The organism is Sphingobacterium yanglingense (assembly GCF_004363245.1).
GTDB classification, from domain to species: Bacteria; Bacteroidota; Bacteroidia; order Sphingobacteriales; family Sphingobacteriaceae; genus Sphingobacterium; species Sphingobacterium yanglingense.
Genome location: NZ_SNYV01000004.1, coordinates 57,672 through 111,843, shown reverse-complemented (window position 1 = coordinate 111,843; position 54,172 = coordinate 57,672). Strand labels below are relative to the sequence as shown.

Genomic DNA, 54,172 nt, shown 5'->3' with positions numbered 1-54,172 from the left:
GATACAGGGCATAAAGAATGCCGCAAAACCACCCAAAAGACCAGCGATAAAGATACCCCACATCGACTTATCATCTGCAGCGGCACCATCTGTAGCTACAGTTGCTGTAGCATCTACCGTCGCAGTACTGTCAACCTGTGCACTACCAGTATCCTGTCCATCAGAGAATACGATATCGTCAGGGACTTCAGCTCCTTGGGTGCTGTCGGTGACGCTACCATCTGTAAATGTAAGACCAGAGACGTCAGATAGACTATCCGCCTGTTGGCCGATAGCTACACCTGAGAACATCAGTAACAGGATTGAAAAAACATACAAAAATGCTTTCATAATTTTAGTTTAAAGAGATTAGTTTTTGTTAAACCAATTTAAGTGAGGTCCGCCAGGATCCTAAAATCCCGGCTTACCACACAAACACAAACAACACCTAAATAAATTTAGGCTGAAACAAGTCTTTATAGTACGCTTGATCCGAACAATGATTTTTCCAAGCGCGCTATAGGCTGGAAGCCTGTGAAATCTAAATCTGTAGAGATATATCCTTCTTTCACCGGCTGCTCTTTAACAAGATCCGTACTTAAATATTTTTTATTATCGTCACATAGAAGCGTTACGACAACAGCTTCATCGCCCAACTCTTCCTTCAATTTAATAGCTCCAATCACGTTTGCACCAGAAGAGATACCTACAGCCAAACCTAACTGTCCTGCCAATTTCTGAGCCATGATAATAGAATCACCATCTGACGCACAAACAACAGAATCCAACTCTTCCAACTTAACGATTGCAGGAATGAACTCATCAGAGATACCTTGAATACGGTGTGCTCCTACTTTGTAACCTGTAGTAAGCGTAGGACTTTCCTGAGGCTCTAACGGGTGAATACGAACTGCAGGGTTATAATTTCTCAATTGTTTACCTACGCCCATTACCGTACCACCAGTACCTACACCAGCAACAAATGCATCCGCAATAAGACCTTTACTAGCTAATTGCAATGCAATTTCCTTACCTGTAGTAAGTTCATGTGCTTCGGCATTATATTCATTTTCAAATTGTCTTGGCAAGAACACGCCCCCTTGTGCAGCAAGCTCTTCACTAAGGCGGATACTTCCTAAGAAACCACCTTCTTCTTTACTAATCAATTGAATTTCGGCACCCATACTTTTAATAATATCGATACGCTCTTTACTCAACCAATTTGGCATAATGATTTTCACTTCATGTCCCAACGCTTTACCGATAGCCGAGAATGCAATACCTGTGTTTCCACTAGTCGCTTCGACAATCATATCTTCAGGTTTGATCTGACAATTAGAATATGCCTTATAAAGAATGTACAATGCCATACGGTCTTTGATACTGCCTGTAAGATTGTAGTTTTCACATTTTACATAAATCTTTCCTGGTTTACCTTTGTACACGTACTGCAATTCTAGCATAGGTGTATTTCCAACCAAACACCACAAATGCTGAAAGCGACTATCCAACTCTGGAGATAAACATTTGCTAAAAGTAGTTTCCTCTATCATTATTTATTTAATAAATTATATTTTTAGAAATTTTTCGAATATAATATGGTCTTCATACTAAACTGCACAAAATTCTAACAAAACAAAATAATATTCAACACAACGATAATAATTCAATAATTTTTATCGAACCACCAAACAAAACCAATAAAAAATACAGATTAAAATAGTAATTTAGCAGCGTCACCAAAAAAAATACGTTATGGAACTGGATCAAACAGACAGGAAGCTATTAAAACTATTACAAGAGGATGCAACTCTTAGTAACAAAGAGCTCTCATTAAAACTGCACAAATCCATAGCCGCGGTCCACGAACGCGTCAAAAAGCTCAAAGCCGCAGGCTATATTCGTAAAACAGTAGCGATCCTGGATCGTCATAAGATCGGAATTGGATTAATCTCTTTCTCTCAAGTATTCCTCAAAGCACACACCTACGAGGTTCTCAATGAATTTGAACGGGAGGTTGCCAAGTTTCCGGAAGTCATGGAATGCTATCAAATGGCCGGGTCTTATGACTTCATGCTTCGCATAGCTACAAAAGACATGGATGCCTACCATTTATTCTTAAGACATAAACTGGCCGTTCTCCCCCATGTCAGTACGGTTCAAACTTATTTTGTACTATCAGAAACAAAAAGCGAAACAGCATACTCTTTTTAGATGAACGCAAAGGATAGTTCAAATGAAGACGGACAGCAGTATTAAGATATACCACAATACAAGCTGCAGCAAGAGTTGTGCTGCATTGGAACTTCTCTTAAAAAATGGAGAAACTCCTGAGGTAATCCACTACCTCAAAGATACCCCAGATAGAGGAGAACTCAGTTTAATATTAAACTTGCTCCAGTTGAGACCACTAGATCTCATCCGGACAAAAGAACCATTATTTCAAGAAAAATTCGCCCATCTCACCTTATCGGATGAGGAATGGCTTGATATTCTATTGAAACACCCTATTCTGATAGAACGTCCAATAATCATCGTGGGCGACAAAGCGGTAATCGGCCGCCCTATAGAACGGATTTTTGATATTATCGAGCGACGCGACTAGAAAAACAAAGAGGGAGCTCCCAAGAGCTCCCCCAAACTAGAACAGTATAAATCAATAAACCTTAGTTTTTCTTGAATTCTTTCAAACTTCCATCTGCATTGAAGTAACCGGAGTACTGTCCACGTGTCCCCTGCACCCCCGTCATCCACTGCCCTTTTTGGAGCATCACATTTAAATTGTAGTAAATATGGCCGTCGATTTTAGCCCCTTCTACCTCTTTAGACTGCTCTTCTAATTGTTTATAAATATCAGCAACAGTCTCAAACTTAAGTGTACTTAGTGGAAACACATTCGCCGACATATCACCATCACCTGAAATCTGGACAGCCTGAGGCTCTTGCCATTTTCCTCCCTGAAATAAATAATCGTCGATATTTTCTGGCTTATCTGGATCCTGAAGTGCTAATTGCACACGGCCATCCTCATAGAAGTGAATATTCTGGAACACCTTAACATCTTTACCTTTAAATTTAGGCATATCTTTCAATGCCGCTTCTGCTTTTTTCAAAGCATCGCGATTTGTAAGGAAATTCCCTTCTTGCTCGGCATCACCTTTGTCTGATTCCGCCCCATTTTTTCCAGCTTCTTCTGTCGTTTGGGTATTATTCTCTGCTTTCTTGTTACCCTCACCACAAGCTGCAAAAAGCATAGTAGAGAGAACTGCGATTGTCAATAGTTGTTTTTTCATCTTCTATATTTTTAGTTTTAAACTTTTTGTTAATTACATCGTTGAATTACAAAAGCAAAACTAAGGAGACAAGGCTAGGAAAAGAATCCCCGAAACCAGTGGTTTTACTCCCCCCCCTTTTTTAACGGAAGAGTCGCTCATATTTATCGATCAACCTACCTTCAGCCAGGGCTTCCATGAACATCAGAAAACTATCTGCAACCCACTCTACCTCTTCGTATTCAGGCTCTCCCCCAAAATAAATCTTCCCCCAGTTATTTTCCCCGACTCCAATAGAAAAATGACTATACCCGCCTTCGACAGACAGTATGATAGGGATGTGCCTGTCCCAAAAATCACTAACCAAACCCTGAGCAGTTGCATCGCCCTCAAGAGCTTCCATAGACTCGCGTTCAAATTCATCCCATCTAAACTCTTCCACCTCGTCCTCATTAAAATCCGTTATACTATTAAACCAAGTCGTATCTGCCTTATTAGCGAGTAACGAAAAGGAGTTCAAAAAATCAATATACTCAATAGGCAACTTTGGGTATCGACTTAAAAACTGCTCCGACAAACCAACTGTCGGCCCACTTTTTGCAATATAATTTGGGAAAAGATGCAAATAACCTTGTATCATAAAAGTGAAAATTGAAGAAGTGAAAAACATCTTAAGCAACGAAAAAAAAACGACAAAAATGATATACATGCATTAGATTTTTCTAATGTTGGGCATATTTTAACAAATAAAAAGCAATTTCGTAACCGAAAACAGCAGACACATCGCTATGAATATACTTTTGGTTGAAGATGAAATTCGGGTTGCCGAATTTATAAAAAAGGGACTACATGAAGCTGGCCACCAAGTACAGGTGGCTTATGATGGGGCCACTGGTTTAAAACTAGCCTTAGAACAAGAGTTTGACTTACTGATTCTGGATGGTATACTTCCCCACTTGAACGGTACCGAAATCTGTAAACATGTACGCAGGCTCAAAACAGATGTCCCCATCTTGATGCTAACCGCTCTCAGCACGATCCAAGACAAGATCGAAGGATTCAATTGCGGTGCAGATGATTACCTGACCAAACCCTTTCATTTTGACGAGCTGTTGGTTCGGATCAAAGCGCTATCCCGTCGTACCACATACCACAACAATAGCATAGAATACCATGCCGAAGATCTAAAAATGGATTGTTTTTCCAAAACTGTACAACGCAATGGACAAGCGATCACATTAACGGTTAAAGAATACGCTCTCCTAGAATATCTTTTGGTCAACAAAAACCGTGTCATGTCGCGAGCACAGATTGCCGAAGCTGTTTGGGGCATTGGTTTCAATCGAGGAACCAACCTTATTGATGTCTATGTAAACTATCTACGAGCTAAAGTCGACAAGGGCTTTAATCCTCCTTTAATCCACACAGTCGTAGGCATGGGCTATATTCTTAAAGATAAAGCATGAAGACAAAAACCCGATTGATTTTCCAATTCAGCCTACTTTTCGCTTCACTTCTTCTTGCTGTAATGGGAATCCTATATTTCCTGGTATCCAAGGAAATAGACCGCAGCTTTCACAAGAGACTGGAAGACAGAGCTTATATTGTAGGACACAACTACTTGGCCAGGGATAACTTTTCAAAAGAAGAGTACCAAGAGGTTCTTCATAAATTCCCCAGAACACTCCCCACAGAACAAATTCGAATTTACGACACCAACTACAACTCTATGTTCATAGAGGAAAAAGGTATAAGCTGGGACAAAGCAACAATAGATCGTATCATCGCCCAAAAAACGGTATTTTTTAAACGTGACGACGTTCCGTCGATCGGTATATTATACAAAGATAATTCAGGTGATTTTGTTATCATTGCTTCGGCGCAAAACATCTACGGCGAGCAGTCACTTCAGGAATTACGCTATGCCATGATCATCAGCTTTGTGCTAGCAATAGTCTTGACAGTCTTGTTGGGACGTGTATTTGCAAATTGGATACTTTCGGCCATACGGGACGTCATCGTACACATGAAGCGAATAGAGGCCAACAATCTACACGAACGCCTTCCGCTGCGCGGAATACGGAATGACGAAATCGAACAGCTTAAAGAAACCATAAACCAAGTTTTTTCGAGACTCCAACAAGCTTTTGAAATGCAGCAATCATTTGTGTCCAACGCTTCGCACGAACTAAAGACCCCCATAGCGGTACTTCTGGGTAATGCAGAAATAACACTACGTCAAGAACGTAGCACCGAAGAATACAAAGAGGCATTAACCCACATTGTGAAGGACTGCCAAAAGATGGACAACCTCATCCATAATCTACTTTCTCTCGCACAGGTAGATTATCAGATGGCAAACATAAAGCAATTTGCATTTGAAGATTTCCTTTGGGACATGATGGATGATCTCTTACAACGGAACCCAGCTATTAAAGTAGCTATACATCTCCAAGTAGAGAAAAACCTAGATGCCATTCAACTCCATGGCAACCCCAAACTTTTAGAAATAGCGATTACCAATCTCATCCATAATGCGGCCAAATTCTCCGACTTTCAGGAGATATCCATCGCTATCCACGTCAAGAACAACAATCTATTCATAACCATAGACGATAAAGGAATAGGTATTAGTGAAGAAGATTTGTCCAAGATATTAACACCTTTCTATCGTGGCAAAAATGCGATAGGACATCTTGGCTCTGGCTTGGGCCTCTCGCTATCTCAAAAAATAATCCACCTACATAAGGGGACATTATCGATCACTTCGCAAATTGCCCAGGGCACGAGTATGGTCATCAAACTTCCTTACACAGAAAAGGAGATTAAAAAATTCTAATGCCAAACTAATGCCTCTTTAATAACTCTTAAATAACCTTCTAATACGGCAAACATACCTTTGAGTCAATTCGGAAATGGAATCCGAAGAGACTCAAAAGTTAACGTTTTCATGAATTTTAGAAGTTTATTGACCATCTCCCTTCTTTTTCTTTCGGGAATACCGCTAAGAACCATAGGGCAAGAAAAAAACATCACAGTAACTGTGAAAGATGAAAAGACGAATGAACTGATCCGCGGGGCCACGCTCACTGATGCTACACATTCGCAATCCTACATCTCCGATCAATCAGGCCGAATCTACCTACCCGCCAGCTCCTCGATGTCGCGGATAGTGGTCAGCATGCTGGGATACCAAACAGAACAGCTTGTCCTTAAAGAGGGAAAATCGGAGTGGACAATCTCACTGCTATCTCAAGAAAACGATCTATCCGAAGTCGTGGTCACGGGATATACCAAACAATCCCGGGCACATACCACTGGTGCGGTAAGCTCTTTACCTGCGGAAGGTATAGCGCGCATGCCCGTTGCTTCCTTTGATCAGTCCTTACAGGGGCAGATACCAGGACTTTATGTCGCCTCTCCATCTGGACAACCAGGCGCACCTGGACGCATCACACTACGTGGCATAGGATCAATACAGGACGAAAATTCAGCTCCTCTCTATATCTTGGATGGTGTCCCTATCTCGGCAGGTTCATTCTCCACCTTGAATCCCCAGAGTTTTGAGAACATTACAGTACTCAAAGATGCTGCCTCTACCGCACAGTACGGATCCCGGGGCGCCAATGGTGTCATCGTCATCACCTCCAAAAAAGGCAACTCTTGGGAAAATGGCACTCCACGCATTTCCTACACAGGACAGTTTGGCTATGCATCGGTTAATAACAGCAAGTGGGATATGATGAATACGAAGGAACGACTTTTATTCGAAGAGCGCTTACAGGATCCCAATTTCCCAGGCTGGGCTCATTCTAGAAATAACCCCAACAAACTAGTAAACGGGGCACTGATGCCAAAAACTGAAAAAGACTTTCTAGAGGGCGATGAGATACTGGCAAACCTACGGGGTATAGATAATGACTGGAGAAAACTATTACTACGCAATGGCACGACAAATGCGCACGATGTCAGTTATTCACTCGGAAAGGAGAATACACAGATCTTTTCCTCGCTTTCTTACTTTAATCAACAAGGGGTACTATACAACTCTGGATTAGAACGAATCAACCTAACCAACAATATCGCCCATCAGTCTGGCCGACTATCATTGGCCCTGAACGTCAATCTAGCTACGACCAATAGTAAGATCAGCGAATCTGACTTTGATGTCAGCGAAACCAATCCCGTAGCGTCACTTTACTTCGCACTGCCTTATGAGAATCCATACGACAAAGACGGCAACTTAACCCCCGGACCTAACCGCTTTGGAACAAATGCGCTATCGATGTACCAAGATGTAGACCGCCGCGAACGTCAATACAAGAGTGTGGTAACCGGTAATTTCGCCTACACACTAACCGAACATTTAAAGCTAACGAGTACTTCTGGAGTAGATTTTCAACAAATTAATGGTAAACATATCATTAAACCGGACACTTATTTTGGCTCACTCGTCGAACAGGGAGGACAGGGATCATACACGTCCAATACAAATAATTATTTTAGTATAGTAAGTAACATCGGGTTCAATTATTCACGCCGCTGGGACAATCATTTTATAGAAGCTATAGGTCTGGGAGAAATCAACAAACAAAAAATCAGCAGTCAAGGCTTCACAGGCTATGGTCTTGTACCCGGACTATCCCAGACTCCTGGTGGTATCACCCCGGGAACTGCAGAGAACAACCTGATACCGCAGCTATCCGGTGGTATATCTGAGAATGCACTGGTCTCGCAAATCGGATTACTGCGCTATTCTAACGGCAATCGCTTTACCGTAACCGGAAGCTTACGTCGCGACGGTTCATCCCGCGTACCTGAATCCAATCGCTACAAATATTTTTACGCAGGAGGTGCCAGCTGGAACCTAGGGGAAGAAGAGTTTGTAAAAGCACTGCCCATCATCAGCATGTGGCGTCTGCGGGCAAGTTATGGTCTGACGGGGAATGCTTCTGGTTTTGCCAGTGACTTTGGATACCGCAGACTGTATGCCGTGTCACACTATGCTGGCCAAAATGCCTTTGTTCCTGTATCGGCCGGAAACCCAAACTACAACTGGGAGATGAATCGCGTCACAGATATAGGCACAGAAATCGGCTTTCTAAATAATCGAATTACAGCAGAGGTTGACTTCTACAACCGTGTAACCAGCAATCTATTTGTCGACCGCACACTTTCTATGACATCCGGCTTCGAATCTGTCCCCGATAATATGGGGAAAATCCGTAACCGAGGTATAGAGTTCGGTCTATCTGGAGATCTTATCCGCAAAGACGACTTTTTCATCCGCCTTGGCATCAATGGCTCTTACAACCGAAACCGCATTTTAAGCCTGGGAGACGAAGATGAGATCGTGACTGAAGACTATTCCATCCATCGTGTGGGGCAACCGTTAGGACACTTCTATATGGTAAGATGGGCTGGTGTAGACCCACAAACCGGAGCCCCTCAATACCTTGATGCGGACGGCGAAATCACTTCTACTTTTGACCCAGATAATGCTGTATTGGTAAAAGGTTCATTCGACCCACCCCTAAAAGGAGGATTCACAGCGCGAGTAGGATACAAAGGCTTACAGGTAAGCGCCCTATTCACCTATATAAAAGGCATGTACCGACTTAACACAGGTGAGCTATACCGCACCTCAGCGGACGCCAACTATAGAATCTACAACCAATCCCGTGATATGCTGGATTTTTGGCAACAACCGGGAGATCAATCCGGCAACCCATCTCCACAATACGAGCGTTTTATGACGGACCGCGAATTACAGAGTGCCGACTATATCAAGCTCCGCAACCTACAGATCAACTACAGTATACCAATGAGCAATAAGTTATCGAAATACTGCCGTGAAATCAGCGTATTCGGTCAAGGACAGAATCTGTGGACCTGGACAAAGTGGAAAGGACAGGATCCCGAAGACGACAACAACTGGTATCAATATGAATATCCACTACCCCGTACGTACACTTTAGGCTTACACGTCAAATTTTAAACAGCAATGAATTTATCTAAAATACTAGGTTTTGTAACCCCTATACTTATTTTGTTTGCCAGTAGCTCCTGCAACAAAATACTCGACATGCATCCGCAGGACAAATTGCAGGATGAAGAAATCTACAGCTCTGTAAGAAACTATGAACAGGGCGTACTGGGAGTATATGCCGAATTACAAACGGAATATAATATTCTAATCGGCAGTATATTCGCCGATGAGGCCAGACTCGCCAGTGATAATATGGGCGTCAATGGTTATGCGAACAATCTACACCGATGGAACTATGCATCGGACGATGACATTCTTTTAATGGCCTGGAAAAACGCCTATGCCAGCATCTATAAGATCAACCTTCTACTGAGCAACAGCGAACGGGTCGTTAGGTCCGGCACTGCTGAGGAAGAAAAATTAAACAATCTCGTAGCCGAGCTAAAGGCACTGCGTAGCTTTATTCACTTTGGACTGCACCAGATCTATGGAGACTTTAATAAGAACACGGGAAACTACACGGTTCCTTATGTTACGACAGTAGATATACATCAAAAGCCACCTAAGCTTCCGACGACTGAATTCTACGCACAGGCAGAAAAGGACATAATTGAAGCGCTCGCCTCTGGAACCGGTCAATCTGATATAGGGCGTTTTTCAGATGATGCTATACACGCCTATGCCTCCCGCTTCTATCTCTATCAAAAAAAATACAAGGAAGCCATCATACACGCGTCGCCTTTAGTTACAAAATACAAATTAGCAGAAGGAGAGCATTACACTGCGCTTTGGCAGGACGTTCGAAACACAGAAGTCATACTGGCCTTCAGAAGAAATAATAATAATGAAATCCGTCCCAATACATTATGGCGCAATTATGGCTCGGGCAAAACACTCTTCTACCCTTCTTATAAGATATTAAATCACCTTGAGCAGGAAAAAGGTGAACGCTATGCATTATTCGAAGATATCGAAGAGGAAGCACCTATAGGCAAATACCCCGGTAACACCTATGCTGATAACCTCAATGACGTCAAAGCATTCCGGATCTCTGAGCTGTACCTTATACTGGCCGAAGCCTACCTTTTTGAAAACAGGGTGGCGGAATCTAGTGAGATGCTTGCTGCACTACGACGAGCACGTGGCATTGACAGGACTGCAACAGCAGTGCGTATCGACGATATCTTAGTAGAGCGCTTTACGGAACTCTGCTTTGAAGGGCATCGCTATTTTGATTTAAAAAGACTGGAAAGAACCTTAGATCGCGATACAGAGGACCTAGCTTTGACGACAGATAGAAAACAACTCTTGCCTACAGATCCGAACTATAAGCTTCCCATCCCTTTCAAAGAGACACAAATCAATCCTGACCTTAAGTGGTAGGATGAAGACCTAGTTCATCATTTCCCTATATATATGTAAAGGTACCGCCATCATCTCCGATGTGTGGTACCTATTTTCTATTATCTTCCACAGCCTACCGAATAGGGCTATTAAACAGCGCTCCTGTCTTAAATTTGGAACAAATGAGATACCCCACTACAACTCCTATTATCGAAGCCAGGATATCTATATAGTCAAAGACATTATTTTTAAACACACTTCCCTGAACCAGCTCATATCCAACAAGACCAATTGCTCCAAATAGAGCATGTACTTTTAAGGATACTTTCTGATATTGAATATAATAAAAGAAGACAATAATAAGTCCTGCAAAAAAATTGGGAGAAGAATCAGCAATTCCAAAATCATTAATCTGATTGGAGTAAATATATTGCCTGTAAATAGATTTAAACAGGATAGCTATGATAGCGAGCAGAACCATTACTACCCATAAATATTTTGTATCGGAAAAAGGTCTAAATTTCATTTGTAAATGAGTTACTTATTCTATAACAAAAATAGAAAAAGCCTTAACAAAAGTTAGTATTATTTACACTGTCAGCACGATAGAATTGGTTCAACACTCTGATTCTCATCCTGACACCCCCTTAAACGAAAAAAGCCCTAACTTTCGTTAGAGCTTCTTTCTGTCGGGGTGGCAGGATTCGAACCTACGACCTCCACATCCCAAATGTGGCGCGATACCGGGCTACGCTACACCCCGAAAAGGTATCACCTTTAAAGTGATGCAAAGATACATCGTTTTATGATCAAAGCAAGCACTTTTTTACTAAACCACACTAACAACCTGATTTAATGTGAGATATTTTTAAAACAACTATCTACAGAATCCTAGCAGTAAGATATATTATAAAATTATCAACACACCTATACAATTATAGTTCTTTTTTTCATACCTTTGCACTCGCTTCGGGAATCGGAGTTAAATATTTTTATAAAAAAACTTTTTTAATCGAAATAAAAGCTGTAATATTGCATTCCGATTTTTACAGGATATAAATCGTTTATAATTACTCAAAATCATGGATTTAGTAAAATTTGTAGAAGAACAAGCGGTAGTAAAGAATGAGATTCCCGCTTTCAAAGCAGGAGACACCATCAGTGTACACTATAAAATTCGCGAAGGAAACAAAGAGCGTGTTCAGGTATACCAAGGTGCAGTTATTCAATTAAACAGCGAAGGTGCTAACGCTACTTTTACCGTTCGTAAAATCTCTAACGGTATTGGTGTAGAACGTATTTTCCCTGTAAACTCGCCTAACATTGACAAAATTGAAATAAACAGCTACGGTAAAGTACGTCGTGCTAAGTTATTCTACTTACGCGGACTTACAGGTAAAGCTGCTCGTATCAGATCTAAACGTATCAAATAGTTTAGACGAACGAAGATACCAAAGAAGAAATCAAAAGGGTGTAGACAGCAATGTTACACCCTTTTTTCGTACGCTGTGATTTCCTCAAGCAAAACCCCTCTCTCAAAATAAAAAAAATAATTTTCGACTTCCAAAAGAGCATAATTATGTATATTCATGCAGATTATTGATTATGCTAAAACCTTTTTATATCATTATTTTCCTTTTTACGACAGGAAGTTTTCACGCACATGCGCAACAGAACCTTTCCCAGGCACTACGCATGCAATCCTTACCCAAAACATACCCGGTACTTAAGACAGAAGAAGCAATAGTAATTGATGGCTTAAACAATGAAACCGCGTGGGCCCGTGCCCCTTGGTCAGACAAATTTGTAGATATTGAAGGCGACTTTAAACCTACTCCACGTTTTGAAACGAAAGTCAAAATGCTATGGGACGAAAACTATCTATATCTATACGCCCGTCTGGACGAACCGCACATCTGGGGAACCTTAACACAACACGATGCTATCATATATCATGACAACGATTTTGAGGTTTTCCTAAAACCCTCCGAACATCAGTCATTATACTACGAAATCGAAGTCAACGCCCTAAACACCATAATGGATCTTATGATGGCCAAAGCTTATAGAATCGGAGGCGAAGCTATCATGCATTGGGATGTTAAGAATTTAAAATCAGCCGTACACATAGAGGGTACATTAAACAACCCTAATGATATCGACAGTTATTGGAGTGTAGAGATGGCTATTCCATTCACATCGCTGGGAACATTTGGAAGATCCCCTACTCCTCGGGTAAATAGCTTTTGGCAAATCAACTTTTCACGTGTGCAATGGCAGCATATTATTGAGAATGGAGAATACAAACGAAAAAAGGAAAACGGAAAGCTAGTAGCGGAAGACAATTGGGTCTGGTCACCTATCGGAATCATCAACATGCATTACCCTGAGCGGTGGGGATATATCCAATTTGTGGAACACATCGACAAAGACAGCTACCCTAAATCTCAAACGATCGAACAAGCAGCCTGGAATATCTTCTATCTTCAACAATTGCACTTTGCTGGCAATAACAGAAAGTATAGCCCTAGACTAGAAACACTACCAGGATTTGAAAAAATCCTAAAACCTCAAGTATCTGGAATCAAACACAGGATAACAATAAACAAAGACAAAACATTCTATAAATCTGAATTATTAGACCCCGCCAATCACATCAAAGTCACCATAGACAATTTTGGCAATTATACGATATCTTATGAACAGTAGAAGAAACTTCATTAAAGCTGCCAGTCTAGGTTTAGCTGCATTACAGCTCAGCCCAAACGTCTTACAGGCACAGCAAGACCACAACACACCTTTATTATTTGATTTTTGGTTATGGGCCCGCCCCAACGAATCAGAATCCGAAGCGACATTAAAAAAAAGGTACCAAAGCTATAAAGATGCCGGAGTGCGAGGAATATTTTTTGAGAATTACAGTGTCAAACATTTTCAATTAGCAAAACAATATGGTCTTGAGACACATCGATGGATGTGGACCATGAACCGTGGAGAAAAGGAGCTTTTAGAAAAGCATCCCGAATACTACGCTGTCAGCAGGTCGGGAAAATCCTGCGCGACTAATCCCCCTTATGTAAATTATTACCGTTTTCTTTGCCCATCTCATCCTGATGTACCGAAATACCTCGAAGAAAAGGCCAGAGAACAACTTGAGAAAGAAGATGTAGATGGCTTACATCTTGACTATATCCGTTATCCAGACGTAACGCTTCCTGTTAACCTCTGGCAAAACTACAATCTAGATCAGTCAACAGAATTAGCTGACTATGATTTTTGTTACAGTCAATTCAGTAAAGATGCTTTTTTCAAGGAAACAGGCATAAATATAGACAAGGTTGATCGCCCCGACCAAAGCCCATCTTGGCGCTCATTCCGATACGGTCAAATCAACAAAATAGTGAATAGAATCTGTGAGGCAGCCAAAGACTACCAGAAACCTGTTACCGCTGCCGTATTCCCGACACCGGATCTCGCCCGCCGTATTGTCCGTCAGGACTGGACAAACTGGAACCTCTCCGGAGTATTTCCAATGATCTATCACGGGTTTTACAAAGAACCCATACATTGGATCGGCACTGCTGTTGCTGAAGGTGTACAGGGTTTACACGGCAAATTCCCATTATATGCCGGACTATACCTGCCTGATTTTAAAAATCTAAATGAGCTAAAAGAGGCGATATCACTTGCTAAAACAAATGGAGCCGCAGGTGTCTCTCTTTTTGGGGAGACTGAATTCGACCAACAGACCATCGCTTTGTTACAATCGATACGTTAGATCACACCTCTATTTCTATGCGTCGGCTTAAGGTCGACGCATGGCTACTTTGACACGTATTCATCAACAAATAAATTTCAACATTATTTTTTTAATCGCAGCAATCCCGAAAAATATAGTATCTTTGTACCCCGTACATAAGGCAGATATTTGGATACAAAATCCAATCATCTTTAGTAGAAAATTCCATTAATTGCTATGACTAAATACATCTTTGTTACGGGCGGCGTAACCTCGTCGTTAGGGAAAGGTATTATTGCAGCTTCCCTTGCTAAACTTTTACAGGCACGTGGCTTTAAAGTTACTATTCAAAAGTTTGACCCCTACATCAACATCGATCCAGGCACACTCAACCCCTACGAACATGGCGAATGCTATGTCACAGAGGATGGTGCAGAGACAGACTTGGACCTAGGTCATTATGAGCGCTTTTTAAATGTGCCTACTTCTCAGGCCAACAATGTGACGACTGGTCGTATCTACAAACATGTCATTGAAAAAGAAAGAGAAGGAGCTTACCTTGGCAAGACCGTTCAGGTAATACCACATATTACAGATGAGATAAAACGTCGTATGCAGCTTTTGGGAGAAGGCGGCGAATACGACATCATTATTACCGAGCTTGGTGGAACTGTAGGAGACATCGAATCCCTTCCTTTTATCGAAGCTGTACGTCAGCTACGCTGGGAATTAGGAAATAATGATTCACTGGTTATCCATTTGACGCTGGTTCCTTACCTTGCTGCTGCAGGCGAACTAAAAACAAAACCGACACAACATTCAGTCAAGACCTTATTGGAATATGGGGTACAACCTGATATTTTAGTATGTCGCACAGAGCATAAACTGACTCAAGAGATCCGTAAAAAGCTCGCTTTATTCTGTAATGTAAACATCAATGCAGTAGTGGAATCTATCGATGCGCCTACTATTTATGATGTGCCATTGTTAATGTTAAAAGAGCAGTTGGACAAAACAGTTTTAACAAAACTCAAGCTTTCAACTAAAAACGAACCTAATTTAGACAATTGGAAAACCTTCTTAGGTCGTCTTAAAAACCCTACGACAGAAGTCAACATCGGTTTAGTTGGAAAATATGTAGAGCTGCCAGATGCCTACAAGTCGATTGTAGAAGGTTTCATCCACGCTGGATCAGCCAATGAAACCAAAGTAAAGGTTAGTTTCATCGCTGCAGAAAGTATTTCTCCAGAAAATGTCGCGGACAAACTAAAAGGTCTGGATGGGGTGCTTGTTGCGCCTGGTTTTGGTGAACGTGGTCTAGAAGGCAAGTTGAATACCATTAAATATGTCCGTGAGAACAAAATTCCTTTCTTCGGTATATGTCTAGGTATGCAATGTGCTGTTATTGAATTCGGACGAAATGTACTGGGCTTGAAAGGCGCAAACAGTTTTGAGATGGATGAGAATACCCCTCACCCTGTTATCAACCTGATGGAAGAACAGAAAAACATCACGAATATGGGCGGTACAATGCGTCTTGGTGCTTATGATTGTGATATTAAAAAAGGAACAAAGGCCTTTGCTATTTACGGAAAGACAAAAATTTCAGAACGTCACCGCCACCGCTACGAATTCAACAATGCTTATCTGAAAGATTACGAAAAAGCTGGAATGATTGCTTCTGGATTCAATCCTGAGACTGGTCTAGTAGAGATTGTGGAGTTAAAAGACCACCCATTCTTCGTAGCTGGACAGTTTCATCCAGAATTAAAGTCAACTGTTGCAAATCCTCACCCACTTTTTGTTAGCTTTGTAGCCGCTTCTTTAGCCAATAAAAAAGGAGGAACTAAATAAACCTCTTTATTCTATTGATAAATAGTGGACGTAAATAATAAAATGGAATAAATTATAATAGATGGATAGAAATAACATTATAGGGCTAGTATTGATTTTTGCAATTTTTGCAGGTTCTTTTTATTTTTTAAAACCTACTGAGCAAGAATTAAAAGAAGAGCAACAACGCCGGGATAATAAAGAGAATACCCAGAGTGGACAAATGCTAAGCGACTCATTAGCTTCTTCTAAAAAAGACGAAGTTCTTGATTCGGCTGCATTGAGCAAGCCTTTTGGTACTGCCAAAATCGGACAAGAGCAATTAATCACTTTAGAAAACGAACAGCTTATTATTCAACTGTCTTCTAAAGGTGGTAAAGTAAAATCCGTACAACTCAAAGGTGAAAAGAATTTTGACGGAGCTCCTCTTTACTTGTTAGAAGGAGATAATAACAATTTCGGTTTTATCTTTAATGCAGGGGGTCAGAATATCAATACCAATGATTTACACTTTGTAGTTAATGCATCATCACCTAACAGTGCTTCGTTTCGTTTGAAATATACAGACGATCAGTACCTAGAGTATAACTATGCATTAGAAAAAGGGTACAATTTAGCATTAAACGTCAATGCAGTTGGAATCCAGAACTTAATTGATGTAAAGCAAAAAACAATCGTATTAGATTGGGAAGCTAATCTTCTTCGAAAAGAACAGAACATAAAATCTGAACGTGAAAAATCTTCTATATTCTATAAAGATACAGAAGGCACAATAGACCACTTATCAGAAACAAGTGATGCAGAAGAAAAAATTGAGAAAACAAAAGTTGAATGGATTGCTTTCAAACAACACTTCTTCTCTTCAATCTTGTCGTCTAAACAAGCTTTTGAGAACACTGATCTCAAAGTAACGTTCTCAAACAACGAGAATGTCGTTAAAAACTACAAGACTACAGCAGAACTAGCTTTTAACACACAAGCCAACAATCATTTTGAATTTAGCTTCTTCTTTGGTCCAAACCAATACAAGACGTTAAAAGCAGAAGGTAATAACTACGAAAAGATCATCAATATGGGCTGGGGCCCTATGGGCTGGATCAACAGATTCATCACTGTTCCATTGTTTGACTTTTTAGATGGTTACCATATGAGCTATGGTATCGTTATTCTGATATTGACGCTATTGTTAAAAGGAGCGATGTTCCCATTAACCCGCAAGTCATACCTTTCTATGGCTAAGATGCGTGTACTAAAACCACAATTAGATCAGATTAAAGAGAAAGTCGGAGAAGATAACCCTATGCTATTGCAACAAGAGCAGATGAAGCTCTACAAGCAAGCCGGAGTTAATCCATTAGGAGGCTGTCTACCGATGTTGTTGCAAATGCCATTCACACTTGCCTTCTTCTTTTTCTTTCCTAACTTGTTTGAATTAAGAGGCCAAAGCTTCCTATGGATGAAAGACTTATCTACATACGATACATTCATCACGTTTAGCCCGATCTTTGGTATCAACCACATATCACTAATGTGTGTGTTGATGACTGCAGTTACATTATTGACCACTTGGTATAACAACGCGACTTCGGGAGCGACTTCAGGAATGGGTAACCAAATGAAGTATATTGGTTATATCATGCCTTTGTTATTCTTCTTCATGTTGAACAGTTTCCCTTCTGGATTAAATTATTACTATTTCCTAGGGGCCTTATTCACATTCTTAACACAGTTCTTAATTCGTTCATCAATTGATGATGAAAAGATACTCGCTAAGCTTGAGGAGAATCAAAAAAATCCAAAGGCGGCCAAAAAGTCGTCATTCCAGGCAAAAATGGAAGAGATGATGAGACAGCAACAAGCTGCTCAGCACAACAAGAAAAAATAACATAAAAAAGAGAGGCATCTAAATTAGATGCCTCTCTTTTTATATAGTAAACTTTAAGCCTATTTTTCTGGCTTTTTAAATCCATCTTTCTCTGCACGCTTGCCCATCTCTGCTACTCTTTTTTCTGTATCCGGATGTGAAGAGAATAACTTCTGCGTAAAGCTCTCCTTGCCTCCGCCAGACAACTCTACCAAACGCTCAAAAGCCATTGCCATATACCATGGATTCACATTATTAGCTTTCAAAAACTGATACCCATATTCATCAGCCATACTCTCTTGTTTACGGGAAAAACTCATATTGGCTACTTGCTCTCCCACTTCACCCAACTGCGAGTCAGAAAGCGCTCCTGCAGCACCACCTTGAGAAGATACACCATCTTTCAATGCTGAAGTTAACAATGCCGTACGAAATGCATCTTTTGAATCCTGATTTTTAACATGGCCGATTTCATGTCCAATAACCCCCAATACCTCATTGTCCGTCATCGCTTCCATCAATCCAGCACATACACGTACGCTACCGTCTGCACAGGCAAAAGCATTCACGTCACGAACGAGATAAACCTTAAAGTTCAGTTGTTGCCCATCGTAATTACTCAATCCTGAAGTCAATTTGACTAAGCGTTGAGCCAGCTCATGATCCGCTGGTGCCACTGGATTGTTTTCATCCATCCAGTTGATATATTCTTTTGTATAAGCTATTACATCATCATTTGATAGCGTTGCTGCTTTTACGGCTTTTGCTGCAGAACCAATCGATTTGGTGTTAATTTTAATCTGTGCCTGTGCACCGTAAGCCCCCAATCCCATAAGTGCTACGGTCAACAATGTTTTAGTTACTTTCATATAAAATTTCGAATTTAACATTCCCGTTACAATAAACATACCAAAGGAATAGAACAGTCGAAAAAGTTTGGTACAACGCTTCAATACCAATTATTACACAAAAGCACTATGTCCCGTAATGCTGCGCCCAACAATCAGTGAATTAATCTCTTTAGTACCTTCGTAAGAATAAATAGCCTCCGCATCAGCTAAAAAACGGGCGACATTATATTCCAATAAAATACCGTTACCTCCCATCACCTCACGTGCACGGGACACGATATCACGTGTACGGAGTGTACAGAAGACCTTTGCCAACGAAGCATGCTCATCTTTGAGTTTACCTTCATCCTGTAGCTCCGACAGGCGGAATACTAAAGTCTGCATCGCAGTCAGATTAGACAACATTTCCACAAGATGATTCTGAATCAATTGAAAGGCTGCAATAGGTTTGCCGAATTGCTCTCGCTCCAACGTATAAGCCAGTGCATTCTCATAGGCTCCGCGTGCACAGCCCACCGCCATCCAGGCCACTCCAGCACGGGTCATCTGTAGCACCTTCGCTGTATCTTTGAAAGACTGTGCATAAGGCAACCTGTCAGATTCCGGCACCAAACAGTTAGTCATTGTAATCAGACCATTCTGAACAATCCGCAGCGCCATCTTCCCTTTAATCTTTTCAACCGAAAATTCTGGATTCTCTTTCCTCACAATAAAACCCTTGACCTGATTATCGTCCACATCTCTCGCCCAGATAATTGTTATATCTGAGAAAGTCGAGTTCCCGATCCATTTTTTCTGACCATTCAGCACCCAGCCTTCATCTGTACGCTTGCATGTTGTAGTCAGCCCACCAGCGGTAGCCGATCCCACTTCAGGCTCCGTCAGTCCAAATGCCCCAATTATTTTTAATTGCTGCATCTTCGGCAACCACTCTTCTTTCTGTATATCCGAACCACACATATATATGGAACCCATTGCCAATCCACTCTGCACACCTAGAAAAGTCGCTATGGAAGGATCTATACGACCAAATTCACTGGCAATGATTCCATCCATCAACGAGGTCCCTCCAGCACAGCCATAACCTTTATAGACATAACCACACACGTTCAATTCGGCCAACTTGGGAATAATTTCAAAGGGGAAGTCATCATGCAACCAATAATTATTTACGATAGGCTTTACTTCCGCCTCTAAAAATGTCCGTACCCGAAGCTGTAATGCCCGATCTTCTACCGAAAGCTTTTCTTCTACCGCATAGAAATCAGCATTGATGGGTGGAGGATCTTTCTTTTTTTTATTCCCAGTCAACATTTTCATTGCCATTTGCAGTTGTTTTTCATCCATCTTAGAAACAGCCTGCATGACTTCAGCAAGGTCCACTTTTTTCGAAATCTTATCAATCTGCTCAAAATCAACCGATTTCACTAGCTTTATTATGCTCTTAATCTTTCCTAACATATGCGTTCTTTATAGTCTAACAACATTTTTAGCTTAAAATAGTTTTTTATTGTTGCATTTCAACAAAACAATACTATATTTGCATCCGAAATAAAAATCTATTTTATTTAACAGCTGTAAATCAGAATGTTAATATATATAAATAAAAATTTTTATTTCTTGGGTTACCTTTTCAGGTTACCGGTATTAAAGAGTATAAAACAACATTTGTTTCAATTAAATAGAAAATTAAAAGATGAAAAATTTATTCGCATTCGGATTTTTAGCATTAGCTTTAACAGTAGCATCATGTGGTAACAACACTTCAAAAACTGAAGAAACTGCTGATTCTTTAAAAGGAATCGTTGATTCAACAGCTGGTGCTCTTACTGACTCAATCAACAAAGTTGCTGATTCAGCAAACAAAACTATCGATTCAACTGCACAAGTTATCGATTCTACTAAAAACGCTCAGTAATCCGAAAAAGAGTTAAAATACTCCTACAAAAGCCCGTGTTCTTAATGACACGGGCTTTTTTATTATCCTTTAATTGCTAAAAAAGTAACTGTTTTTTGTACTTTTGCAGTACCTAAGATGGGCATGGTGATTACTTGTTTGACTTTAGAAATAGAAGAACAGCCCAGCTTATTTACTTTTGACTTATTAATTCCACAGAAAATGACATTATCAGCGTTAACGGCTGTTACTCCTATCGACGGACGATACCACAATGCCACTCAAGAATTATCCCCTTATTTTTCGGAGTTCTCTTTAATCAAACACCGTGTTTTGGTAGAAGTGGAGTACTTCATTGCTTTGGCACAATCCGGAATTCCACAATTAGCACATTTTGATGGCTCTTTAAATGAAAAACTACGTAAGATATACGAAGAGTTCACCCTTGAGGATGCCCAATGGATTAAAGATACGGAGAAAGTGACCAACCATGATGTTAAAGCTGTAGAGTACTTTCTAAAAAATGAATTCGAGAAACTAGGGTTACACGATTCTTTAGAATTTATACATTTTGGATTGACATCACAGGATATTAATAATACGGCTATCCCATACGCTTGGAAAGAAGCATTAAATCAAGTCTACCTTCCCGGCATACAATCCGTAATCAACGAACTTAAAAAACTATCTGAAGAATGGAGCGATGTTGCTATGCTAGCACGTACACATGGCCAGCCTGCTTCCCCTACCCGACTGGGCAAAGAGATTAAAGTTTTTGTAGAACGTCTGGAAAAACAAGTTAATCTACTCCAAAGTGTACCTCACTCGGCAAAATTCGGTGGTGCAACAGGCAACTTTAACGCACATTTTGTTGCCTACCCCACTCACGATTGGGTTGCTTTTGGAAATGCATTTGTCAATGAGCAACTAGGACTAGACCGCTCACAGACTACCACGCAGATCGAACACTACGACAATTTTGCAGCAAGTTGTGATGCTTTAAAACGAATAAACAATATTCTTATTGATCTGTGCAGAGATATATGGACGTATATCTCGATGGACTATTTCAAACAGAAGATCACAGCAGGCCAAATCGGTTCTTCTGCTATGCCGCACAAAGTGAACCCTATTGATTTTGAAAATGCAGAGGGCAATCTAGGACTTGCAAATGCACTATTCGAGCACCTATCTGCCAAATTGCCGATATCTAGGTTGCAACGTGACCTTACAGATTCTACTGTATTGCGGAATATAGGCGTACCTCTAGCTCATACCATGATTGCGATCAAATCTTCGCTAAGGGGCATAGGCAAATTAATACTCAACGAATCCGCTCTTGAGAAAGATCTAGCGAACAATTGGGCTGTTGTTGCCGAAGCGATACAAACGATTTTACGTCGTGAAGGATACCCTAAGCCTTACGAGGCATTAAAGGACTTGACCCGTACAAATACACAGGTGACACAGGAAACTATTGCCGCATTTGTTGATGGTCTCAATGTATCTGATATAGTTAAAGAAGAGATAAAAAATATCAGTCCATCGAATTATACAGGGGTTTCGCTATAAATCTATCCTATGCTCCTCTCTTGAACCGTAAGGTTTTACGAAACAATGACGTGGATCATATACATATAGATTATCTTTGGATGACATAAGATAAAGGGATAATGGTGACTTCTTGATCACTTTTATAACTTTCATAACTTTAAAACAAGAAAATGGCAACAATAAACGTATATACAGAAAGCACACCGAATCCAGCGACGATGAAGTTCTTGGTCAACAAGCTACTTATCAATGGTAGTGTGGACTATCCGGATAGAGAAAGAGCACAAGAATCTCCTTTCGCAAAAGAACTATTCAAATTTAACTTCGTAACAGGCGTATTCTTTGCGAGTAATTTTGTTACCGTGACAAAATCGGAGGATGCAGAGTGGAATGATATTGAAGCAATACTGAAAGACTTCGTAAAAGGTGCAGTAGAGTCTGAGCTGAAGGTACAGGAAGTGGTGAGCGACGAAGATGTTTCTTTTGAAGGAACAGAGACAGAGATAAAAATCCAACAGGTTCTTCACGACTATGTTCGCCCTGCGGTAGAGCAAGACGGTGGTGCTATAGCCTATAAATCTTTTCAGGAAGGTATCGTTACAGTAGAGCTGAGAGGTTCATGCAGTGGATGTCCTTCTTCTACTATCACGCTTAAAGCGGGTATTGAAGGACTTTTAAAACGTATGGTCCCTGAAGTGGAAGAGGTCGTTGCCGAAGCAATGTAAGCAAACAACGAATTCCTATAGCAGAAAGAGCGCTCCATGAATTGACATGGAGCGCTCTTTTTATATCGCCTCCAAAAGCCAACAGTTTTTTTTCTTCTTGAAAATGAGTATTTTTAAGAAAAAGTGTAGAACAACCTCCTATTATGAAAAGTGCAATTTTATTTTTGTTAACGACGCTTCTATTTATCCGCTGTACCAGCAATACAGAAGTAGATCTCATTGTACACAATGCGAGAGTATACAGCGTAGACTCTTCTTTCAGCATGCATGAAGCATTTGCTGTAAAGAATGGTATTTTCATTGACATCGGTAGCTCAAAAGACATTTTGAAACGCTATAAGGCCAAAGAAACTATCGACGCCCATCAATCCCCTGTTTACCCTGGTTTCTACGATGCCCATGCCCACTATTTTGAGTTGGCTAACCTATTTCAGGAGGTCGACCTCAACGGCACAAAATCCATAGAAGAACTCATTGACAGGTTACAGCAGTATAAACACAAAAATCCAGATAAAAAATGGATTATAGGTGGTGGCTGGGACCAAAATCTCTGGCCGGGCAAGGCTTTTCCAACAAAAGATAGTTTAGATAAATACTTTCCAGACATCCCTATTTATCTCTCTCGTATTGATTACCATGCGGCTTTGGTCAACTCTGCGGCCTTACGGATAGCACATCTGGATACGGTGCTTGATGTCCAGGGCGGAGTTATCTCCAAAGATGCTCATGGTAAGCCTGATGGCTTACTCATAGACAATGCGATGCCCTTAGTCAGTAAATACCTTCCCAAGCACGACGAACAGAGTACACTCCGTTTCCTGCAACAAGCACAGGACTCACTTGTAGCCGTAGGTTTGACCAGCATCGTTGATGCTGGCCTTAATGACGAAGAACTTGACTACCTTAAGACATTTTATGCCAAGGGGCAACTCAAAATCAGGGATTATGCGATGATCCTTGCTGACCCTTCACAAATAGACCGATATATCAAAGAAGACATCTTCGAAAGTGATCGGTTGAACATAAGATCGATCAAACTATTAGCAGACGGTGCACTTGGATCTCGGGGAGCCTGTCTTTTAGAACACTACCATGATGCGCCCACCAAAGGCTTTTTATTGCATACCGAAGAGCAGTTTGACCAAACCATCAAAAAACTGGCCGACAGCAAGTTTCAAGTGAATACCCATGCGATAGGTGATTCGGCAAATCGCTTGATACTCGACGTATACGGCAAATATCTTACGGACAATAAAGCAAGAAGATGGCGTATTGAACATGCACAAATAATCGCTCCAAACGACTTTGCTAAATTCAACAAGTTTCATATCATTCCTTCGATACAGCCCACACACGCGACATCTGATATGTACTGGGCTCCACAAAGACTAGGCGACGAAAGAATCAAAGGAGCTTACGCCTATAAAGATTTATTAAAACAATATGGCAAAGTAGCGATAGGATCTGATTTCCCCATTGAACATTTCAACCCTTTATATGGTTTCCATGCAGCCATTGCCCGGGTTGATAATTCAGGATATCCGGCAGGAGGTTTTCAAATGGAGAATGCCCTTAGCCGAGAAGAAGCCTTAAGAGGAATGACCATATGGGCCGCTTTTTCTTGCTTTGAGGAAAAGAAAAGAGGTTCGATTGAAAAAGGTAAAGATGCCGACTTTGTGCTATTGGAAAAGGATATCATGGAGATTCCAGTAGAAGATATCCGTAAAGTAAAAACACTACGGACAGTGATTGGAGGCGAGACTGTATTTCATCGGGCTGCCCGCTAAACTTTCAGCGACACGATATGACATAAAAAAAGGATAACTCTAATCTAGTTATCCCTTTTTTATATAATGATTGCTATTACTGCATATCGAACAAATGTTTCTCTGCGTGATAGGAAGAACGAACCAATGGTCCAGACTCTACATATTTAAAGCCCATTTTCAGACCAATTTCTTTGTATTTATCGAATTGAGCTGGAGTAATCCAATCAACGACCGGATGGTGCGCTTTTGTTGGCTGTAAATACTGTCCTAACGTCAAGATATGCACTCCCACATTATACAGGTCTTGCATTGCCTCTATCACATCTTCTTCCGTTTCTCCCAGTCCTAACATAATGCCAGACTTTGTGCGTAATCCTGCTTCCGAAATACGGCGCAAACACTCCAAAGAACGGTCATACTTTGCCTGTATACGTACTTCTCTGGTCAAACGACGAACGGTTTCTAAATTGTGGGATACCACTTCTGGACGCACTGCAATGACACGGTCCAAATTGTCCCATTGTCCTTTGAAATCGGGCAATAAGGTCTCTAATGTCGTTTCTGGACTTTCTCTACGTATTGCTTCAATGGTCTCTGCCCAGATAATAGAACCACCATCTTTCAGATCATCCCGGTCTACCGAAGTAATCACGCAGTGTTTTACCCCCATCAGTTTAACAGAGGTAGCAACACGATTCGGCTCATCCACATCCACCGGAAGAGGTCTTCCTGTAGCTACCGCGCAAAACGAACAAGAGCGTGTACAGATATTACCTAGAATCATAAAGGTAGCTGTACCTGCCCCCCAACACTCGCCCATATTCGGACAATTCCCACTTTCACAAATCGTATGAAGCTTATGCTCATCCACTAAGCTACGCACATGCCTATATTCTTTCCCTACGGGAAGCTTTACACGTAACCAATCTGGTTTACGCTGCGTCTGATTCACGGGTATAACAGGTAATTCTATCATAGCACAAAGATAAATATTATTCGTTGAATCTAACAGACAAGATTTGTTAGTCTTGTATCATATTCGGGAACAGATCCGCATCACGCTTAAAACTCAAACCCTACCCCAAAAGAAACGATACGACTTTTTTCCTTATATTCTTTTTGAGTAATATTAAACTGAAATTCCTCTTGTCTTTTGTTCAACCGTGCTAACCCTATGTTATATCCTGCACGAATAAACAACCCGCTATTAAATTTATAGCCCAATAGAGAACTGATTCCATAGTCAAACCGATTCATTGAAGCATGATCTCCCGAATAGACAATGTCCGATTCAAAAACTCCTGAAGGGAACGAAACATCTCCATTCGCGGCATCAATACCCTCCCATTTCTTCTTTTCCCTTCCACTTAATTGCAAGCCTACAAAAGGTCCAACTCCAATCAGAAAATTCCCTGTCTCAGGAACAGATATAGAATATGTTACATGAACTGGAAGTTCTAAATAATTTATACGACGTTCTACCGAGCCGACTTTTGCAAAATCGTTTTTAACGCCTATGTGTTGAAAATTCAACCCAGACCTGATAGACAAGGTCGAACTCAATGCAACATCTGCATAGACTCCGACAAAAGCACCTGCTCCAAGTTTAGATGTAGGATTATTATCAGGAACCGCTAATCTTGATAGGTTACCCCCGATAACAACACCGTAGCGCATCTGAGAAAACGCTGAATTGGTCACAGAACAAAGAAAAACAAAAATTAAAATCTTATAGTTCATTAGGTTATTAAGTCAGTAAGCAACGAAGATAAATATTATTCGTTGAATCTAACAGACAAGATTTGTTATTCTTGTATCATATTCGTTTTAAATAAAAAACCCCTTGGATAAAACTCCAAGGGGCATATTTTGCTTACTTTAAGTGTACTGATTAAATCTCGAAACCAATACCTACTGAGAATACATTGTTTTTAACTTTCAAACCGCTGACATTTGACATGTTGCCCAGTCCTAAACCATAACCTCCGTTAATCAACAGACCGTTAGCCATTTTATAGCCCAACTGAAAATTAGCACCATAGTCAACCACTTTCATCTTATCTGCGTCCGAGCCAAACTTAATATCAGTTTTCACATCCCCTGCTTTATTTTTTCCAGACACATTAAAACCGACATACGGTCCCGCTCCAATAAAAACAGAGCCAGATGCCCCAGTAGGGATATAATACACCGCATTAACCGGAATTTCAATTGACATCAAATTAGTTGTAGTCGTTGTATTCAACACTTCAACTTTACCACCTTTACCTTGTAAAGACACCCCTGGTTGGATAGTAAAATTAGAAGCCGCAGGAATGTTTGCATACCCCGAAAGATAGAAATTAGTAGATGTACTAGTGCTATAACTTGAATTTCCACCTGAATAATTCAATTTAGGAAAGTTAACACCCGCCTTTACTCCATAACCAATCTGAGCCTGTGCTCCTACTGCTGTTAATAATGCAACACCTAATGTTAGTAAAACTTTTTTCATAATGTTTATTTTTAATACTCTTTTTTAATACACGGAATTGAACAGACAATCCTATCAATTACTATCTATTCAAATTTGATACCAAACTCAAATGTGATAGCCCTGAATATAAACCTAATCCAGATAACAATGCTTTAAGACCAGCTTAAAGGCCCTATTCCATATAAAAAGTAAACATCTTTCTACAAAGAAAAATTAAGACTATCAATTTATACCCCAATTTCACTGTAAGGGAAATATCGTCATATCTGCATTTCGATTTAAACCTACGCCCTAAATTCATTTTGTGAAATTAATTTTGCTTTTTCAATTTTTAAGTTTACTTTTGCATGCCCGGTGAGGGTAAAGGGTCGGATGGCCGAGTGGCTAGGCTGAGGTCTGCAAAACCTCCTACAGCGGTTCGAATCCGCTTCCGACCTCGTTTTCTAACGTACAAAAAAATATTATATTAAAATGGGAGTTACACGTTTAAAAAGAAAAGATAGAAGAAACAAAACAACTTCACGTATGGAAGTTCAGTTTCTAAGCTTGGGAACTAACGTTGAACTAGGTTCACGTTCAAAAATGCCTAAGCATAGCCAAATCGTTAAAAACGACGAGATTTTGAATCAATTAGCTGCTGAAGCTAAATAAGCTCGATCTTATCATATAAAAAAAGGGATTTGTTAAAACAAATCCTTTTTTTTATGCCCAATGCCCCAAAACACAATAAGAAAAGGCCCACAGCTAACTGCGGGCCTTTTCTTATACTATTTCTTGTGACTATGAATTGATAGCCGCTACTCCTGGCAACTCTTTTCCTTCCATATACTCCAACAACGCTCCTCCACCGGTACTTACATAGCTTACATGCTCAGTCATACCAAACTTGGCTACAGCAGCTGCAGAATCCCCTCCACCGATTAATGAAAAGGCTCCTCGCTCTGTCGCTGCTACAATCGCATCGGCTACAGCTTTTGTTCCCGTAGCAAAAGTATCAAACTCGAACACGCCCATAGGTCCATTCCATAACAAGGTATTGGACGCAGATATCACTTCAGCAAAATGACGTGATGATTCACTTCCGATATCCAACCCTTGCAAATCCGCTGGAATCTGATCATTAGGACCATCGTAAGTCGTTGCATCATTCGAGAATGCATCAGCAATCTGTGCGTCAGTAGGCAATACTAAATTCACCCCTTTCTCCTCTGCTTTTTTCACCAGTTCGTTCGCAAGATCCAATTTATCCATCTCCACTAATGACTTACCAATCTCGCCACCTCGAGCTTTAACAAAGGTATAGGCCATTCCGCCTCCGATAATAAGATTATCCACTTTATCCAATAAAGACTCGATCAACTGTATCTTATCGGAAACTTTCGCTCCCCCCATAATGGCCGTAAATGGTCTGTTAGGATGATTAAGTACTTTCTCCGCATTATTAAGCTCACCGGCCATCAAATACCCAAAATATTTGGCTATTGGAAAAAACTGCGCCACGATCGCCGTAGATGCGTGAGCACGATGTGCTGTACCAAAAGCATCATTAACATATACATCGCCCAATTTCGAGAGTTTCTCCGCAAAAGCGACATCTCCCTTTTCTTCCTCTTTATAAAAACGAAGGTTTTCCAACAACAGGACTTCTCCAGCCTTCAAATTAGCCGATTTATCGTACGCTTCCGCGCCGATACAATCGTTCGCAAACTGAACTTCTACCCCTAATACCTTTGAAAGGTGTGAAACGATATGCTTTAACGAATACTTATCTGTTGGTCCTTCTTTAGGTCTCCCCAAGTGAGACATCAATACAACAGATCCACCATCGGCTAAGATTTTCTTTATTGTAGGTGCAGCTCCTTGAATTCTGTTATCATCCGTAATATTAAAATCAGCATCAAGAGGGACATTAAAATCGACCCGGATTAAGGCCTTTTTACCAGAAAAATTTAAATCGTCAATTGTTTTCATACACTGTATCTAAAAGTATTTAAGTTGATTTGAGGCGTAAACTTATATAAATTGCTTTGCATTCACGCAATGCCGTAAAAAAAAATCTAATATATCTCAATTTGATAAGGCAATCTTGCTTGTATTCCCGTATGTTTTAGAACTTTGGTCACGTCTAGCAAATATTTCTGATAATCGCCAAGTTCTTCGCCAAACAACCACATTTTAACCTTGTCTTTGGAAGAAGAAAGTATACTTGTAAAAGGATCCTCTTTCTCTGGAAGTTCTACAATCTGATAGTCTTTCAATGAAGCCTTTGCTGCTGCGGCACTGATTGCACGCTGCAGATTGCCTATTCCATCCACCAAGCCCAATTCAAGTGCTTGCTTTCCTGTCCACACACGGCCCTGACCGATACTATCCACTTCCTCAACTTTCATTTTCCGTCCATTAGCCACACGCTCCATAAAAGTAGCATAGGTTCTATTCACCTCCATCTGTATGATAGACCGTTCTTCCTCCGTAAGTGGTTTATCCGGATTACCCATCAGGCTTGAAAATTTACCGGTATTTACCTCATCAATATGTATTCCCAACTTATTATTCAGCAATCCCTTAAAATTAGGTATAAGTCCAAAGACACCAATAGAGCCCGTCAACGTACTTGACTCCGCAAATATGGAATCTGCTGCTGCCGCAATATAGTACCCTCCAGATGCCGCATAATCACCCATAGACACGACGATTGGCTTTTCTTTCTTGATAAGTTCGACTTCTCTCCAAATAACATCCGAAGCCAGAGCCGAACCTCCACCTGAATTTACCCGTAGCACAATCGCCTTAATATCTTTATCTCTACGCAATTTGCGAAGTTGTCTAGAGATCTTATCTCCCCCGATCTGACCTACGGTCCCTTCGCCATCCACGATATCCCCATAGGCATATAGCACTGCTACCTTATCTCCCGAGGCAGAAGCAGAGCTGCCTGCATAATTCAAAATAGAAACGGAAGAGATATCCTTATCTTCTGCCACATCCAGACGTTTCTTTAACACCGAAAGAAGTTCATCTTTATATAACTTACCATCAATAAATTTATAACGTAAAGCATCATCTGCATTACGGACAAGGTATTCGTTCGCAATATGCTTTAGTGAGTCGACAGGCTGCTTTCTAGCCTCAGCAATATCCGATAAAAACGACTCATAGATACTTCCTAGATAAGAAGTCACCTGCTCCCTATTCGCCGGACTCATTTCATTGAGTATAAAAGGTTCAACCGCCGATTTATAGGTTCCGACTTTTATCACCTGCATTTCGACACCAAGCTTATCCATAGCCTCTTTCATAAAAACAACAGAAGAGCTTAATCCTCTAAAATCCAGAGAACCTTGTGGATTCAGATAGACACTATCTGCGACAGTGGACAAATAATAAGCTTTCTGTGAATAACCTTCACTATAAGCAACGATAAACTTCTTTGACTCTTTAAAATCCACTAATGCATCCCGTATCGCTTTCAAACTAGCAAAGCCCATCCCTACCGATGAAGGATTTAGATATATCCCTTTTATATTATCATCCGTTTTAGCCGCCTTTATACGTGCTAGGATATCATTCAGCCCAATAGACTTCTCTACATTATAAAGAGGCAGATTCAAATCACCCAACGGATTGCTTTCTGTCTTTTCAACTATTTTATAATCAAGAGACAGGTAGAGCACGGATTTGGCCGGAGCCACTACCGTAGTAGGTTGCGATGACTGTTGCACCAAGACGCCAATGAATACTAAGAAAATAAAAAACAGGATAATACTGGTAATAAGTATCCCTGTTATCGTGGCTAGCACTTGTTTGATAAAGTTCATATGTAAACTATTTGTTTTTTACAGACTAAATTTAATGTATTTAATTGATTTTGTCGAATTTAAAGGTTCAATATTGTATTTTTGAATAGAATGAATCAAATCTACATCCTACTAGGAGCCAATCTAGGCAATCCGACCTCACAGATCGCTCAAGCCTCTACCCTCTTGCAAGACCGTATAGGCCCAATTGTGAAATCATCAGCTCTTTATGTTTCCGAGGGATGGGGAGTCACAGATCAGCCTTTATTTTACAACCAGGCACTGATAATCCAAACAGACCTAGACAAACAGACCTGTCTGAGCGTATGTCAGGAAATAGAAACTGAGCTGGGACGGACACGCCTCGTCAAGTGGGGAGCTAGACTTATAGACATTGATATTATCTACTTTAATAACGAGGTTTACGAGTCTGAGGATTTGGTAATCCCCCACCCCCTGATGCAATTTAGAAACTTTGTACTAGTCCCCTTCTGTGAAATTGCAGAAGACTATGTCCACCCTTTATTACGACAAACTAACCGACAGCTCCTCTCCAAAAGTGAAGATGAACTTGTTGTCAAGAAATATACTTAATCCCTATTTATATGGCCTATAAAATCATTAATCCAGAATCTATCAATAAATCCATGATGGGGAATCCAAAAATGGTAAAACAGTTCATTGAAATGTATATCGAACAGAGCCCTCTTGATTTTCAGGCATTAATCCTCAGCGTATTAAACGACGATAAAAATGCTATCCGAGACAGCGCTCATCATATCAAACCTACGATGGAGTACATCGGTGCCAGCAAACTTAGAAGCGCCTTTCAAGAGCTGGAAAATATGGGGCGGGATGGAATGGGAGTAGAGGCTATCCGTATCAGGTTTGAGGAAATCAGATCCGACTTTGACTTAATGATTGCAGAGCTCAAGTCATTTACCCTGGAGAACGAAAAGCAGATAAAAGACTAAGGGGTGAAAATCATCGCAGATTCCCACCCCTTAACCGTTAATTTATAGTTCTTTTTAACTAAGATCAAATTTATATCCGACTCCTTTGACAGTAGCCACATAATTATCTCCGATTTTCTCCCGCAATTTTCGAATATGCACATCGATAGTTCTATTGGTGACCACTACAGAATCTTCCCAAATAGCCTTTAGTATCTGCTCGCGTGTATATACTTTATTAGGCTTAGATGCCAACAGGTATAACAGTTCAAACTCTTTTTTGGCCAATACAATCTTCTCCTCTTCGCGATACACCAAAAAAGCATCCCGATCGATTACCAGATCCGCTATCTCCAATTTATCTATTGGCTCATCAATAGATTCAGTAGAATTTCTCCGTAAAATCGCATTGATTCTAGACATTAATGCGCGAGGCTTGATGGGCTTAGCGATATAGTCATCGGCACCGACATGAAAGCCTGCTATCTCAGAATACTCTTCACTTCTAGCAGTTAAAAAAACCATGAAGGTATGTTTAAACTCAGGCAGCGAGCGCATAATTCGACAAGCCTCTATTCCATCCATCACAGGCATCATAACATCTAGAATAATCAAGTCAGGACTAACTTCCTTCGCTTTATCTATTGCTAATTTTCCATTTGACGCCGTATAGACTTGATAGCCTTCTTTGTTCAGATTGTAGGAAATGAGATCTAAGATATCTTGCTCATCATCTACCACAAGTATTTTTTGCTTGGCACTCATATTAGTTTTTTTGCTAAAGTATGTACTTTATGGTAAGATAAAGTTAATCGAATGTTATGAAATTGTTAACTATTAAAAATAACTTAATAAATTAATAAACTAGCTCTAATTTGAAGGCAACGTCTTCTGCAAGAAGGCCTCCAAATCCGTACCTCTCAGATTTTTAGCTACAATAAGGCCCGATGGATCTAATACCACAGAAGCTGGAATAGCCTTGATGCGATAGTTTAACACCAAATCTGAGCTCCATGCCTTAAGGTCTGAGATATTGGTCCAAGTCAATTTATCCTCCTCTACTGCACGCATCCATGAACCTGGATTATTATCTAGAGAAACACCCAGTACTGTAAAATTTTTATCCTTATACTGATTGTATAGACGCACGATATTAGGATTTTCCTTTCGACAAGGTACGCACCAAGAAGCCCAAAAGTCAACAAGAACGTATTTACCCTTAAAGTCCGAAAGCTTTACCGTCTTATTATCCGGTGTATAGGCAATGATTTCGGGCGCAGGCTGACCTATGGCCAGTTTGCGCAATTTGGCAATCTCTTCTTTAAATTGAGTGATGGTACGGTTATCCGAGAACAAGTCTCCCAGACCATCCGCGTAAGCTATCAGCTCATTTTCGGCAACATCCGGATCCAAAATACTCATGGCATAAAATCCAGCCAGGTTATTCTGATTTGCCTTTGCAAAGGCCACAGCCTGTGTCGTAAAAGAAACCATCTCCCTTCTATATTGTGCCATATAATCCGCGCGCAGGCTTTCTATTTCTGGTTCGGATTTACCTGCCATACGCTTCACAAAATCTCCCTGCAACGAGTCTTCCAGAAATTCCTTCCGTTGTTTTACAGGAGCGAAATCTCTTAACAATGCTGATAAAGCAGATCCTTCCACCTTATACTCTTCGGGCTTATCTTGGAGGTTCGAGCTAAATTCAAGCTTTTCACCTGGAGAGACAATAACAGGATAACGGTTTTTGCCCACTTCTATCGTTAGAAGCCGAGGCTGAGTCGCTTCACGCTCGAACTTAAACTTATTCTGATCACTTAAAAAGACAGAATCAAGCTTCCGATCACCTTCATAGAACGCCACAACCTTAACATTACCGGGATTTAGAATCTCACCTGCGATTCCAATCGTATCCTTATTGGAACAGCTCCATAGTCCCAGTCCAAAAATTGAAAACAGAAAAACGTGAAACTTGTTCATATGCTGATATAAATAATACTACGTTAAAAAATTCTTTGATCGTGCGATAGCCTTCTCCAAACCGCTTGCATCTTTACCTCCTGCAGTCGCAAAGAATGGCTGTCCACCTCCACCACCTTGAATATCTTTAGCAAGGTCGCGCACTATATTTCCGGCATTAAGGCCACGTTCTTTAACCAACTCTTCGGAGACAACAACCGTTAAACTAGGTTTGCCTTCTATATTTGCTCCTAAGACCAAAAATAGATTATTCATCGCTCCCTTCAAGGCATAAGCAAGTGTCTTTACCGCATCGGCACTAGGTAGATCGACCACAGTGGACAAGAAGTTAACCCCATTCACGACCTCCATTTTTTCGTTCAACTCATTCTTTAAAGCCATCGAACGTTCTTTCAAGAAGTTATCGATTTCTTTTTTCAACGCTCCATTTTCATCCATCACCTTGGTTACTGCAGACACGAAATCTTTCGGGTTATTCAGAATCTCCTTCATGTGCTGGAACAACTCAAAGTGCTCTCTAATAACTGCAGCTGCTTTTGTACCTGTAATAGCCTCGATTCTTCGCACCCCTGCTGCAACAGCCGACTCCGAAACAATCTTAAAAAATCCGATCTGCCCTGTTGCTTTCACGTGAGTACCCCCACAAAGCTCCTTAGAATATTGATCATCAAAAGTAATCACACGGACATAATCCCCGTACTTCTCTCCAAAGAGAGCTGTTACACCCGAATCGACCGCCTGTTGATAAGGCACCTGTCTTTCTTCTTTCAATGGGATATTTGCACGGATTTTAGCATTAACGATATCCTCCACAGCCTTGATTTCTTCATAAGTCATCTTCGCAAAATGAGAGATATCAAATCGTAGAATATCCGCAGATACCAACGACCCTTTCTGGTTGACATGTTCGCCCAATACCTCTTTCAAGGCTGCGTGCAGTAAATGCGTTGCAGAGTGGTTACTCTCTGTATCTATACGTTTAGCCACATTGACCGTAGCTTCAAAAGTAGCATCTATTTCTTCCGGTAATTGATTCACAAAATGAACAATAAGCCCATTCTCCTTTTTCGTGTCTGTCACAACTATTTTCTCGCCACGTTCGGATACCAATAGGCCAGAATCGCCGACCTGCCCTCCACCTTCTGCATAGAAAGGTGTTACAGACAGCACCAATTGATATTGATCTTTCCCTTTCGCACTTACCTTACGGTACTTTTGGATACGGGTTGTCGCTTCCAGTGCATCATAACCGACAAACTCGACCTCATCACCTTCACCAACAATCACCCAGTCGCCCGTATCAGTCGTAGTCGCTGCTCTCGAACGCTCCTTTTGAGCTAGCAAAGCCCGATCAAAGGCATCCATATCCACTGTCAGCCCTTTCTCTCTAGCCAACAACTCTGTTAAATCTATCGGAAACCCATAGGTATCGAATAATTCAAAGGCAAAATCCCCATCAATAAGTTGATTTCCCTCGACATAGTTCTCAAACCGCTGTATCCCGGTAGTCAATGTTCTCAAAAAGGAAATCTCCTCCTCTAAAACGACTTTTTCCACAAAGTCCTGTTGCTGATACAGCTCATCAAATACCCCTTTGAATTGAGCAGCCAAAACCGGCACCAATTCATGGAAGAAAGGTTGTTTGAAATCAAGGAATGTATAAGCATAACGGACAGCACGTCTCAAGATACGGCGTATTACATATCCTGCTTTATTATTGGAAGGCAGTTGTCCGTCAGCAATTGCAAAAGACACAGCACGTATATGATCCGAAAGCACACGCATGGCGATATCGGTTTTCTCCGCAGCACCATACTGAACACCTGATTTTTGTGAGATATAGGCAATCAATGGTTGGAATACATCCGTGTCATAGTTTGAAGTTTTACCTTGTATTGCACGAACCAAACGCTCAAATCCCATTCCCGTATCAACATGTTTGGCCGGTAGAGGCTCAAGACTACCATTCTTCAACCTATTGAACTGCATGAATACTAAATTCCACACTTCAATTACCTGAGGGTGGTCAGCATTGACCAATTCTTGTCCCTTTTGCGAAGCACGTTCTGCATCAGTCCGCATATCATAATGGATTTCAGAACAAGGTCCACAAGGCCCCATATCCCCCATCTCCCAGAAATTATCTTTCTTATTTCCCAATAAAATACGATCTTCTGCGATAAACTCCTTCCAAAAATCATATGCTTCCTGATCACGGACCAATCCTTCTGAATCATCCCCCTCGAAAATGGTAACGTACAATCTATCTTTGTCCAGTTTATAGACTTCAGTAAATAATTCCCATGCCCAGGCAATAGCTTCTTTCTTAAAATAATCTCCAAATGACCAATTGCCCAACATTTCGAACAGGGTGTGGTGATAGGTATCAATACCTACTTCCTCCAAATCGTTATGTTTTCCAGACACGCGTAAACAACGTTGCGTATCAGCAATTCGCGAATATTTAACCGCAGCCTCTCCTAAAAACAAATCTTTAAACTGATTCATCCCCGCATTGGTAAACATTAATGTTGGGTCATTTTTCACCACTACTGGTGCTGAAGGTACGATATGATGTGATTTACTCTTGAAAAATTCTAAAAACGCTTCGCGTATTTCTCTACTGGTCATGAAATATATTTTAAAGTTATAGAAATTATAAAAGTGATATAAGTGATGAAGGTATCTTTCATAACCATCGTAACTCTTGTCACCATTGTAACTTTATTTTATCAAGTGCCAAATTTACTCAAAATAGAGCGCTATTACAATTGATTTTTTAAGCGTACGCCCAGCAGACAATGCCTATAGACCACATACAGTTAGAATCCACTTCAGAACTGCGGGCATAGCCCCCTCTACCGTATCATACCCTTTGTAAATGTGATTAGAATCACGCTTAAAACTAACCAAAATCATTAAAAAGTCAATTAATATTAGTAAATTTATTCCATCTTTCGATGTAGATAGTTAGAGAAATATGACACAAAAAATAATAGTACCTACTGACTTTTCAGACAATGCCTTAACAGCAACACGCTATGCTTGTGAGCTGGCCAGCCAGAACAACTATACCATTCACCTTTTTCATTGCTACACCTCCGATTCAGCACTTTTTGATGAGGAAAAAGCAAACAAAGACACGAGTATTCCGTTATTAAAGGCAGACATGCTTATACTGGATCTTAAAGAAAATCTTCAAAAGGAATACCCTTCCGTATCCTTTGAAACAACGTGCACGAGCGGCCTTCTATATGAAGTACTTCCTTCTGTAGCCGTAGCTCCTACATATGCTATGATTGTTATGGGGACCACCGGCACTGGAAAAGGAAAATCTGTAGTCTGGGGTAGCAATACCAGCAGCATCACCACCAAAGCCAGAGTTCCGGTCATAGCGGTACCCAGTACAACAAAAGAGTTTTCTTTGCAAAAAGTGGGCATGCTGACCAATTTCAAAGTTGAAGAACTTGACACCTTAAAAGCATACCTAAGACTAGTTTCATATATTCCTCATCTAGATACTATCCATGTGTACAGAGACTCCAAAGAGGCATCTGAAATATCGGAACATCTTAACACCTGGTCTTTTAACATAAAAAATCTAAACGGTGTACAAGAGGTAGAGTGTATCGCTGAGCCCATCCATATTGAAGATGAAAACCTAGATAGCATTCCCGAGGTCATCAACCATATTATCAAAGAGAACGATTACGATATGATGGTCGTCACGAAAACAAGAAAATCATTCTTTGAACGACTTTTCTCTTCATCTGTTTCCAAAGAGATCGTGCTTGACCTCGAGCGTCCTACTTTTTTTGACAACAATTAAACACGCAACTATCATGGCGAAGAAATTACTTATCCCAATCGACTTTTCCCAATATTCCAATAAGGCTATCGAATACGCGGTACAACTTTCCAGAACGGCCAAACACGACTTGGTATTAGTACATGTATTTACAGACCACATCAATGTGTACCGCAATTCCATTGAAAACACGGACCTATTAGATCCCCGTGTAGCTGAAGCAAAGGATAAAATGGGAAAACTGATCGCTGACCTCAAAAACACAGATCCAGAAATCGCGGTCAGTAGTGTCTTTGGCGACGGAAACCTTTTTGAGGAGATCGGCAAGCTCGTAGCTATAGAACCGTATGATGCGATTATCATGGGCACAAAAGGCTCTTCTGGCTTAGACTCGCTACTGATTGGTTCCAACATGTTTGATGTTTTCCAGAACACACAAACTCCAGTATTGGCTATCCCTTTCAGCGACAAACCTTATAAATCAGATAAAATCGGACTATTATGCAATTTTAAAGACGGCGAAATAGACGTCCTAAAACAAGCAATAGCGCTTTATACCCAGGACTTCGAGCTGGTACTGATACACATCAATACCGCTGATGAAACAATACAGGCATTAGACAGCAAGTTTGCTGAATTCATAACGCGTATCATTGCTGAAACTGGAATAGATGATATATCTTACATTATTAAGACGCAGGCTTTCTTCATCCAGTACAAAGAAGATATATCATCGGCTATCGATTCAGTCATCGCAGACGAATTATTGGACACCTTATTGGTCACTAAAAGCAAGAAAGGATTTTTACGTAAAATCGTTGAAGAGAATATTGTTAAGAAAATGGCTTATCAAATCCAGATTCCTAAATTTTTCGCACGATCTAATGCATAAATTAAAAAAACAAAAATATCAGTGTAGTTTTCGCTCCACAATATTACGTTTTCACCAAACTTAATTAGAGAATAATACCTTTTTGGCAATAGTTTTGCCCAATCATTTTTTTAAAAAACAAATATGAAAATTAAAACTCTACGTAATCTATCGCTAGCTGTAGCAGCTGGACTAATCAGTACAGCGTCTTATGCACAAAGCACAAACGACTCTGGTAATACTCCATTTGCACCATCAACTTCTTACAGAACATGGTCGGTAGGTGTTAATGCAGGTCTTTTAAACCAAACCAACCTCTTTAATTTCAACCGTGAAGGTTTTAACAAGATGGACAACAATGTTGGATACAGTGTGTACATCAAAAAACACATCTCCCCATCTTTCGGATTGAAGGCTCAATATCTTGGTGGAAAAGTCGGTGGAACCAACGAAAATGCAACTGGCAACCAGATTTCTAAGTTTGAAACAAAAACTCCATGGTCTGCTGCCCTTTCTGCAGAGTGGACAATGGCAAACACAGACTGGATGTTCTTAAACAACATCATTAAACCTTACGCAGCAATCGGTATAGGTGCGTTGAACTATGAAACGACAACTTTCGCGGGTTCAGTAAGCAATACTGCAGATTCCAAAACAAAATTGTACGTACCAATGGATGCGGGATTGAAGTTTGCAGTGGCAAAAGGTATCAGTCTTGACCTTGGTTACCAATTGAACTGGGCTAATAAAAACTTCAACGGTATCGAATCCGGTGCTATCAAAGAAGATTTATTCACCTACATCCACGCAGGTGTGGAGATTGCTTTAGGAAACAGGGAGAAACCTTATTTAGCACACAGCAACCCTGTAGCTAATTTAGTGAATGATGCAAACAGAAAATACGATGCGATAAAAGCAGAGCGTGATGCATTGGTAGCATCTAACTCGCAATTAAAGCTAAAATTGGATGAAATTTCAGCAGACTTAAGAGATGATGATGGTGATGGTGTTGCTAATAAATTTGACAAATGTCCAAACACACCAGCTGGTGTAAAAGTAGACGGTGCTGGATGTCCACTACCTGAAATGAAAAACGAGACTAAAGTAATCGAGAAAATCATCGTTACTGAAGAAGATAAAAAAGTAGTAGACGAGGCGATCAAAAACTTAGAGTTTGACTTAGGAAAAGCAACAATCCGCTCTACATCACACGCTTCTTTAAACCGCGTAGCATCTTTATTGATCGAGAAAAACTTTAGCTTAAAATTAGCTGGACACACAGATAACACAGGTTCTTTACAAACAAACTTACGTCTTTCTAAAGAACGTGCAGAGTCTGTAAAAGCTTACTTAGTATCTAAAGGCGCTAACGCTTCACGTATAGAAGCTGTTGGTTACGGCCCTAACCAGCCAATCGCTACAAATGCAACAGCTGAAGGACGTCAACAAAACCGTCGTGTAGAATTCTTACTATTCTAAGCGCTATTACATATAAAACAGAAAAAGGGGGCCTAAGCCCCCTTTTTTATTCTCTTCCTGATTCTATTTCTTTCCGCAGTAGCGAATGTTTCTTACCGTACATAAAGTACACCGCCACCCCGATCAACATCCAGATCCCCAAACGCTCCCAACTCTCAAGAGGTAGAGAGGCCATCATCAACACACAGACGATGATACCTAAAATAGGGATCAACGGCACAAGCGGTGTTTTAAAAGGCCGTTCGACATCCGGATTACGCTTACGCATCACAATCACACCAATACACACCAGAGTGAAGGCAAATAACGTACCGATACTAACCATATGTCCAAGCTCAGCCACAGGAACGAATCCGGCAAACAAACTTACAAAAACCATAAAAATAACATTTGTCTTCCATGGAGTCTGTCTCTTAGAGAGATCCGAAAACACCTTAGGCAGCAATCCATCTTTACTCATCGAGTAGAAAACCCGACTTTGCCCCAACAACATGACCAGAATAACCGATGTATATCCGGCAATAATGGTTACAATCATTGCTGTATTCAAAAAAGTGTATCCCGTTTTAGCAAAAGCTGTAGCCACAGGTTTTGCATCCCCTTTAAACTCGGAGTAATGAGCCAAACCTGTCATTACATACGAAAACAACACATACAATATAGTACAGATCACCAGCGAGCCTATAATACCAATAGGCATCCCTTTCTTAGGATTGATCGCTTCCTGAGCAGCAGTACTAACCGCATCGAAACCAACAAATGCAAAGAAAAGTACACCTGCAGCCCTTAATACACCTGAGATTCCAAAATGACCGAAATATCCCTCTTTAAAGAAATCAAACATCCCTATCTTCCCTTGCTTGAGCAACTCCTCCCCCTCGTTTACCGGAATAAAAGGCGTATGGTTTGCCGGATTGATAAACTGCCAACCCAAAGCGATAAATAGAACCACTACTGCGACCTTCAAGACGACCAATATATTATTAACAAAAGAAGATTCCTGAGTCCCACGGATCAAGAGTAAGGACAAAAGACAGACAATAATGATTGCAGGGAGATTGACTATACCACCGGAGAAAACGGTACCGTCAGCAAGATGATGCTCTACCCAAGGCGAGTACAACAGTTCATTGGGCAGCGATGTCCCAAATACCTTGAGCAGCTCATTAAAATACTGCGACCAACTGGCTGCTACTGTTGCTCCGGCCAATGCGTATTCCAGCACCAGATCCCAACCGATAATCCAGGCCATAAACTCACCCATCGTTGCATAAGAATAGGTATAAGCACTACCTGCCACAGGTATCATAGAAGCAAATTCAGCATAACAAAGTCCTGCAAATGCACAACCTACAGCCGCAATAATAAAAGAAAGCATAACCGCAGGGCCCGCATTCTCTGCTGCCGCAATACCTGTCAATGAAAATAGTCCAGCTCCAATAATCGCTCCTACTCCCAAAGCAATCAGACCTGAACTAGATAGGGTACGTTTTAAGGTCCCTTCTCCACTCTGCTCGGCCTCAGACACAAGCTTGGCTATAGATTTTTTATACCACATAATTTAGTTATATTAGTTAACGTAATCCAAACCTAAAAAAAATATCGCTATATCCAACTAAGGAATATACTTTTTCTTAAAATAGCTTTCTAGTAGCGCTTTCAAATAAAAAAAACTTCAGCCCATTCAAAATCAATCGCTTACACTATAGGAATTCTTAAATATTAGTTGTACCTTTGCAGCGCCTTAGGCAATAGTGCCTATTGTATAATTTATTTCATGAACCCATTTTTAGAACTGGGAATCCGTGAGGAAGTTGTTAATGCCATCTCAGAATTAGGTTTCGAAAAACCATCTGAAATTCAGGAAAAAGCCATTCCTGTTTTATTGACTGGCAACGACGATTTTGTCGGATTAGCCCAAACCGGCACAGGTAAGACAGCGGCATTTGGTCTTCCATTATTAGAGCAATTAGACTTTTCTCAAAAACAGCCACAAGCCTTGGTCCTTTGTCCAACACGTGAGCTTTGTTTACAGATCTCGAAAGATTTAGAAAAATTCGCTAAGTACATCGACAACGTACATGTTGTGGCTGTATATGGAGGTGCAAACATCTCTGACCAATTACGTCAGATCAGACGTGGTGTGCAAATTGTAGTAGCGACCCCAGGTCGTATGTTGGATATCATCGGTAGAAATGCCATTGATTTTTCACAAGTAAAATATGTTGTATTGGATGAAGCTGATGAAATGTTGAACATGGGCTTCAAAGAAGACATTAACAACATTTTGTCTGAAACTCCAGACGACAAAAAAACATGGTTATTCTCTGCAACCATGCCAAAAGAAGTACGCCGTATAGCACAAAACTATATGACGGATCCTTTTGAATTGACTGTTGGAACCAAAAACACAGGAAATGCAAACATTGAGCACAACTATTATTTAGTTAAAGCTAGAGATAAATATGCTGCTTTCAAACGTATTGTAGACTCCAACCCCGACATCTTTGGTATCGTATTCTGTCGTACTAAGATCGAGACTCAAGAGATTGCGGAGGCATTGATAAAAGATGGCTATAACGCAGATGCGTTGCACGGAGATTTATCTCAGCAACAACGCGACAAAGTAATGAAGCGTTACCGCGACCGTAGCTTACAGTTATTGATTGCTACAGATGTGGCTGCCCGTGGTATTGACGTCAACGACGTAACACACGTTATCAACTTCTCTTTACCTGACGAAATCGAAAACTATACGCACCGTTCTGGTCGTACAGCCCGTGCAGGAAAGACAGGTGTTTCTATCTCTTTAATCAATATTAAAGAGCAAAGTAAAATCCGTCAGCTTGAAAAAGTAATCGGAAAAACTTTTGAGCGTAAACAAGTACCTCAAGGACCTGAAGTTGTAGAAAAACAACTTTTAACAATCATCAACAAAGTACAGAATGTAGAAGTAAACGAGGAGCAAATCAATCCTTTCTTACCTCAGATCATGGAAGGCTTTGAAGCTTTATCAAAAGAGGAGATTGTAAAAAGATTTGCATCTTTAGAGTTCAATAGATTCTTAGAGTATTACAACAATGCTCCTGATTTGAACATTGATGCCCGTGGTGATGGTAGAGAGAGCAGAGACGGTAGAGATCGTGGCGAACGCGGATCACGTGCTGGATCAAAAGGATACACACGTCTATTCATGAACCTTGGAGCAGTAGACGAATTCTCTCGTGGAGACATGTTAGGATTTATCTGTAACAACGCTAAAATATCTGGAAAATCAATTGGTAAGATTGATATGAAAGGTGTGTTTACCTTCTTTGAAGTTCAAGATGAGGAAGTAAACAAAGTGTTCGAAGGATTTAAAGCTGTTGATTTCAACGGACGCCAAGTACGTATCGAAGTCTCTGGAGATAGTGGCCGTTCTGATAGAGGAGGTCGCTCAAGAGGTGGAGACCGTGGAGGTGATCGTCGTAATAGCGGTGGCTACGGTGGTGGCGAAAGAAGAGATCGCGGTGGTGACCGTCGCAATAGCGGTGGCTACGGTGGTGGAAGAGGTGATCGCGGTGGAAACAGCGGTGGCGGATTCCGTGACTTCTCTGGCAAACGTCGCGAATCGAAAAGTAAATACTAGTCGAAAAGCTTACATAAAAAAACATCCGTCACAATTGGCGGATGTTTTTTTTTACTTATTAAATCTCTTTTTCAGATAATCTCGCCTAGATCTTCGCAACCTAGAGTTCTTAACGGGGTAATGCCTATTTTTGGTTATGTTGTTGAACAATAGGGCAACCAGAAAGAGAATCAATGCTCCTGTAAAAACAGGACTAAGCACATACCAATAACCTAAAGCTGCTATTTTTGTTCCACCGGACACTGCAATCAGAGCTGTCGCCCCACCCGGAGGATGTAACGTGCGTGTAATCTGCATAAACACAATGGAAAAGGCAACTGCAAGCGGTGCCGTAAGCCAAATAATATCCGGCACGAGTGTAGCAACGGTAACACCGACTAATGCTGATATCACGTGTCCACCTATCAGGTTCCGGGGCTGAGCCAACGGACTTTGTATTGCTCCATAAACGAGTACACTCGATGCACCAAAGGAACCTATCAAAAATACATTTTCGAGAGAAGGTAAATGTAGAGACTGTATGAAAGCAATAATACCGATTCCAACAAAAGCACCGACAAAAGACCAAAAATGCTCGCGATGGTCAATCAACGTCTCGCGATACATCACATAACGGTATTTCCTAAATTCGCGTTCCAGCTTTCTCTTTAACATCTCCTTTTTTAATGGTTATAAAGTTACAAAGGTTATAACAGTTATAACCCCTACAACCTCTTAACACTCTAACCCTTTACGATTTAACTCTTTAAATACCCAACGCCCGCTGACGTATAGCTTCGTATATAACGACAGCTGCAGAGACTGAAACATTTAGCGAACCGATTTCTCCGTACATCGGTATTTTAGCCAACTTGTCCGAGATGCGAATCAGATCGTCCGATACACCGACATCCTCAGCACCCATTATAATACAGGTCGGTCCGCTATAATCAACATCATATACCGAATCTTTCGTTTTCTCTGTACTAACGACGAGCTGTATCCCCGACTCAATAAGAAAACGACCAGTTTTACCTAAGGAATCTTCTCTACAGACAGGTATCTTATACAATGCACCTGCAGATGTCTTTATCGCATCTGGGTTAATCTCTGCCGAACCTTTTTTAGGGACAATAATTGCATGGACCCCGGCACATTCTGCCGTACGTGCAATAGCTCCCATGTTACGCACATCGGTGACCCCATCCAACATGAGTAATAAAGGAGTTTCTCCCTTTTCATAAATGGATGGCAATAGATCTTCGATATGTTGATAGATGATAGGCGAGATAACAGCAATAACTCCTTGATGATTTTTTCTTGTAATCCTATTCAGTTTTTCAATAGGCACCTGTTGATAACTTAGGCCATGCTCTTTCAGCAATGATTTAAGTTCCAAAAAGAGACTCCCACTGATACCGCGCTGTATAAAAAGCGACTCTATTTCTTTCCCACTGTCAATAGCTTCAATTACGGCACGAATACCAAAAACCATTTGATTACTTTCTCTTTTTTCGCCTCTATCGTGACGTTGGAAATTATTTTGCATGTTTTAAATTATCTGAAGATGAGCTCGCAAAAGCTCGGTTAAAAAACCAAAATTAAAAATTAAAAACCATTCAAATCGAATGGCAAGAATATTACTAACTAAGCCCCAGATTAAAAGTCTTTCTCAACACTTCCAGCGCAGGGTTTTTGGAGGCCATCGCCTGATATTTTTCCTGCGAGGTATAGGCTTTACGAATAACAGCCTGCTCCAATTGAACGGTCTGCATATCTAAAGAAAAGTTCTGTAACGCTGGACGAAGATAGTTTAGCATATCGATTTTACCTTCTCGCAGCTGATCGCTTTGAATGGCATTTTCAACATCAATTTCAATAATGTTCCCTTGTAATCTCGGTGGGTTAGCAGTCATAATCGTATATATGGTGATACGATTATTTTCCTTCATCTTCTCGGCCAACTCATTCCACTTCCCGATAAAAGAATTAAAGGTGACTTCTCTAAATTCCGTCCCTTGTACAAGATCATTTTCTTGCTCCTCCTCTACTACCTTTTCTTCAAATACGGTATTCAAGTTGGGCACCTCGACAGCAGACTTAAAACTGCCCCATCCTTTCCCGGAGGAGAAACTCTTCTTTTCCTCCACTACGGGTTTAGCCGTTGAAGCTGTTACCTTTGGCGGTTCGACCTTTGCCACTACAGGCGCAGAAGGTTCAGTCTTTGCCGCCGCAACAGGAGGCATAGCCGCGGGTGTTACGGAACTAGGTAGTTTTTTTTTTTGATCAACCTGAGTTGATACACCATTTATTCCAAGCTGTATTGCCGCAGCTATATGGCACATCTTCAATAAAGCCAATTCAACCTGAAGTCTTTGGTTCTTACTGGTTTTATAGCTTATCTCACATTGATTAGCAATATTCAAGGCAGACAGTAACAGTCCCGAACTTAATGAAGAAGACTGCTCAAGGTATCTCTTTTTAACATTTTCACTAACCTCTAACAACTTTAATGTTCTAGGTTCTTTCGTGATCAACAGATTCCTCAAATGTCCTGATAGACCTGCAATAAAATGCCCTCCATCAAAGCCTCTATTTAACACATTATCTAAAATCAGTAAGGCCTCTGCAGCATCTTCTTTCTTTATCGCCTCGACCAGATTAAAGTAATAATCATAGTCAAGAATATTCAGGTTCTCGATGACGGCCTGATAGGTAAGGTTTCTGCTCGAAAAGCTCACAATCTGGTCAAACATTGACAATGCATCCCGGAGTCCACCGTCGGCTTTCTGAGCGATGACATGGAGACCATCGATCTCAAATGCGATATCTTCTTTCTTCGCTATCGATGCCAAGTGATTGGACATGTCTTCTACCCGGATACGATTAAAATCAAATATCTGGCAACGTGACAAAATCGTAGGTAGGATTTTATGTTTTTCTGTGGTTGCTAGTATAAATATAGCATAAGAAGGAGGTTCCTCTAATGTCTTCAAAAAGGCATTAAAAGCCGCTTGAGACAACATATGCACCTCATCAATAATGTAAATTTTATACTTTCCGGTTTGTGGGGGTATGCGTACCTGATCAATCAGGCTACGGATATCATCTACAGAGTTGTTCGATGCCGCATCCAATTCATGAATACTGAACGACGCCCCTCCAGCAAAAGACTTACAGCTTTCACATTCTCCACAAGCTTCAGTATTCGCAGAAATATTCTCACAATTTATTGTCTTAGCCAATATACGCGCACAGGTCGTCTTCCCCACTCCTCTAGGTCCACAGAACAAAAACGCTTGTGCAAGCTGATTACTATGAATCGCATTCTTTAGCGTATTTGTAATATGCAACTGTCCTACAACGGAGTCGAAGGTCGCTGGGCGATATTTACGGGCTGAAACAATGAAATTATCCATCCCTGCAAAGATATGGAATTAGAATCAAAAACCTACCTCCAAGGTTTGAAATTCGACACAATAGGTTTTGTAAGATCAAACTCCACCGAAAACAGTCGGTCTGATCCGATTCTTCTTAGGTTATATGTAAATTTATGCGCATCAATAGTCACCCACCATACATTATAGGCCGCATAATCGATAAGTTGCTCTGTCTCCGCATCGGCAGGAAACATCTGCATATTCGGCAGCCCCTCATTGGTGGCTGTCCCTCCATAAAAAGTCACCTTATCTGCTGTACCGTCTGGCTTTCTGTGATCATGCTTCAGCTCTACACGATTATTGCTCCAACTAAAGATCCAGGTACGGGACTTATCCTCTCCGACATAAAAAGGAACCTTTACCTCCCGTTCATCCCAGCTTATCACCTGCATCAATAGACGCTCTCCGGTAAAACCGTCCCCTTCTTTTCCTCCAGCAACGATAGTCCCTTCATAATATTTGCCCAGATGTGGCTTAAAAGCTTCCATAAAAGCTTTAGAATGCTGGGCATTCGCCCAAATAACGCTTATGCTAAACAGCATAAATAGAACAATCTTTCTCATACAAAACATAAATGACCCACCAACTCTTAGACCTAAATAAGTCAAGATAAGAAAAATAACATTATTTTTTTATTAACTTTATATTAAGCTTATGTTAATAAAATGAGACTTTCGATTCGATATATCCTCTTACTCTGTATAGGTTTGACCTATACGGCTTCCCTGTGGGCCCAGCAACTGGATACCATCGACTTTTTTAAAAAGCCATTTGTCTTCAACAGATCTCATACCCCTCAGATTCAAATCCAAGGGAAAACCGATGAGCGATCTATTCTTACCTTTTACAACGACATTGAGTCAAAAGAATATACACCGCTTATAGAACAATTAAAAGCATTTAAAGCGGAGAACAGTCTTAATGATTGGCTTTATTACCAACTTGTCCGCCGTGTATCGGAATCGATAAGCCCTAAAGCTGAGAACTACCACCGCTATACACTCTACAAATGGTACCTGATGAACAAGTCTGGTTACGATGCACGTCTAGCTGTCGGTGATGACCAGGTGATATTTTATATCAAGAACAAAGAAGACATCTCCGATATCCCCTTTTTTATCATCGATGGACAACAATTTACCTGTCTTAACTATCATGATTATGGCAAATTATTCAGACGCTCTGATGTCTATCGTCCCGTAGCCATCAGCGTCCCTGGAGCAGATGGTGATTTCAGCTACAAAATTGCGCAAATGCCCGAATTTAAAGATGAGTCCTACGCGGTCAAGAATGTCAACTTTCAATACCAGGACAAAGTCTATGAATTTGACATCAAAGTAAATGACCACGTAGCCGGAATTTTTAAAAACTATCCTGGAGTAGATTTCGAAACCTATTTTAATATTCCGCTCACTCAGGTGACCTATCAATCTCTAATCCCAGTGTTAAAGGAAAATATCAAGGGAATGGATACAAAAGGGGGTGTTGACTACCTCATGCGCTTTACCAGATATGCCTTTTTATACGAGAATGATGACATCAATTTTGGTATAGAAAAACGCTTGTCTCCCGAACAGACACTAATGAATAATTACAGCGACTGTGACGACAGGGCGGCTTTGTTCTTTTTCTTGATCAAAGAGATCTATAATCTTCCTATGATTGCCATATTATACCCTACCCACATAACTATGGCCGTACAGTTCGAACAGAAAATCGGTGAATCCATAGCATATGAGGGACAGTATTTTTCCATCTGCGAACCTACACCCCAGGGACAGAATCTAAATATTGGCGAAGTAGCCGATAAGTACAAACACGAGAAATATGAGATCGTGTATCATTACAAACCGAGATAGTCGCTTTGATCGTTAAAGTTCGAAAGTATAATCCATAGCATTTCCTTATGTACGCGCGTCTACGATCCCTCCAGTGCCCTTGCATGCCTATTCAAGAGAGGTAGGAAACAGGTTGGAGACTCTCTTGGGACATCCTCGCCTGTTGTTCGCCCATTGTTCGAGCACCGTTTGCCTTGGGGACAAAGGATAGTCGAAGAATTACCAAAGGATAGTCGAAGCAGCCCCGAAGCAATCCCGAGGATGGTACGGAGCGTTATCGAAGCATAGTCGAATCTATAACGGAGTTGAGGGGACTTGAGCGGACTTCAGGCGAGTTGAGGGGACTTTTGATTAATAATTCTATATTATTAATAGATCAGCCTGTAAAATGCTCTATAGACTAATATAGCACTGTTAAAATCATTACTTCTACCCTAAAAGTAAATATAAAAGAGCACCTATTGCTACGTAACATGGATACGTTCTTGTACAAGTCGAACGCAAACTGAACCAAAAAGATCAGAAACCAACAGCAGTAATTGAGAGTTTAGTCTAAGTCTGTTACAAGTTCATACCCGTGTCTGATGTCTATAGAGTGATTTCCATGATTGCTACGTAGCTATTGGAGCCAGAATCATGTTTTTATCACTAACTATTCTCACTTTCTGGTTTATCGGTACTAGACTAGCAGAAACTGAACACAGTCAATCGCACTCTGAATTAACCACAGCAGACATTCACTGTCACCCAAGATAAACTACTATTTCGTTAAACGCATGTTACGTAGCGAGAGCGCAAACTAGCAAGAATTTATCTTATAGTTGTGTACAACTATTGTCAACTTGTAACGCTTTGAGAACAACTCAAACATTGTAGAATAGTACTTTTTACTGGAAACAGAGAAGTATTACCTATTCATAAAACGGCTATGAAGCATCCATCACTACCTGTACAATATCGTTGTAACTGTTTATGGGTTTAAGGCATATATATTGAAATTGTACCACTTCACAATACCGTAAACTAATTTAGTTATAACCGTTAATAAGTATTAACTTCTCTCTTCAATTAGGTCTACTTCAATACATTCTCCGCCGACTCAAAAACAGACCTAATCTCTCGATCCATCGCATACAAAACTTTACCGTTATATTTTTCTCGCTTTCCTTTCATATAATCAAAATAGGATTTCGTTAAGTCCAGATCAAACTTATCAACGGAACTATGCTGATCGAAATTAACGTCATTCAGCATGGAATTTGTTGCTTCAAGATACATCTGCAGATTATTTCTACGCTTATCACTACCATATATGTTATATATCCTCATATCCACAGTACTGGCACCGATATCAATCGAAACAGTAAAGAACATAGTAAAATTCGAATTATTAACTCCTGATTTAAAGCTATATTTTCTACCAGCCTTTCCCACTAATGCCCCTAAGTGTGGATCATCGATTTGGATCACATTCTGAATGCCTGGAAAACTATCTACAAACCATCTCTTCAAAGTCGTATGAACTTCAACTTTGTCTCCGGTATAAGGTAATAATTCCCTGTACTCCACCTTCTCATCTTTAAGTGGAATAAAAGTAGTAGCGCTGTCAATCTGTTCTTTGCTCGGATTATAAGCATTGATAAAGAGATTTGCTTCTTGCCCCGAGAGACTAATAGATAGTAAACAGAAGATAAACAAACAAAGTGTTTTCATATTGAAGTCATTTTTAGTAAAAACCATTGTATTATAATCACAATAAATGCAAAACATATGTTTTAATCGTCAACGCATCATTAATAAATGATTAATTTAAAAAACTGCAGATGACCATAATAGAAAAGGGCTAACTCTACGAGTTAGCCCTTTTCTATCTATTTAGAAACTATTGATTACAAACCAACAGTCCAACCTTTAGCCCACTCTGGAGTTGCTGTTCCAGCGCCAGCTCCTGTAGCATTAGTATTTTCTGTATAGATTGCTGATACATCAACAGACTCTCCTTTTGTACCTTCTGGAGACCCAGCAGGAACTGTTTTTGTTCCTTTCGACTTCTTTACCACATTATCAAATTTCACATTAGTAACTTTCAATGTACCATCTCCAACATAGCCGATACCTTCATTATGTTCTACGTCAAAACCAACTTGCCAGTTGCTCAATACGACATTGTCAATGATTGCTTTAGTACCTACACGCAACTTCATCGCCTGAGGCTCTGCTCCATATTGTTGTTCAGTTGCACCAACACCACCTCGTCCTATCAACGTTAAGTTTTTAATCTTTGGATTAGAAATAGGATTCGCTAAGTGATTATTAGAATTGTTATCTGCCTCTATACCTCTGTTTCCTTTAGAAGCAGCTTCTTTTCCATACCAATTTTCATTTGTACCATTCCAACCTTCAGTCCAGTCAAATTGATCATCTTCATTCGCTGTTGCAACCAAATATTTTGTATTCACTGTACCACCGAACCACTCAAAACCGTCATCCGAGCCTTCGTGAACCTGAATGTATTCGATCGTAGTACCGTTACCTACACCAAACATAGAAAGACCGTTAAACTCTTTATCAGCATTATAAGAATAACCAGAGTACTCTATACGCGCATATTTCAAGATACCAGAGTTGTCATTTGCAACAGTACCACCGTATGGTAAGCCAGACACCTCTGCATTTGCAGTATTTCCTTTATTAATTGGGGCCTTTCCACAAAGAACAATTCCACCCCACGCCTGCTGTACTTTATTAGCTGCTGTAAAAACAATAGGCTTTTCTTTAGTTCCCTCTGCTAAGATTTGTCCACCTTGAGCTACTGCGATATAACGGATCTCCTCACCATCTTTAAATGGTGTTGCCTCTACTATTACACCTGGTTTTATTGTTAATTTTCCACCAGCTTTTACAATTAAAGGTCCGTTCAATTTATAAGTACCACTTTCCAGTACTAAATTTTGACCATCTTTAACTTCTCCTTGTAGATTAGTGCGAATATCGTTATCGATAATTTCAGTAGCATCGTCTTTTTTGCTACAAGCTGTAAAAGCCATCGGAGTAGTCGCAAGTAAAGCGAGCATTAACAATGTAGAAGTAGATCTTTTCATTTCTTTAATTTTAATTTTTTCTTCTTTCGATAGTACAAAGAAAGATGTTTAACATTTATTTATAATTAACTCTATATTAGATTTTTGTTAACAGAACCATTAAAACTTATAGTTCACACCCAAACTAAAAGTAGCTCCTCTTTTATACGACATCACCTTCACTGGTGTCTCATTTTGTTGCCATCTTTCAAAAGATGGGTTTAGGATATTACGCGCCGTCAAATCAACCCCCAAATGTTTGGTTAACTTAGACTTTAGCACAAAATCCAATGTACCTAGGCCTTTATCCACCAAATTACCACGTCCTCCGGTACCAATTGCATTGAGCTTATCGGAGTAATAATTATATAATATCGTCGCAGAAAGATTTCGCTTAGCATCAAAGTTTTTCAGATAAGATAGATCTGCATTAACAATGAAATCAGAAGCTCCTGTAAATTTTGAAGAAGTGCTTGTTGGATCGATATTAATGAGGCCGTCAGTGTCTTTAAATACCTTTTCTGGATTAAACTTTTGATCAGTCTTCATGATAGCTGTATTAAATCCGATCGAGAGTTTATCATTTGTTAAATCCAACAGATATTTCTTCGCTTCTATTTCGACACCATATACATATCCTTTATCACCGGTATTAGCATACGACACATCATTGGAAGTTGATGATACCACAATTTCATTAATAGGATTCTGTATATATTTTCCAAAAGCAGTAACGGAATATAACTCTCCTTCACGAGGGAACATCTCCCATTTCAAATCCAGATTATAGTTGTCCGAAGCATATAAATATTGGTTACCAACAAATGTCTGGGTTACCTCTTCATATGGGAAGCGTGCTCTTTCCTTAAACTGAGGTAACGTATAGGTCTTACTTGCACCAAGGCGTAGATTATTCTTAGCATTCAACTCATACTTTAGATTCAAGCTCGGCAATAAGCCATTTTTCTTCAGCGTATTTTTACCTCTAGAATATTCGATACTATAGAAATCGACATATTGTTTAATATTCTCGTAGCGTACACCCAATACTCCCGTCAATCGATCTGTCAATTTATAATCCATTGTTGCAAACCCTGCGTGAATATCTTGGTCACCGTTGTAGTTTTGAAAGGCATTCCCTGCTAAACCTATAATATTATAAAATGTACCATAACCAGCAGCACCAAGATATTGGTTCAGGTTATTCGGATCCATCTTTGTAGTACTCTGCTGTCCGTCTAGAATATTGAAGTTCAACTGCATTACGTCGAAAGAACGTTCTTTCATTCTTCCATTGTACCCTACTGTCAGTTTACCTCTATTATCGCCTAGTTTGTATGATGCTGCAACGTTAGCAGCTAGTTCATTTTCCTTAAGGTAATAAGTATATCGGTGGTTATCAGCTGCATTGACACGTATAAAATAGTGATCACCATTAGTCGTTGTACTATACATACTCTGCAAACGGTCAGGCATATCTCCTTTTACATTGTTGTAAGCCAATCCCCAATCCAATTCGACTTTATCCGTCAAGGTGTGCTTACCTAACAATTGATTGATAAACAACTGCGTAGATGAAAATGTACTACGATTGATTGTCCCTCTGTAATTCTCAGCATCTACCCCTGCATCTCTGATATATCCAGTAAACACATCCCTATATTGATTACCCGCATTAACATACATGAAATTATAGGTCAGTTTATGCTTAGCATTAATTTGATAGTTGGCGTTCAACATTCCTGTTGTATTGGCGCTGTAGCTTTGTTGCGATTGATTCAATGATTTCAACGGTGCTCCCTGTGCACTAAAGCTAGAGTTCACACCTTCGCGAGCTCCATAACCATTAGCAAAATTCACCATACCAAACAAACTCATTCTTCCTTCAGAACCAACTTTAAACGAGTCTCCTGCTTTGACAGCAAAATTCATTGGAAGCACTGTCTGCTTCTTAGGATCCCATCCATTTTTGAAATGATAGCTTCCTTGCACATCTGCTGGTGCTTTATAATTTGAATAACCGAAGA

Annotated in this window: 45 protein-coding genes, 2 tRNA genes and 1 pseudogene (1 of these 48 running past the window's edge); 24 read left to right on the top strand and 24 right to left on the bottom strand. The window is 40.4% G+C overall.

Going from position 1 to position 54,172, the window contains the following annotated elements; genetic code table 11:
* Window positions 1-330: pseudogene (locus CLV99_RS02115) on the bottom strand (hypothetical protein); the annotation flags it as partial.
* 125 nt (window positions 331-455) lie between these two features.
* Entirely contained in the window at window positions 456-1,532 is a 1,077-nt protein-coding gene (locus CLV99_RS02110; protein ID WP_211348384.1) for a PLP-dependent cysteine synthase family protein, read from the bottom strand.
* 202 nt (window positions 1,533-1,734) lie between these two features.
* Here CLV99_RS02110 and CLV99_RS02105 point away from each other — a divergent pair, with 202 nt between their 5' ends.
* A complete protein-coding gene (locus CLV99_RS02105; protein ID WP_133582838.1) occupies window positions 1,735-2,193 on the top strand; it encodes an Lrp/AsnC family transcriptional regulator in 459 nt (152 codons plus the stop codon).
* A gap of 22 nt (window positions 2,194-2,215) precedes the next feature.
* On the top strand, window positions 2,216-2,584 hold the full coding sequence (arsC, locus tag CLV99_RS02100) for an arsenate reductase (glutaredoxin) (protein ID WP_133582837.1): 369 nt from the start codon (window positions 2,216-2,218) through the stop codon (window positions 2,582-2,584).
* A gap of 61 nt (window positions 2,585-2,645) precedes the next feature.
* On the opposite strand, the gene CLV99_RS02095 is transcribed toward arsC, so the two are convergent.
* Window positions 2,646-3,272 carry a hypothetical protein gene (locus CLV99_RS02095; protein ID WP_133582836.1) on the bottom strand — a complete coding sequence of 209 codons (627 nt, stop codon included), beginning with the start codon at window positions 3,270-3,272 and terminating at the stop codon, window positions 2,646-2,648.
* A gap of 121 nt (window positions 3,273-3,393) precedes the next feature.
* Window positions 3,394-3,891: an SMI1/KNR4 family protein gene (locus tag CLV99_RS02090; RefSeq protein ID WP_133582835.1), complete on the bottom strand. Its 498-nt coding sequence runs from the start codon at window positions 3,889-3,891 to the stop codon at window positions 3,394-3,396.
* 148 nt (window positions 3,892-4,039) lie between these two features.
* Here CLV99_RS02090 and CLV99_RS02085 point away from each other — a divergent pair, with 148 nt between their 5' ends.
* From CLV99_RS02085 to CLV99_RS02070, 4 genes are all read left to right on the top strand, one after another.
* On the top strand, window positions 4,040-4,717 hold the full coding sequence (locus tag CLV99_RS02085) for a response regulator transcription factor (RefSeq protein WP_133582834.1): 678 nt from the start codon (window positions 4,040-4,042) through the stop codon (window positions 4,715-4,717).
* A complete protein-coding gene (locus tag CLV99_RS02080) occupies window positions 4,714-6,090 on the top strand; it encodes a sensor histidine kinase (protein WP_133582833.1) in 1,377 nt (458 codons plus the stop codon). The genes CLV99_RS02085 and CLV99_RS02080 overlap by 4 nt, the downstream gene beginning before the upstream one ends.
* A gap of 111 nt (window positions 6,091-6,201) precedes the next feature.
* The gene (locus CLV99_RS02075; RefSeq protein ID WP_133582832.1) at window positions 6,202-9,249 is read left to right on the top strand and encodes a SusC/RagA family TonB-linked outer membrane protein; all 3,048 of its coding nucleotides are present in this window, start codon (window positions 6,202-6,204) and stop codon (window positions 9,247-9,249) included.
* Between the two features lie 6 nt (window positions 9,250-9,255).
* Entirely contained in the window at window positions 9,256-10,623 is a 1,368-nt protein-coding gene (locus tag CLV99_RS02070; RefSeq protein WP_133582831.1) for a RagB/SusD family nutrient uptake outer membrane protein, read from the top strand.
* Window positions 10,624-10,717: 94 nt separating this feature from the next.
* On the opposite strand, the gene CLV99_RS02065 is transcribed toward CLV99_RS02070, so the two are convergent.
* Window positions 10,718-11,110: a hypothetical protein gene (locus CLV99_RS02065; RefSeq protein WP_133582830.1), complete on the bottom strand. Its 393-nt coding sequence runs from the start codon at window positions 11,108-11,110 to the stop codon at window positions 10,718-10,720.
* A gap of 163 nt (window positions 11,111-11,273) precedes the next feature.
* Window positions 11,274-11,347: transfer RNA gene (locus tag CLV99_RS02060), tRNA-Pro, on the bottom strand.
* Between the two features lie 319 nt (window positions 11,348-11,666).
* Between CLV99_RS02060 and rplS the strand changes: the two genes are divergently transcribed.
* From rplS to yidC, 5 genes are all read left to right on the top strand, one after another.
* Window positions 11,667-12,017, top strand: coding sequence for a 50S ribosomal protein L19 (gene rplS / locus CLV99_RS02055; RefSeq protein WP_133582829.1), 351 nt, complete (start codon window positions 11,667-11,669; stop codon window positions 12,015-12,017).
* Between the two features lie 172 nt (window positions 12,018-12,189).
* Window positions 12,190-13,293, top strand: coding sequence for a carbohydrate-binding family 9-like protein (locus CLV99_RS02050; protein ID WP_133582828.1), 1,104 nt, complete (start codon window positions 12,190-12,192; stop codon window positions 13,291-13,293).
* The gene (locus CLV99_RS02045) at window positions 13,283-14,362 is read left to right on the top strand and encodes a family 10 glycosylhydrolase (protein WP_133582827.1); all 1,080 of its coding nucleotides are present in this window, start codon (window positions 13,283-13,285) and stop codon (window positions 14,360-14,362) included. The genes CLV99_RS02050 and CLV99_RS02045 overlap by 11 nt, the downstream gene beginning before the upstream one ends.
* Before the next feature lie 198 nt (window positions 14,363-14,560).
* Complete coding sequence (locus tag CLV99_RS02040) at window positions 14,561-16,177, top strand: CTP synthase (RefSeq protein WP_133582826.1); 1,617 nt, start codon at window positions 14,561-14,563, stop codon at window positions 16,175-16,177.
* A gap of 61 nt (window positions 16,178-16,238) precedes the next feature.
* Entirely contained in the window at window positions 16,239-18,041 is a 1,803-nt protein-coding gene (yidC, locus tag CLV99_RS02035; RefSeq protein WP_133582825.1) for a membrane protein insertase YidC, read from the top strand.
* A 59-nt stretch (window positions 18,042-18,100) separates the two neighbouring features.
* Here yidC and CLV99_RS02030 read toward each other — a convergent pair whose 3' ends face one another.
* Both CLV99_RS02030 and CLV99_RS02025 read right to left on the bottom strand, forming a co-directional pair.
* Entirely contained in the window at window positions 18,101-18,889 is a 789-nt protein-coding gene (locus tag CLV99_RS02030; RefSeq protein ID WP_162849976.1) for a M48 family metallopeptidase, read from the bottom strand.
* Window positions 18,890-18,982: 93 nt separating this feature from the next.
* Window positions 18,983-20,332: an acyl-CoA dehydrogenase family protein gene (locus CLV99_RS02025; protein WP_133582823.1), complete on the bottom strand. Its 1,350-nt coding sequence runs from the start codon at window positions 20,330-20,332 to the stop codon at window positions 18,983-18,985.
* 235 nt (window positions 20,333-20,567) lie between these two features.
* Between CLV99_RS02025 and CLV99_RS02020 the strand changes: the two genes are divergently transcribed.
* The 4 genes from CLV99_RS02020 (at window position 20,568) to CLV99_RS02005 (ending at window position 24,834) form a co-directional block, all read left to right on the top strand.
* The gene (locus tag CLV99_RS02020) at window positions 20,568-20,789 is read left to right on the top strand and encodes a hypothetical protein (protein WP_133582822.1); all 222 of its coding nucleotides are present in this window, start codon (window positions 20,568-20,570) and stop codon (window positions 20,787-20,789) included.
* Between the two features lie 201 nt (window positions 20,790-20,990).
* Window positions 20,991-22,340 (top strand): adenylosuccinate lyase, encoded by a 1,350-nt coding sequence (gene purB / locus CLV99_RS02015; protein WP_133582821.1) that lies wholly within the window; start codon window positions 20,991-20,993, stop codon window positions 22,338-22,340.
* 152 nt (window positions 22,341-22,492) lie between these two features.
* Window positions 22,493-23,047, top strand: a complete 555-nt coding sequence (locus tag CLV99_RS02010) for a NifU family protein (protein ID WP_133582820.1) — start codon at window positions 22,493-22,495, stop codon at window positions 23,045-23,047.
* A gap of 143 nt (window positions 23,048-23,190) precedes the next feature.
* Complete coding sequence (locus CLV99_RS02005) at window positions 23,191-24,834, top strand: amidohydrolase (protein ID WP_133582819.1); 1,644 nt, start codon at window positions 23,191-23,193, stop codon at window positions 24,832-24,834.
* 76 nt (window positions 24,835-24,910) lie between these two features.
* Here CLV99_RS02005 and lipA read toward each other — a convergent pair whose 3' ends face one another.
* From lipA to CLV99_RS01990, 3 genes are all read right to left on the bottom strand, one after another.
* Complete coding sequence (gene lipA, locus CLV99_RS02000) at window positions 24,911-25,792, bottom strand: lipoyl synthase (RefSeq protein ID WP_133582818.1); 882 nt, start codon at window positions 25,790-25,792, stop codon at window positions 24,911-24,913.
* An 86-nt stretch (window positions 25,793-25,878) separates the two neighbouring features.
* A complete protein-coding gene (locus CLV99_RS01995; RefSeq protein ID WP_133582817.1) occupies window positions 25,879-26,556 on the bottom strand; it encodes a porin family protein in 678 nt (225 codons plus the stop codon).
* 151 nt (window positions 26,557-26,707) lie between these two features.
* Window positions 26,708-27,310, bottom strand: coding sequence for an outer membrane beta-barrel protein (locus CLV99_RS01990; protein WP_133582816.1), 603 nt, complete (start codon window positions 27,308-27,310; stop codon window positions 26,708-26,710).
* Between the two features lie 348 nt (window positions 27,311-27,658).
* Between CLV99_RS01990 and CLV99_RS01985 the strand changes: the two genes are divergently transcribed.
* Together CLV99_RS01985 and CLV99_RS01980 are read left to right on the top strand one after the other, a co-directional pair.
* Window positions 27,659-27,729 (top strand) — tRNA-Cys (locus CLV99_RS01985).
* A 34-nt stretch (window positions 27,730-27,763) separates the two neighbouring features.
* Window positions 27,764-27,943, top strand: coding sequence for a spore protein (locus tag CLV99_RS01980; protein ID WP_133582815.1), 180 nt, complete (start codon window positions 27,764-27,766; stop codon window positions 27,941-27,943).
* 129 nt (window positions 27,944-28,072) lie between these two features.
* Here CLV99_RS01980 and CLV99_RS01975 read toward each other — a convergent pair whose 3' ends face one another.
* Both CLV99_RS01975 and sppA read right to left on the bottom strand, forming a co-directional pair.
* Window positions 28,073-29,263, bottom strand: coding sequence for a phosphoglycerate kinase (locus tag CLV99_RS01975; protein WP_133582814.1), 1,191 nt, complete (start codon window positions 29,261-29,263; stop codon window positions 28,073-28,075).
* 86 nt (window positions 29,264-29,349) lie between these two features.
* Window positions 29,350-31,110, bottom strand: a complete 1,761-nt coding sequence (gene sppA / locus CLV99_RS01970; RefSeq protein WP_133582813.1) for a signal peptide peptidase SppA — start codon at window positions 31,108-31,110, stop codon at window positions 29,350-29,352.
* 90 nt (window positions 31,111-31,200) lie between these two features.
* Here sppA and folK point away from each other — a divergent pair, with 90 nt between their 5' ends.
* Window positions 31,201-31,683 (top strand): 2-amino-4-hydroxy-6-hydroxymethyldihydropteridine diphosphokinase, encoded by a 483-nt coding sequence (gene folK / locus CLV99_RS01965; RefSeq protein ID WP_133582812.1) that lies wholly within the window; start codon window positions 31,201-31,203, stop codon window positions 31,681-31,683.
* Between the two features lie 11 nt (window positions 31,684-31,694).
* Entirely contained in the window at window positions 31,695-32,063 is a 369-nt protein-coding gene (locus tag CLV99_RS01960; protein WP_133582811.1) for an Hpt domain-containing protein, read from the top strand.
* Between the two features lie 54 nt (window positions 32,064-32,117).
* Here CLV99_RS01960 and CLV99_RS01955 read toward each other — a convergent pair whose 3' ends face one another.
* The 3 genes from CLV99_RS01955 to alaS all read right to left on the bottom strand — a co-directional run bounded on the left by CLV99_RS01955 (window position 32,118) and on the right by alaS (window position 36,653).
* Window positions 32,118-32,807: a response regulator transcription factor gene (locus tag CLV99_RS01955; RefSeq protein WP_133582810.1), complete on the bottom strand. Its 690-nt coding sequence runs from the start codon at window positions 32,805-32,807 to the stop codon at window positions 32,118-32,120.
* 105 nt (window positions 32,808-32,912) lie between these two features.
* The gene (locus tag CLV99_RS01950) at window positions 32,913-34,022 is read right to left on the bottom strand and encodes a TlpA disulfide reductase family protein (protein ID WP_133582809.1); all 1,110 of its coding nucleotides are present in this window, start codon (window positions 34,020-34,022) and stop codon (window positions 32,913-32,915) included.
* 18 nt (window positions 34,023-34,040) lie between these two features.
* The gene (gene alaS / locus CLV99_RS01945; RefSeq protein ID WP_133582808.1) at window positions 34,041-36,653 is read right to left on the bottom strand and encodes an alanine--tRNA ligase; all 2,613 of its coding nucleotides are present in this window, start codon (window positions 36,651-36,653) and stop codon (window positions 34,041-34,043) included.
* 349 nt (window positions 36,654-37,002) lie between these two features.
* Between alaS and CLV99_RS01940 the strand changes: the two genes are divergently transcribed.
* The 3 genes from CLV99_RS01940 to CLV99_RS01930 all read left to right on the top strand — a co-directional run bounded on the left by CLV99_RS01940 (window position 37,003) and on the right by CLV99_RS01930 (window position 40,180).
* Entirely contained in the window at window positions 37,003-37,851 is an 849-nt protein-coding gene (locus CLV99_RS01940; RefSeq protein ID WP_133582807.1) for a universal stress protein, read from the top strand.
* 13 nt (window positions 37,852-37,864) lie between these two features.
* The gene (locus CLV99_RS01935; protein ID WP_133582806.1) at window positions 37,865-38,722 is read left to right on the top strand and encodes a universal stress protein; all 858 of its coding nucleotides are present in this window, start codon (window positions 37,865-37,867) and stop codon (window positions 38,720-38,722) included.
* 123 nt (window positions 38,723-38,845) lie between these two features.
* On the top strand, window positions 38,846-40,180 hold the full coding sequence (locus CLV99_RS01930) for an OmpA family protein (protein ID WP_133582805.1): 1,335 nt from the start codon (window positions 38,846-38,848) through the stop codon (window positions 40,178-40,180).
* Window positions 40,181-40,226: 46 nt separating this feature from the next.
* Here the strand turns inward: CLV99_RS01930 and CLV99_RS01925 are convergent, their stop codons facing one another.
* Window positions 40,227-41,738, bottom strand: coding sequence for an amino acid permease (locus tag CLV99_RS01925; protein WP_133582804.1), 1,512 nt, complete (start codon window positions 41,736-41,738; stop codon window positions 40,227-40,229).
* A 219-nt stretch (window positions 41,739-41,957) separates the two neighbouring features.
* On the opposite strand from CLV99_RS01925, the gene CLV99_RS01920 reads away from it, so the two are divergent.
* Window positions 41,958-43,808, top strand: a complete 1,851-nt coding sequence (locus CLV99_RS01920; RefSeq protein WP_133582803.1) for a DEAD/DEAH box helicase — start codon at window positions 41,958-41,960, stop codon at window positions 43,806-43,808.
* A gap of 51 nt (window positions 43,809-43,859) precedes the next feature.
* Here the strand turns inward: CLV99_RS01920 and CLV99_RS01915 are convergent, their stop codons facing one another.
* From CLV99_RS01915 to CLV99_RS01900, 4 genes are all read right to left on the bottom strand, one after another.
* A complete protein-coding gene (locus CLV99_RS01915) occupies window positions 43,860-44,462 on the bottom strand; it encodes an HPP family protein (protein ID WP_133582802.1) in 603 nt (200 codons plus the stop codon).
* Window positions 44,463-44,553: 91 nt separating this feature from the next.
* Window positions 44,554-45,336 (bottom strand): 23S rRNA (guanosine(2251)-2'-O)-methyltransferase RlmB, encoded by a 783-nt coding sequence (rlmB, locus tag CLV99_RS01910; protein ID WP_133582801.1) that lies wholly within the window; start codon window positions 45,334-45,336, stop codon window positions 44,554-44,556.
* Between the two features lie 94 nt (window positions 45,337-45,430).
* Window positions 45,431-47,206 (bottom strand): DNA polymerase III subunit gamma/tau, encoded by a 1,776-nt coding sequence (locus tag CLV99_RS01905; protein ID WP_133582800.1) that lies wholly within the window; start codon window positions 47,204-47,206, stop codon window positions 45,431-45,433.
* A gap of 32 nt (window positions 47,207-47,238) precedes the next feature.
* On the bottom strand, window positions 47,239-47,790 hold the full coding sequence (locus CLV99_RS01900; RefSeq protein WP_133582799.1) for a hypothetical protein: 552 nt from the start codon (window positions 47,788-47,790) through the stop codon (window positions 47,239-47,241).
* 102 nt (window positions 47,791-47,892) lie between these two features.
* Here CLV99_RS01900 and CLV99_RS01895 point away from each other — a divergent pair, with 102 nt between their 5' ends.
* Window positions 47,893-49,086, top strand: a complete 1,194-nt coding sequence (locus CLV99_RS01895) for a hypothetical protein (protein WP_133582798.1) — start codon at window positions 47,893-47,895, stop codon at window positions 49,084-49,086.
* Between the two features lie 1,053 nt (window positions 49,087-50,139).
* Here CLV99_RS01895 and CLV99_RS01890 read toward each other — a convergent pair.
* From CLV99_RS01890 to CLV99_RS01880, 3 genes are all read right to left on the bottom strand, one after another.
* Complete coding sequence (locus CLV99_RS01890; protein ID WP_133582797.1) at window positions 50,140-50,778, bottom strand: hypothetical protein; 639 nt, start codon at window positions 50,776-50,778, stop codon at window positions 50,140-50,142.
* A 176-nt stretch (window positions 50,779-50,954) separates the two neighbouring features.
* A complete protein-coding gene (locus tag CLV99_RS01885) occupies window positions 50,955-52,166 on the bottom strand; it encodes a hypothetical protein (protein WP_133582796.1) in 1,212 nt (403 codons plus the stop codon).
* 99 nt (window positions 52,167-52,265) lie between these two features.
* Window positions 52,266-54,172: the 3' portion of a TonB-dependent receptor gene (locus CLV99_RS01880; RefSeq protein WP_133582795.1), read on the bottom strand. The gene runs 943 nt beyond the window's last position; the window shows 1,907 of its 2,850 coding nt (coding positions 944-2,850); its start codon lies off the right edge, out of view; the stop codon is at window positions 52,266-52,268.

What these genes read in the sequence shown, in the direction of transcription:
- CLV99_RS02110 (WP_211348384.1), bottom strand. Translation starts at nt 1,532, where the DNA reads ATGATAGAGGAAACTACTTTTAGCAAATGTTTATCTCCAGAGTTGGAT.
- CLV99_RS02105 (WP_133582838.1), top strand. Translation starts at nt 1,735, where the DNA reads ATGGAACTGGATCAAACAGACAGGAAGCTATTAAAACTATTACAAGAG.
- arsC (WP_133582837.1), top strand. Translation starts at nt 2,216, where the DNA reads ATGAAGACGGACAGCAGTATTAAGATATACCACAATACAAGCTGCAGC.
- CLV99_RS02095 (WP_133582836.1), bottom strand. Translation starts at nt 3,272, where the DNA reads ATGAAAAAACAACTATTGACAATCGCAGTTCTCTCTACTATGCTTTTT.
- CLV99_RS02090 (WP_133582835.1), bottom strand. Translation starts at nt 3,891, where the DNA reads ATGATACAAGGTTATTTGCATCTTTTCCCAAATTATATTGCAAAAAGT.
- CLV99_RS02085 (WP_133582834.1), top strand. Translation starts at nt 4,040, where the DNA reads ATGAATATACTTTTGGTTGAAGATGAAATTCGGGTTGCCGAATTTATA.
- CLV99_RS02080 (WP_133582833.1), top strand. Translation starts at nt 4,714, where the DNA reads ATGAAGACAAAAACCCGATTGATTTTCCAATTCAGCCTACTTTTCGCT.
- CLV99_RS02075 (WP_133582832.1), top strand. Translation starts at nt 6,202, where the DNA reads ATGAATTTTAGAAGTTTATTGACCATCTCCCTTCTTTTTCTTTCGGGA.
- CLV99_RS02070 (WP_133582831.1), top strand. Translation starts at nt 9,256, where the DNA reads ATGAATTTATCTAAAATACTAGGTTTTGTAACCCCTATACTTATTTTG.
- CLV99_RS02065 (WP_133582830.1), bottom strand. Translation starts at nt 11,110, where the DNA reads ATGAAATTTAGACCTTTTTCCGATACAAAATATTTATGGGTAGTAATG.
- rplS (WP_133582829.1), top strand. Translation starts at nt 11,667, where the DNA reads ATGGATTTAGTAAAATTTGTAGAAGAACAAGCGGTAGTAAAGAATGAG.
- CLV99_RS02050 (WP_133582828.1), top strand. Translation starts at nt 12,190, where the DNA reads ATGCTAAAACCTTTTTATATCATTATTTTCCTTTTTACGACAGGAAGT.
- CLV99_RS02045 (WP_133582827.1), top strand. Translation starts at nt 13,283, where the DNA reads ATGAACAGTAGAAGAAACTTCATTAAAGCTGCCAGTCTAGGTTTAGCT.
- CLV99_RS02040 (WP_133582826.1), top strand. Translation starts at nt 14,561, where the DNA reads ATGACTAAATACATCTTTGTTACGGGCGGCGTAACCTCGTCGTTAGGG.
- yidC (WP_133582825.1), top strand. Translation starts at nt 16,239, where the DNA reads ATGGATAGAAATAACATTATAGGGCTAGTATTGATTTTTGCAATTTTT.
- CLV99_RS02030 (WP_162849976.1), bottom strand. Translation starts at nt 18,889, where the DNA reads ATGAAAGTAACTAAAACATTGTTGACCGTAGCACTTATGGGATTGGGG.
- CLV99_RS02025 (WP_133582823.1), bottom strand. Translation starts at nt 20,332, where the DNA reads ATGTTAGGAAAGATTAAGAGCATAATAAAGCTAGTGAAATCGGTTGAT.
- CLV99_RS02020 (WP_133582822.1), top strand. Translation starts at nt 20,568, where the DNA reads ATGAAAAATTTATTCGCATTCGGATTTTTAGCATTAGCTTTAACAGTA.
- purB (WP_133582821.1), top strand. Translation starts at nt 20,991, where the DNA reads ATGACATTATCAGCGTTAACGGCTGTTACTCCTATCGACGGACGATAC.
- CLV99_RS02010 (WP_133582820.1), top strand. Translation starts at nt 22,493, where the DNA reads ATGGCAACAATAAACGTATATACAGAAAGCACACCGAATCCAGCGACG.
- CLV99_RS02005 (WP_133582819.1), top strand. Translation starts at nt 23,191, where the DNA reads ATGAAAAGTGCAATTTTATTTTTGTTAACGACGCTTCTATTTATCCGC.
- lipA (WP_133582818.1), bottom strand. Translation starts at nt 25,792, where the DNA reads ATGATAGAATTACCTGTTATACCCGTGAATCAGACGCAGCGTAAACCA.
- CLV99_RS01995 (WP_133582817.1), bottom strand. Translation starts at nt 26,556, where the DNA reads ATGAACTATAAGATTTTAATTTTTGTTTTTCTTTGTTCTGTGACCAAT.
- CLV99_RS01990 (WP_133582816.1), bottom strand. Translation starts at nt 27,310, where the DNA reads ATGAAAAAAGTTTTACTAACATTAGGTGTTGCATTATTAACAGCAGTA.
- CLV99_RS01980 (WP_133582815.1), top strand. Translation starts at nt 27,764, where the DNA reads ATGGGAGTTACACGTTTAAAAAGAAAAGATAGAAGAAACAAAACAACT.
- CLV99_RS01975 (WP_133582814.1), bottom strand. Translation starts at nt 29,263, where the DNA reads ATGAAAACAATTGACGATTTAAATTTTTCTGGTAAAAAGGCCTTAATC.
- sppA (WP_133582813.1), bottom strand. Translation starts at nt 31,110, where the DNA reads ATGAACTTTATCAAACAAGTGCTAGCCACGATAACAGGGATACTTATT.
- folK (WP_133582812.1), top strand. Translation starts at nt 31,201, where the DNA reads ATGAATCAAATCTACATCCTACTAGGAGCCAATCTAGGCAATCCGACC.
- CLV99_RS01960 (WP_133582811.1), top strand. Translation starts at nt 31,695, where the DNA reads ATGGCCTATAAAATCATTAATCCAGAATCTATCAATAAATCCATGATG.
- CLV99_RS01955 (WP_133582810.1), bottom strand. Translation starts at nt 32,807, where the DNA reads ATGAGTGCCAAGCAAAAAATACTTGTGGTAGATGATGAGCAAGATATC.
- CLV99_RS01950 (WP_133582809.1), bottom strand. Translation starts at nt 34,022, where the DNA reads ATGAACAAGTTTCACGTTTTTCTGTTTTCAATTTTTGGACTGGGACTA.
- alaS (WP_133582808.1), bottom strand. Translation starts at nt 36,653, where the DNA reads ATGACCAGTAGAGAAATACGCGAAGCGTTTTTAGAATTTTTCAAGAGT.
- CLV99_RS01940 (WP_133582807.1), top strand. Translation starts at nt 37,003, where the DNA reads ATGACACAAAAAATAATAGTACCTACTGACTTTTCAGACAATGCCTTA.
- CLV99_RS01935 (WP_133582806.1), top strand. Translation starts at nt 37,865, where the DNA reads ATGGCGAAGAAATTACTTATCCCAATCGACTTTTCCCAATATTCCAAT.
- CLV99_RS01930 (WP_133582805.1), top strand. Translation starts at nt 38,846, where the DNA reads ATGAAAATTAAAACTCTACGTAATCTATCGCTAGCTGTAGCAGCTGGA.
- CLV99_RS01925 (WP_133582804.1), bottom strand. Translation starts at nt 41,738, where the DNA reads ATGTGGTATAAAAAATCTATAGCCAAGCTTGTGTCTGAGGCCGAGCAG.
- CLV99_RS01920 (WP_133582803.1), top strand. Translation starts at nt 41,958, where the DNA reads ATGAACCCATTTTTAGAACTGGGAATCCGTGAGGAAGTTGTTAATGCC.
- CLV99_RS01915 (WP_133582802.1), bottom strand. Translation starts at nt 44,462, where the DNA reads ATGTTAAAGAGAAAGCTGGAACGCGAATTTAGGAAATACCGTTATGTG.
- rlmB (WP_133582801.1), bottom strand. Translation starts at nt 45,336, where the DNA reads ATGCAAAATAATTTCCAACGTCACGATAGAGGCGAAAAAAGAGAAAGT.
- CLV99_RS01905 (WP_133582800.1), bottom strand. Translation starts at nt 47,206, where the DNA reads ATGGATAATTTCATTGTTTCAGCCCGTAAATATCGCCCAGCGACCTTC.
- CLV99_RS01900 (WP_133582799.1), bottom strand. Translation starts at nt 47,790, where the DNA reads ATGAGAAAGATTGTTCTATTTATGCTGTTTAGCATAAGCGTTATTTGG.
- CLV99_RS01895 (WP_133582798.1), top strand. Translation starts at nt 47,893, where the DNA reads ATGAGACTTTCGATTCGATATATCCTCTTACTCTGTATAGGTTTGACC.
- CLV99_RS01890 (WP_133582797.1), bottom strand. Translation starts at nt 50,778, where the DNA reads ATGAAAACACTTTGTTTGTTTATCTTCTGTTTACTATCTATTAGTCTC.
- CLV99_RS01885 (WP_133582796.1), bottom strand. Translation starts at nt 52,166, where the DNA reads ATGAAAAGATCTACTTCTACATTGTTAATGCTCGCTTTACTTGCGACT.